The 57,671-nt window shown below is 38.5% G+C and carries 41 protein-coding genes (1 of these 41 running past the window's edge); 26 read left to right on the top strand and 15 right to left on the bottom strand.

Going from position 1 to position 57,671, the window contains the following annotated elements; translation table 11 throughout:
• Positions 1-12 precede the first annotated feature (12 nt).
• Positions 13-2,295, top strand: coding sequence for an FG-GAP repeat domain-containing protein (locus BBI00_RS14720; RefSeq protein ID WP_065399461.1), 2,283 nt, complete (start codon positions 13-15; stop codon positions 2,293-2,295).
• A gap of 230 nt (positions 2,296-2,525) precedes the next feature.
• Here the strand turns inward: BBI00_RS14720 and BBI00_RS14715 are convergent, their stop codons facing one another.
• Both BBI00_RS14715 and BBI00_RS14710 read right to left on the bottom strand, forming a co-directional pair.
• The gene (locus BBI00_RS14715) at positions 2,526-2,861 is read right to left on the bottom strand and encodes a DUF3276 family protein (protein ID WP_027375472.1); all 336 of its coding nucleotides are present in this window, start codon (positions 2,859-2,861) and stop codon (positions 2,526-2,528) included.
• Positions 2,862-2,960: 99 nt separating this feature from the next.
• Entirely contained in the window at positions 2,961-4,622 is a 1,662-nt protein-coding gene (locus BBI00_RS14710; RefSeq protein ID WP_065399460.1) for an ABC transporter ATP-binding protein, read from the bottom strand.
• 91 nt (positions 4,623-4,713) lie between these two features.
• Between BBI00_RS14710 and BBI00_RS14705 the strand changes: the two genes are divergently transcribed.
• The 6 genes from BBI00_RS14705 (at position 4,714) to BBI00_RS14680 (ending at position 10,307) form a co-directional block, all read left to right on the top strand.
• A complete protein-coding gene (locus BBI00_RS14705; RefSeq protein ID WP_065399459.1) occupies positions 4,714-5,619 on the top strand; it encodes a transcription antitermination protein NusB in 906 nt (301 codons plus the stop codon).
• Position 5,620: 1 nt separating this feature from the next.
• Entirely contained in the window at positions 5,621-6,130 is a 510-nt protein-coding gene (locus BBI00_RS14700; RefSeq protein WP_065399458.1) for a DUF1573 domain-containing protein, read from the top strand.
• A gap of 9 nt (positions 6,131-6,139) precedes the next feature.
• Complete coding sequence (gene yajC / locus BBI00_RS14695) at positions 6,140-6,487, top strand: preprotein translocase subunit YajC (RefSeq protein WP_065399457.1); 348 nt, start codon at positions 6,140-6,142, stop codon at positions 6,485-6,487.
• Between the two features lie 98 nt (positions 6,488-6,585).
• Complete coding sequence (locus tag BBI00_RS14690) at positions 6,586-7,320, top strand: SDR family NAD(P)-dependent oxidoreductase (RefSeq protein WP_065399456.1); 735 nt, start codon at positions 6,586-6,588, stop codon at positions 7,318-7,320.
• Positions 7,321-7,625: 305 nt separating this feature from the next.
• Entirely contained in the window at positions 7,626-8,471 is an 846-nt protein-coding gene (locus BBI00_RS14685; RefSeq protein ID WP_065399455.1) for a mechanosensitive ion channel family protein, read from the top strand.
• Between the two features lie 297 nt (positions 8,472-8,768).
• Complete coding sequence (locus tag BBI00_RS14680; RefSeq protein WP_065399454.1) at positions 8,769-10,307, top strand: T9SS type A sorting domain-containing protein; 1,539 nt, start codon at positions 8,769-8,771, stop codon at positions 10,305-10,307.
• Positions 10,308-10,351: 44 nt separating this feature from the next.
• On the opposite strand, the gene ligD is transcribed toward BBI00_RS14680, so the two are convergent.
• From ligD to ku, 3 genes are all read right to left on the bottom strand, one after another.
• Positions 10,352-12,220 carry a DNA ligase D gene (ligD, locus tag BBI00_RS14675; protein WP_065399453.1) on the bottom strand — a complete coding sequence of 623 codons (1,869 nt, stop codon included), beginning with the start codon at positions 12,218-12,220 and terminating at the stop codon, positions 10,352-10,354.
• A 71-nt stretch (positions 12,221-12,291) separates the two neighbouring features.
• Complete coding sequence (locus BBI00_RS14670; protein WP_065399452.1) at positions 12,292-12,897, bottom strand: DNA polymerase ligase N-terminal domain-containing protein; 606 nt, start codon at positions 12,895-12,897, stop codon at positions 12,292-12,294.
• Complete coding sequence (ku, locus tag BBI00_RS14665) at positions 12,897-13,682, bottom strand: non-homologous end joining protein Ku (RefSeq protein ID WP_065399451.1); 786 nt, start codon at positions 13,680-13,682, stop codon at positions 12,897-12,899. The genes BBI00_RS14670 and ku overlap by 1 nt, the downstream gene beginning before the upstream one ends.
• Positions 13,683-13,830: 148 nt before the next feature.
• Here ku and BBI00_RS14660 point away from each other — a divergent pair, with 148 nt between their 5' ends.
• Both BBI00_RS14660 and BBI00_RS14655 read left to right on the top strand, forming a co-directional pair.
• On the top strand, positions 13,831-14,400 hold the full coding sequence (locus tag BBI00_RS14660; RefSeq protein WP_065399757.1) for a Crp/Fnr family transcriptional regulator: 570 nt from the start codon (positions 13,831-13,833) through the stop codon (positions 14,398-14,400).
• A 227-nt stretch (positions 14,401-14,627) separates the two neighbouring features.
• The gene (locus BBI00_RS14655; protein WP_065399450.1) at positions 14,628-15,902 is read left to right on the top strand and encodes an adenylosuccinate synthase; all 1,275 of its coding nucleotides are present in this window, start codon (positions 14,628-14,630) and stop codon (positions 15,900-15,902) included.
• A 73-nt stretch (positions 15,903-15,975) separates the two neighbouring features.
• Here BBI00_RS14655 and BBI00_RS14650 read toward each other — a convergent pair whose 3' ends face one another.
• The 3 genes from BBI00_RS14650 to BBI00_RS14640 form a co-directional block, all read right to left on the bottom strand.
• Entirely contained in the window at positions 15,976-17,307 is a 1,332-nt protein-coding gene (locus tag BBI00_RS14650; RefSeq protein WP_065399449.1) for a M12 family metallopeptidase, read from the bottom strand.
• Positions 17,308-17,787: 480 nt separating this feature from the next.
• On the bottom strand, positions 17,788-19,542 hold the full coding sequence (aspS, locus tag BBI00_RS14645) for an aspartate--tRNA ligase (protein WP_065399448.1): 1,755 nt from the start codon (positions 19,540-19,542) through the stop codon (positions 17,788-17,790).
• 184 nt (positions 19,543-19,726) lie between these two features.
• Entirely contained in the window at positions 19,727-21,907 is a 2,181-nt protein-coding gene (locus tag BBI00_RS14640) for a S41 family peptidase (protein WP_083988511.1), read from the bottom strand.
• 194 nt (positions 21,908-22,101) lie between these two features.
• Between BBI00_RS14640 and BBI00_RS14635 the strand changes: the two genes are divergently transcribed.
• Both BBI00_RS14635 and BBI00_RS14630 read left to right on the top strand, forming a co-directional pair.
• Positions 22,102-23,496, top strand: a complete 1,395-nt coding sequence (locus BBI00_RS14635; protein WP_065399447.1) for an MATE family efflux transporter — start codon at positions 22,102-22,104, stop codon at positions 23,494-23,496.
• A 202-nt stretch (positions 23,497-23,698) separates the two neighbouring features.
• Positions 23,699-23,818, top strand: coding sequence for a 30S ribosomal protein THX (locus BBI00_RS14630; RefSeq protein WP_065399446.1), 120 nt, complete (start codon positions 23,699-23,701; stop codon positions 23,816-23,818).
• A gap of 61 nt (positions 23,819-23,879) precedes the next feature.
• On the opposite strand, the gene BBI00_RS14625 is transcribed toward BBI00_RS14630, so the two are convergent.
• From BBI00_RS14625 to BBI00_RS14615, 3 genes are all read right to left on the bottom strand, one after another.
• Positions 23,880-24,533, bottom strand: a complete 654-nt coding sequence (locus BBI00_RS14625; RefSeq protein WP_065399445.1) for a DUF937 domain-containing protein — start codon at positions 24,531-24,533, stop codon at positions 23,880-23,882.
• Between the two features lie 80 nt (positions 24,534-24,613).
• Positions 24,614-25,873, bottom strand: a complete 1,260-nt coding sequence (locus tag BBI00_RS14620; protein WP_065399444.1) for a protein O-mannosyl-transferase family — start codon at positions 25,871-25,873, stop codon at positions 24,614-24,616.
• A 2-nt stretch (positions 25,874-25,875) separates the two neighbouring features.
• Positions 25,876-26,385: a DUF2480 family protein gene (locus BBI00_RS14615; protein WP_065399443.1), complete on the bottom strand. Its 510-nt coding sequence runs from the start codon at positions 26,383-26,385 to the stop codon at positions 25,876-25,878.
• Between the two features lie 145 nt (positions 26,386-26,530).
• On the opposite strand from BBI00_RS14615, the gene lpxB reads away from it, so the two are divergent.
• From lpxB to BBI00_RS14550, 13 genes are all read left to right on the top strand, one after another.
• On the top strand, positions 26,531-27,634 hold the full coding sequence (lpxB, locus tag BBI00_RS14610) for a lipid-A-disaccharide synthase (protein ID WP_065399442.1): 1,104 nt from the start codon (positions 26,531-26,533) through the stop codon (positions 27,632-27,634).
• Between the two features lie 42 nt (positions 27,635-27,676).
• On the top strand, positions 27,677-28,765 hold the full coding sequence (locus tag BBI00_RS14605) for a glycoside hydrolase family 99 protein (RefSeq protein WP_065399441.1): 1,089 nt from the start codon (positions 27,677-27,679) through the stop codon (positions 28,763-28,765).
• 142 nt (positions 28,766-28,907) lie between these two features.
• Positions 28,908-30,680 carry a ComEC/Rec2 family competence protein gene (locus tag BBI00_RS14600; RefSeq protein WP_065399440.1) on the top strand — a complete coding sequence of 591 codons (1,773 nt, stop codon included), beginning with the start codon at positions 28,908-28,910 and terminating at the stop codon, positions 30,678-30,680.
• A 145-nt stretch (positions 30,681-30,825) separates the two neighbouring features.
• Positions 30,826-31,488: a succinate dehydrogenase cytochrome b subunit gene (locus tag BBI00_RS14595; RefSeq protein ID WP_065399439.1), complete on the top strand. Its 663-nt coding sequence runs from the start codon at positions 30,826-30,828 to the stop codon at positions 31,486-31,488.
• A gap of 15 nt (positions 31,489-31,503) precedes the next feature.
• A complete protein-coding gene (locus BBI00_RS14590; protein ID WP_065399438.1) occupies positions 31,504-33,516 on the top strand; it encodes a fumarate reductase/succinate dehydrogenase flavoprotein subunit in 2,013 nt (670 codons plus the stop codon).
• Positions 33,517-33,540: 24 nt separating this feature from the next.
• On the top strand, positions 33,541-34,308 hold the full coding sequence (locus BBI00_RS14585) for a succinate dehydrogenase/fumarate reductase iron-sulfur subunit (protein ID WP_065399437.1): 768 nt from the start codon (positions 33,541-33,543) through the stop codon (positions 34,306-34,308).
• A 307-nt stretch (positions 34,309-34,615) separates the two neighbouring features.
• Positions 34,616-36,154 (top strand): TlpA family protein disulfide reductase, encoded by a 1,539-nt coding sequence (locus tag BBI00_RS14580; protein ID WP_065399436.1) that lies wholly within the window; start codon positions 34,616-34,618, stop codon positions 36,152-36,154.
• Positions 36,155-36,262: 108 nt separating this feature from the next.
• Positions 36,263-37,669 carry a 23S rRNA (uracil(1939)-C(5))-methyltransferase RlmD gene (gene rlmD, locus BBI00_RS14575; RefSeq protein WP_065399755.1) on the top strand — a complete coding sequence of 469 codons (1,407 nt, stop codon included), beginning with the start codon at positions 36,263-36,265 and terminating at the stop codon, positions 37,667-37,669.
• 72 nt (positions 37,670-37,741) lie between these two features.
• Positions 37,742-38,212, top strand: coding sequence for a hypothetical protein (locus tag BBI00_RS14570; protein WP_065399435.1), 471 nt, complete (start codon positions 37,742-37,744; stop codon positions 38,210-38,212).
• Positions 38,178-38,846: a DUF6048 family protein gene (locus tag BBI00_RS14565; protein WP_065399434.1), complete on the top strand. Its 669-nt coding sequence runs from the start codon at positions 38,178-38,180 to the stop codon at positions 38,844-38,846. Before BBI00_RS14570 ends, BBI00_RS14565 begins: the two co-directional genes overlap by 35 nt.
• Before the next feature lie 286 nt (positions 38,847-39,132).
• Positions 39,133-42,108 (top strand): reprolysin-like metallopeptidase, encoded by a 2,976-nt coding sequence (locus BBI00_RS14560; protein WP_065399433.1) that lies wholly within the window; start codon positions 39,133-39,135, stop codon positions 42,106-42,108.
• A gap of 290 nt (positions 42,109-42,398) precedes the next feature.
• Positions 42,399-46,790: a GEVED domain-containing protein gene (locus tag BBI00_RS14555; protein WP_065399432.1), complete on the top strand. Its 4,392-nt coding sequence runs from the start codon at positions 42,399-42,401 to the stop codon at positions 46,788-46,790.
• 233 nt (positions 46,791-47,023) lie between these two features.
• Positions 47,024-52,006: a GEVED domain-containing protein gene (locus BBI00_RS14550; RefSeq protein WP_065399431.1), complete on the top strand. Its 4,983-nt coding sequence runs from the start codon at positions 47,024-47,026 to the stop codon at positions 52,004-52,006.
• Positions 52,007-52,098: 92 nt separating this feature from the next.
• On the opposite strand, the gene coaE is transcribed toward BBI00_RS14550, so the two are convergent.
• The 4 genes from coaE to ruvB all read right to left on the bottom strand — a co-directional run bounded on the left by coaE (position 52,099) and on the right by ruvB (position 55,320).
• Positions 52,099-52,725 carry a dephospho-CoA kinase gene (gene coaE, locus BBI00_RS14545; RefSeq protein WP_065399430.1) on the bottom strand — a complete coding sequence of 209 codons (627 nt, stop codon included), beginning with the start codon at positions 52,723-52,725 and terminating at the stop codon, positions 52,099-52,101.
• A gap of 9 nt (positions 52,726-52,734) precedes the next feature.
• Positions 52,735-53,601: an MBL fold metallo-hydrolase gene (locus BBI00_RS14540; RefSeq protein ID WP_065399429.1), complete on the bottom strand. Its 867-nt coding sequence runs from the start codon at positions 53,599-53,601 to the stop codon at positions 52,735-52,737.
• A 13-nt stretch (positions 53,602-53,614) separates the two neighbouring features.
• Complete coding sequence (locus tag BBI00_RS14535; RefSeq protein WP_065399428.1) at positions 53,615-54,232, bottom strand: FMN-binding negative transcriptional regulator; 618 nt, start codon at positions 54,230-54,232, stop codon at positions 53,615-53,617.
• 65 nt (positions 54,233-54,297) lie between these two features.
• Positions 54,298-55,320, bottom strand: coding sequence for a Holliday junction branch migration DNA helicase RuvB (gene ruvB, locus BBI00_RS14530; RefSeq protein ID WP_065399427.1), 1,023 nt, complete (start codon positions 55,318-55,320; stop codon positions 54,298-54,300).
• A 256-nt stretch (positions 55,321-55,576) separates the two neighbouring features.
• On the opposite strand from ruvB, the gene hutI reads away from it, so the two are divergent.
• Together hutI and BBI00_RS14520 are read left to right on the top strand one after the other, a co-directional pair.
• Entirely contained in the window at positions 55,577-56,803 is a 1,227-nt protein-coding gene (hutI, locus tag BBI00_RS14525) for an imidazolonepropionase (protein ID WP_065399426.1), read from the top strand.
• 20 nt (positions 56,804-56,823) lie between these two features.
• Positions 56,824-57,671, top strand: the 5' portion of a protein-coding gene (locus BBI00_RS14520; RefSeq protein WP_065399425.1) for a DUF695 domain-containing protein. It continues 229 nt past the right edge of the window; 848 of the gene's 1,077 nt are visible here — the first part of the coding sequence; the start codon lies at positions 56,824-56,826; its stop codon lies beyond the right edge, outside the window.

Raw genomic sequence — 57,671 nt, 5'->3', positions numbered from 1 at the left:
AACTAATTAAATATGAAAAATCTCTTTGCAATCATCATTGTATTATTTGCAATAAAATCTTATTCTCAACCCACTTCTCAATCCTATTATAAACGCATGTTTGATACCAAGGGATTCAATACATGGGTGAGTCATTCTACGAGCTCAAATCAACTTGAGTTTTCATGGGCCGTACCCGCTCATATGGAAGCATTGGTATTGATGTATGAAAAAACAAAAGATACAACGTATGCTAAAACCTTAATAGAATGCTTTGTTAATACAATTGACAGAAGGGATGATCTGAGATTTCCCACATTAGGATTACCAATAATTTATGATTACCGGGGAGAATCTGGTGCTGCCTGGTCAACCAACTATTATAATAAAAAACAAAACTCAGGACCAGCGCATTCTCATTTGGTTCATAGTGCTAATATTACCTATCCTATGGCTAAATTTGCTGCAATGGTTAAGCTTGATCCATCCATTCAGAATTTAAAATATAGACTGCAGGGACGATACAAGAATAAGTCGTACGATATTATTGCTGATGATCTTATACAAAAGGTAGATGAAACACTTGAATATCATAAAGACCAATGGTATGAAGAGGTGAATTCTAATGATACGATAGGATATTATAAAGAAAGAGATAATGATTCATTAAGCTATCCGGAAGTTATTTTACCTTACAATATGCAAAGTGCTGTGGGAAGAGTATTGGTACAAATGCACAGAGCCACGAAAGAGGGAAATCAGGGGAAATATCTTAAAAAATTAAATAAGATAGCTAAATTTATAAAGGCGAATACACAGTTTAATCCTCTTTTGGGTTCCAATATCTGGACCTATTGGAAGTTTGATACTTTACGGGAAGATATCTCCCATTCTAATCTGACAGCAAGTTTCCCCTATGAATGTAATAAATATGGTATTGTAAAAGATGGAATTCCTATTTACACCATTTCTGATATGGTAGCGTATTATAAAACGTTTACAAAAGATATCTATATATCTCCTTTAGTGATAAAAAACGGAGTCAATTATAATGATGAAAACTGGGATATAAAGGATGATGAAATAGTCCCTCCAAATCCCCCTACACGTCCCAGATACGGAACCTATACTGCTTACATGTGGCTTTATTTATCGCAATATGATGATCAGACACTGTATCAGACAGTTGCTGATCTGCAGGCTGCTAAACATTATTATGACAGTATAACGGTAGATGAATCTTCTATAACATTGGCATTGATGTCAAATTTTGAGAATTTAATTGTTCCCATCAATACAGACCATAAATATGGAAGAAATTCTGATTGGAGAGGAGTTGCAAAGGGCAATTTTGACGGCGATGATGAGGAGGAATTTGTAGTCATACGAAACATTGATGGAATGATGGAAACTTTAGAACCTTATAATAAAGGCTTTCGTCCGGTTACCAACAATAAAATATACAGTGGTTCCAATAATTGGAAAGGTCTGGCAGCAGGTGACTTTTTTGGAGATGGTAAAAGCGAGATCATCGCATTAAATGATCACGCAGATGCTAATGAAAATGGTTTTTATATTTTAAAAATTGAAAATAACAACCTCGTCGAACAGTCCAGGTATACAGGATATGGAGCTCAGTCGGAATGGGCAGGTATTGCTGCCGGAAATTATATTAGTGGGGGAAAGGATGATGTTGTTGCAGTCAGAAATTTTGATAAAACAGTTTTTGTCTATCAGTTCAATGGAAGTACCTTTCAATCAGTTCAGGCCAATGTGCTCAATCTGCCTGCAGATTCTAAAATTAAAGCGGTAGCATCAGGCAACCTTGATGGTGATACAAAAGATGAAATTGTTTTACTTGTGGATACTAATGATGGTACGCAAAATGGCATACATGTTTATAATATAGACGATAATGGACTACTAACAGAAATTGCGAAGTCTACCGGATGGGGTCCGGCTTCAGACTGGAAAGGGTTGGCTGTTGGAGATATCGATGCGGATGGAGTTGCAGAGATCGTTGCTCATAGAAACTTTGAGGGAATATATAGGATATTTAAATTAAATGGAAGTAGTTTGTTTAATGATGGTGCGGAAAATTTTCCCACTATACAGGTTCAGGACAATATCATGTGTTTCGGAAAGTTTGATCCAAGTTTGCAAAATGATGAATTGGTTACCCTTAGAAAAGATGGAGGTATTGTAATGTTTTCTTCTGCAAAGGTTACAAATAGTGTAAATAATAGAAATAATAAAAATGCAGATCCTTGCCAGAAAGAGATGCCAAATCAGTTATTCAGTTTCTTGATACCATAATCAAATAAGGAATAATCAAGGTGTCAATAATCAAATCAATAGGAACGGGCTTTAGCCCGTTCTTTTAATATAATAAAGATTCAACGGCTTTAGCCAAAACTTTATAAGTTGATGAGAAATGCTGCTGATCCAAAGGGAGAAATTTTGAAGTAACGATGTAAAATGTTTTGAGATTAGGGCATAAAAAAAGCATCCTTTTCAGATGCTTGTGTTTTTAGATATTCTTTTTTTTAAACCTCGTCGTCAGAATCAATTGTGAATGATCTGCTTTTGAAGTCTTTGTCATGTTTTTCTGAAATTACATCCTCACCCTTTTCATTAATGATGAAATCTGTGGACTCATTAAACATCTCCTGGAAACTTTTAAAATCTTCCTTATAAAGGTAAATTTTGTGCTTCTCGAATGTAGCTTCCCCATTCTCTCCGAAATTCTTCTTACTCTCAGTGATGGTAAGATAATAATCTCCTGCTTTCGTCTCGCGCACATCAAAGAAATAAGTTCTTCTCCCTGCTTTTAACACCTTCGTGAAAATCTCATTTTCATGGCGTTCCTTGTATTCACTCATTGTTAGATATTTTTTAATCTTGTTAAGAACAAATATAAAAGAATTCTTTTAATCACAAAATTTTTTTTATGATTTATTTAACAATTGAGAACGAAACGGCTATGCGGTTACAGAATTGGTAATTTCCGTAAGGTTGATGATCTGGTCGGCTTTTTGAGCGCTAGACTCTCTGTGTGTGATGATTATGGAAGTGGCATTGCTGATTTTCTTATCAATATTTTCCAGAATATTCTGTTCCGTTTCAGTATCCAATGCAGACAGAGAGTCATCAAAAATAATGATATTCGGGTCCTTGATTAAGGCCCTGGCGATACATATTCTTTGTTTCTGACCCCCGGAAAGCATAACGCCCCGTTCACCCACAAGTGTTTTATATTGTTCTTTAAACTCAACAATATTTTTATGTACATCTGCAATCTGAGCATATTCCACTACCTTTTCATGAGAAGGATGATCAATGGCAAAACCGATATTATTTTCAATGGAATCTGAGAACAGGTAGCTTTCCTGAGGAATATAACCGATGAAATTTCTGTAGTTATCAAGATTGTGGTCTTTCAGGTTTTTACCGTCAATCAAAATCTCCCCTTCAGTAGGATCTATCAGCCTGCACAAAAGTAAAGCAATCGTAGACTTTCCGCTTCCGGTTTTGCCCATGATGGCCAAAGATTCTCCTGCTTTGATTTTAAAACTTAAATGATCCAGCGCTTTGATTCCTGTATTTGGATATACATACGAGACATTTCTGAATTCAATATCTCCTTTAATCGTATAGTTCTCGAAATTGGTATTAATGATCTCTGATTTTTTATCCATAAATTCATTGATCCTTTGCATAGAAGCTTCAGCCCTCTGGTTCACAGAAGTTACCCAGCCAACCATAGAGAACGGGAAAATCAGGGTATTGATATACATGAAAAAATCTGCGATTTTACCGATACTTAATTCTCCGGCAATATATTTGGTTCCCCCGATCCAGATAATGGCAACATTCAGCAGACCGATAACAAATAAAATAATGGTAAAGAAATAAGCCTCTGTCTTAGCAAGGTCCAATGCCTTATTCTGATAGTCGGTGACTTTGATTCCGTAGTTCTTTTCAATATACTTTTCCCTTGCAAAAAACTTTACTACACGGATTCCCGAAAAGCTGTCCTGTACAAAGGTGGAAATGGCTGACTGGCTTTTCTGCATGATCTTCGACTTTTTATTGATAATGGAACTTACTTTATAAATGGCAAAAGATAGAATAGGAAGCGGAAGCAAAGTCCATAAAGTCATGGAAGCATCCGTTTTTACCATATAAATGGCAGTGATCAGAACCAGAACGATGAGGTTGGCCACATACATGACGCCGGGACCAAGATACATTCTTACAGCAACCACGTCTTCACTGAGCCTGTTCATCAGGTCTCCGATGGTTGTCTGCTTGTAATCCGTTAAAGATAAATCCTGGTAATGCCTGTAAATTTTATTTTTAAGCTCATATTCAATTCTTCTGGAGGCAACAATGATTGTCTGTCTCATCATAAAAGTAAAGAATCCGGTTAAAAGTGAGCATCCCACAATGATTCCGACGTAGATAAGCACCTGCTGATTGAAACCGAGATTTCCGCTTTTGGTAAGCTCATCCACGGATTTTCCTACAAACTGAACCTTATATATATTAAAGAAATTACTGGCAATGATAAATAGTACCCCCCAAAACAAAAGTATTTTGTGTTTCCAAAAATAAGGGTTTAAGGTTTTTAGCGCTTTCATATAGTTTGACAAAATTACAAAAATGTCATCACACTACGAATTTCATCAATTTTAAATTTTGTATCTTTGCACGCATAAAAAAGCTCTTTGAATGTTAGGAAGACGACAAATCCGTGAAAAAGTAGTACAGACAGTGTATTCTTACTATCAGAATCCTGTAAAGTTTGATGTTTTAGAGAAAAACATGTTCGCTGGAATAGAGAAAATCTATTATCTCTATATCTACCAGCTTAATTTCCTGGTGGCCCTGAAAGATCTGGCAGAACACCAGATTGAGATCGGAAAGAACAAATATCTTAAAACAGATGCTGATATAAATCCTAACCAGAAATTCATCAACAACCAGGTATTGCAGAAGCTGGAAGAAAATCCTGAAAGATTATTCTTTACAGGACAGCACAAACAGCTGAAATGGGATATGCATGATGATCTTCTGGTAAAGACTTTCCAAAGAATTACTGCAGGGAAACGTTATCAGGATTTCATGAAAGAAGAAGGTTATTCTTTTGAAGAAGATCAGAAATTTATTGGAAAACTGTTCTTAAGATATATTGCTGAAAATGATGATTTCCATGATTATCTTGGAGATAAGGAACTTTCATGGTATGACGATATCCATATTTCAAACTCAATGGTACAGAAAACAATCGGTTTCCTGAGAGAAGATGAAGAAAGCAGAACCCTGATCAAAATGATCAAAGATGAAGATGATAAGACTTTTGCCAGCAAACTGTTGAAAGACACCCTGAACAATTGGGAAAACAACGAGAAAAAGCTGGAAGAAAGACTGGAAAACTGGGACCTTGAAAGAGTTTCCCTAATGGATAAGGTTATCTTGTCTACTGCGATTTCAGAATTGGATAATTTTGCTTTCACGCCTTCAAGAGTTATTATTAATGAATATATCGAAATTGCAAAAGTATTTGCTACAGACCGTTCCAATATCTTCATTAATGGTATTTTAGATAAATATTGTAAAGATCAAAATAGAATATAAAATGAAAAAGACGTTATCAATTATCGCCTTGTCTATTATAGGTTTTGGGCTGGTTTCATGTAAAAAAGAAAACAAAGAAACTCAGACTGCTGAAACAGTAGCTACAGATTCTACAGCTGTCGGAGCTCCGGTAACTGCTGATTCTACAGCAACTCCTGCTGCTCCTGTGGAGGAAACAGCTAAAACTTCAAATGAGCCATCTACTACAGTTGCTTTATCAGAAAGCAATTTCGATTTTGGAAAAATCAAAAAAGGAGATAAGGTAGAGCACGTATATGAAGTGACCAATACGGGGAAAAATCCATTGATTATCTCTGAAGTAAGACCAGGATGCGGATGTACAGCTCCTGACTTTACAAAAGAGCCGATTATGCCTGGTAAAAAAGGTAAGATTACCCTGCATTTCGATTCTTCAAGCTTTGACGGAAACGTACAGAAATATGCTGATGTTTTTGCTAACGTAGAAAAAGCTCCGATTAAATTAACGTTCACAGCGAACATTCAACCATAATCAGAAAATATGTTGACAGTATTTTTGCAGGCACAGCCAGGAGGATCTTCATCAATGATGCTGATCATGATGGGAGTAATGTTCGTCGGGTTTTATTTTCTGATGATAAGACCTCAGATGAAAAAACAGAAGCAGGAAAAAAACTTCCAGGAAAACCTTAAAGTAGGAACCAGAGTAGTCCTTACATCAGGTCTTCACGGAAGAATTGCCCAGGTTCAGGACGACGGTTTTGTCATCGAAACATTATCCGGAAAACTGAAATTCGAAAAAGCAGCAGTTTCAAGAGAAATGACTGAAGCACGCTTTGGAGATAAAGCAAAGGCAACGGAAAAAACAGAGACTGAAGAAAAAAAATAATTCAGTCTGAAAATATTTAGCTGCGGCGGGTGAACGAAGTTCACCCGCCGCAGCCTTTTTAGTGGAAATACTATTCATTAATAAATTATCTTTGCCTTATGAGTCAAAATACCAATAAAACAGTTCTTATTCTGGGAGCCAATTCAGATGTGGCGAAGCAATGTATCAAACAATATGTTTCCAAAGGCTATTATGTGATTGCAGCTTCCAGAAATACACAATCACTGGAAGATTTTATTACAGCCAATCAACTCAATCCTTCACAGGTCTCTGTTTTATATTTTGATGCTGCAGATTTTGATTCCCATCAGGCATTTTATTCTGCACTTCCTGTAAAACCTCATATCGTTGTATATGCTGCCGGCTTCCTGGTAGATAATCAACAGGCGCTCACTGATTTCAAAGGTGCCAGACAAATGATGGAGGTCAATTATATGGGAGGGGTTTCGATCCTGAGTATTATTGCTATGGATAACAGCAATAAGAACCTTGAAAGAATAATCGGTCTTTCTTCCTTATCCGGTGTGAGAGGCAGAAAAAGCAATTTTGTTTATGGAAGTACAAAAGCAGCATTCACTCAGTTTCTCGCAGGTTTAAGGCAGGAACTTGCTTCCCGTAAAATTATTGTCAATGCCCTGGTAATCGGTTATATCAGAACAAAAATAAATGCAGGGTTAGAATTGAATGAATCACTGATTATGGAACCGGATTACGTAGCAAAATTTATAGTCAACGCCGGAAATTCATTTACCATTGTTCCTGATTTCAAATGGAAGATCATTTATCATATCCTGAGATTGCTGCCTGAAAGCCTGGCGGCAAAACTTCCATAACAACAATTTTATACCGCTGAAGAATAAAAATAGATGGATTATGTAAAAGCGGTATCGTTTTTGTAATGCTATGTCCGGAATTATTTCTTCTCAGTAAGACCGGTTTTAAAATGATCATTGAGTAAGACGGATACTATCTTTTCCGTCATCAGCTATTTTTCATATATCCTGTCCGTTCTTTAATCTTAAAGATTGAAGAAGGATTTCTTTTTGACTATAGATTTCGTTTACTCTCTATCATTTTTTTTTCTGTCAGAGAAAATCAGAACAATTGTACAAAAAACATAAATATAAGCAGTAAAAAAATGGACGATTTAGAATTGAACAAAATTCAGCAGCATTGGGATACCTTAATCTCTTCAGCTATTTCATGGGCACCTAAAGTTATTACAGCAGTTATTTCCGCATTACTGATTTACCTTATCGGGTCGTGGATGATCAGAATGATAAAAAAACTGGTTGAGAAAGCTTTCAAAAGACGTAATATGGAAGCGTCATTACAGCTTTTCCTTCTAAATATTATCAATTGGGGACTTAATATTCTTCTTTTCATTGTAGTGGTTACCCAGTTGGGTGTACAAACTTCGGCATTTGTTGCAATGATTGGTGCTGCCGGTCTGGCGGTAGGTCTGGCGTTACAGGGATCCCTGACCAACTTCGCAGGAGGAATTCTTATTTTATTATTGAAACCTTTTAAAATAGGAGACTTTATTTCAACCAATTCCGGTGTATCGGGAACCGTACAGGCGATTGATATTTTTCATACCAAGTTGGTTACTCCGCAAAATCAGTTAATTGTTATCCCCAATGGAGTCGTTTCAAACAACAGTATTACCAATTTTACCCAGTTAGGAACACGCAGAACTTCTTTGGATATCGGTATTGCTTATGATGCAGATCTCAGACTGACCAAAGATATTCTGATGCAGGCCATTAAAAATAATCAATACGCACTTACGGATCCTGCGCCACAGGTAGTGGTAACAGAACTTGGAGACAGTGCCGTAAATGTATCGGTGAGAGTAAGTACTTCCACTGAAAATTTCTGGACAATGAATGAAGAACTGATTATAGAATGTAAAGAAGCCTTAGATAAAGCCGGAATTGGAATTCCTTTTCCACAAAGGGATGTACATGTTTATAATCAATAATAGATATAACTTTAATTTAAATTATACTGAAAAATCCTGCATTAATGAATGCGGGATTTTTTTTGGACTGAATCAGGGGGCAATATGCATATTATTTGATAATAATCTTTGGAAATTCAAACTTGGTCATAAGCTGATTATAATGTTCAAGAAATAAAAGAGAATTTCCGCTATGTGATTCAGAAATTGGGTTTCATTAAACCCTCGTTAAGACCAGTTTTTCAAAACGGATAGTGTAATATTCTTCTCATTCCTCTTCAATATTACCTTATATTTGCGCAAAATAAAACAATAATCATGATCAATAAACTTTTCCTATTTTTAGGAATATCAGTATCAGTTGTTTCAGTAAAAGCACAAAATCAATTTCTGGATCCTAGCTTTGGCACTAATGGAGTAGTGTCTTATACGCCGAATAGTAATAATAGATTTATTTATGAAACAGGAGCTGTAACGTCCCAACAGAAAATTATAGTGAGTGGAACTTATTATAGTATCCCCAATAATAATCAGACAACAACCAATGTTATTCAGAGATTGAATGCTGATGGAACAATCGATAATAGTTTTAATACGCTATTTATTTCTCCTTCACCTTACGGACCTCTCTCTAGATTACTTAGAATGGGTATTCAATCTGATCAAAAAATCCTTCTTGGAGATTTATTAGGTAATAAATTGATAAGACTTAATGAAAATGGAACTTACGATACTGGATTTGGTAATAATGGAACGGTGGACGGAACTATTTTAGATGATTTTGTTAGCAATCTTGGAATGTCAGGACTCTTTAATTTTAATAATGTGCTAATAACTAATACTAATAAAGTCTTAGTATGTAGCTCTATAGTAGAAAATCAGGTGAGGAAATTAGCAGTTCTTCGCCTTAATGAAAACGGTTCTATAGATACGGGCTTCGGAAATAATGGAATACTATTAATGGAGAGCGATTCAGGCCGTTTAGTGGTTCAGAACGATTCAAAATTGGTTTTGATTGGTCAAAAGTTTAATGGCATCTTTATGAAATCCAGATATTCGGAAGACGGTATTTTGGACACAACTTATAATAATAATCCTGTTTCATATACTCCTATACCCAATTATGTAACTTACTTATGTACAGCTACAGGTAAAGATAATAATACTTATATATATAGCTTTTCTTCTGCGGCAGGTATACCGACAATGCTCATTACTTTAATGAAATTAGATCAAAACGGAGAACTGGATAATAGTTTTGGGACCAATGGGATTGTCAATGAGGTATATTACAACAATAATACTAGTTATTATGTGGATACTAATATCCTTTTTCCTACTTTATTATTAGACAATGCAAGTAATTTATTTTTAATATGTACTGCAAGTCCTACAGGAAATGCAGCGGATACGAATCAATTTATTAAAAAATTTAAGCCAGATGGCTCTGTTGATCAGGGTTTTGGTAGTAATGGTGTAGTAGATATTGATTTGAATGGTAAAGAATATATGAATTCAGCCATTTTAACCCCTGATCAGAAAATTATGGTATTTGGAAATTATCAGACTCCGGTTAAAGGGCTTATTACAAAGATTCTGAATAATACAAATGCATTGTCCGTTAAGGAAGAACGTTCTAAGATTGAATCTGTAGGTATCTACCCTAATCCTGTGAAAAATATTCTTCATATCAATAGTGGGCAAACGAAAAATCTGGATGTTGAAATTACAGATGCAGCGGGTAGAAGTATATTAAGAATAGGTATTAAAGACAATAAACTTAATGTAGATGAATTGCAGAAAGGTATTTATTATCTGAAAATAGGAAATACAACCCATAAGTTTATCAAGGAATAAAAAATAAAAGACGGGATTCTTCCCGTCTTTTTTATTTCAGTTAATTATGACCCCTGTAAAAACTCCAGTACCTTCATCATATCAATTCCTTTGCCTAAAACAGGCTTAAATAGATCTCCTTTTTCTTTGATCCTATCCAGCGCATTATGAATGTTAAAATCTGTAGGTTGTAATCCCGGCTTCAGCTCGTCCCAATCCAAGGGCATGGAAACGGAAGCACCTTGTTTAGGTCGCAAACTATAAGCACTGGCCAGGGTTTGCCCGGTCCTGTTCTGAAGATAATCCAGATAAATTTTCTTTGGGTCTCTTTTTTGAAGACTCCTTTCCAGGGTGGTGATCTTCGGTATTTTTTCATTGACCTGTTTCATCAGAATGTGGGCAAAATCTTTTACCTGATCAAAATCATAACGTCCGCCCATTGGAATGTAAATATGAATACCTGTACTTCCGGAAGTTTTACAATAGCCTTTTACTGAAGCTGCTTTTAAAACTTCATTCACCTGAAGGGCGGTTTCAATCACTTCATCAAAAGAATTTTTAGTGGAAGGGTCCAGATCCAAAACAAGATAATCCGGATGTTCCAGATCCGGTAAAGAGCTGTTCCAGGGATTCATGTCGATGCAGCCTAGATTATTCAGGTAGGCTAAGGTTGCCTTGTCGTTGCAGTAGATGTAGTCTATATTTTTGTCGTTCGATTCAGAGTAAACCTCCGTAGTTTTGATCCAATCCGGAATATGTTCACCTGCATCTTTCTGATAAAAGCTTTGTTCTTCAATTCCGTTGGGAAAACGATTCAGAGAAAGCGGGCGATTCTTCAGATGAGGTAAGATATAAGAGGCAACAGACTGATAATATTCAATCACATCTCCTTTAGTGATTCCATCTTTTGGAAAATAGACCTTATCCTGATTCGTAAGTTTCACTTTATGTTTATTTAAAGTGATCTCTTTTTCTTTATCGGAAGTTTCTGTTTTTTTGGAAGATGCTTTAGCTTTCATTACTTTAGGTTTTTCGTTGAAGGATGAATTGTTAATTTGTTCAGGTTCTTTATCCTCACGGATTGTTATAAATACCGGATGACGGAAGATACCGTCTTTGGTGATCTCGGAATATTTGATTTCACATACCAGTTCAGGTTTTGTCCAGGTTACAGGCATATTCGTTTTAGGAACATCGGTAAACGGAGAGCTTTTGATGACCAGTTTCCGGAGCCTTTCGTACATTTCCTGTAAAGAAGCAGCATTGAACCCTGTTCCCGTATGACCGCAATAAGTCAGTTCCCCGTCAATATACTTTCCAAGAATCAACGCTCCGAAACTTTTCCTTGAACCTCTTGGCTCCGTAAATCCGCAGATAATGACTTCTTCCGTATTGGAAAACTTGATTTTAAGCCAGTCGCTGGTTCTGTGATTTTCCACATATTGACTATCTGCCCGTTTGGCGATCATTCCTTCCAGTTTCATTTTTTTCATTTGCTCAAAAAATGCAATACCTTTTTCCGGAATATGTTCACAGTATTTGATGACATCGGTTTCCACCAGTGCCTCTTTTAAAAGTTCCTTTCTTTGAATAAGCGGAAGTTCTTCCGTGGAATGGCCGTTCAGCCAGAGGATGTCAAAAACCTGATAAACGAGAGCAAGATTGGGATTATCCCCGATTTGCTGTAAAAGCTGAAAATTAGGCTTTCCCTGATCGTCATAGGCTACCACTTCACCATCCAGGATCATCTGATGCTTTTGCTGTTTGAAATCCTGAGCTATTTTGTCAAATTTCGGTATGAATGAAATGCCGTTCCGGGAGTAAAAAAGGGGAGTATCCCGGCTGAGGTCTGCAATAGCCCTGTAGCCGTCCCACTTAATTTCAAAAACCCAGTCCTTATCATCAAATGCTTCTTCAGAAAGTCTCGCAAGCATAGGCCTGATAAAGGATTTTAATTTTTTTTCGTTAGTCAGGGAATTGAATTTCTGAAACCGTTTTTCCGAAGTTATGACTTCTTTTTTCCGCTTTTTTTCAGGCTTTTTTTTTCCTCTAAGAATTGGGTGACCAAAGATTTTGGTGAGGTGTTTTCTTCAGCATCATAAGGACTTTCAGCAAACTCATCCTTATGTTTGATCAGAAGCCATGCATTGTCTTCAGAATTTTTCATTTTGACCAGGGCAAATTCTCCTTTAAGTTTTTTACCATGCAAGATAAATTTTAAGGAGCCTGCATGTAATTCCTTCAGCAGTTCCTTTTCATCAGAAAGTCTGGAATTTTCATCTAATGGTTCATAAGTTCCGCTGTCCCATACCTCAACCTGTCCGGCTCCATAATTTCCCTCAGGAATATTTCCCTCAAAATCTTTATAATCGTACGGGTGATCTTCTACCATCATTGCCAGGCGTTTGTCTTTTGGATCCAGTGAGGGGCCTTTGGGAACGGCCCAGCTTTTCAGCACCCCTTCCATTTCCAGCCTGAAATCATAGTGAAGTCTGCTGGCAGCATGCCTTTGAATCACAAAAATAAGTTTGTCTTTGCTTTTTTTTGTTTTTCCTTTGGGTTCGCTGGTTTCATCGAACTTACGTTTGTTATGATAATCTTTAAGAGCCATTACGATGCGGATTTAGATTTGGAACTGTTCAGACTGGCCTTTAGCTGGGCCATAAGGTCAATCACTTTACCTTCTTTGGCAGGAAGGGCCTTTTTGGCTTTACTGCTTTTACCTTTCGCTTTCTGCTTGATGATCTTCAATAGATCATCAGAATACGTATCTTTATACATGGCAGGATCAAAATCCTGAGAAAGCTGTTCAATAAGATTGATAGCCATTTTCAGCTCAGCGGGCTTCGGAGCTTTATGGGCAGGTATTTTTAAATCCGAATAATCCCTGATCTCCTGATCAAACCTCAGGCGGTTCAAAATCAGAATGTCATTTTTATAAGGCCGGATCAGCCCAATGGCTTCACTTTCCCGGAGGACAAATGTGCCTACTCCTACCATTTGGGTTTCTTCAAGTGCCTTTAACAAAAGCCTGTATGCACTCTCTCCATTTTTCTGAGGCTCCAAATAGTAAGGAGTCTCAAAATAAATACTGTCTACTTCTTCTTCCTTTACAAACTGATCAATAGAAAGGATTTTTGTTTTTTCAGGGCTTGCAGCTTCGTAATCTTCCTCATCCAAGACGATATATTTGTCATCCATGAGATAACCTTTCACGATGTTTTCCCATTTTACTTCTTTTCCTGTATTTTCATTCACTCTTTTAAACCGGATGTTGGAATAATCGGATTTATCGAGCATATCAAGGTCCAATTTGCTGGTCTCCGTCGCAGAGTAAATCTTAACAGGAATATTTACTAAACCGAAGCCAATGGCGCCATTCCAGATTGCTTTCATTGTCTTACGTTTTTAAAAATCAAGCAATTAACATGCCGATAGAGCTTTATGTGGTACGTGTTGTTAAGCTTTTTGCCAAATGACAATGGTTTTTCCGGGCGACTTTTATACCTTTATCTTTCCGTAAATGGGCGGATACAGCAAAGACATGGAAGAACTTTTTAATTACATCAGAAAATTTGGAATCCTGAATGCACAGGATGAACTTTTGATTGCTAAAGGAATTCAGGAAATAACCGTTCAGAAGGGAGATCCCTTTATAGAAGCAGGAAAGGTAAGCCAAAGAATTGCTTTTGTAAAAGAAGGAGTGTTCCGGTCTTTATATTATAACAGGCAGGGAGATGATTTTACCCGCTATTTTATCTATGAAGGAAGGTTCATCGGAGATTTCCAGGGCTTTACTGATCAGCTTCCTGCCCATGAATATATTGAAGCTATTACAGACGCCGTATTACTTGTGATAGATCTTAATACCTTTAAGATCCTGGAAGAGAAAATTACGATATGGCCGGTTTTATTTGCGAGAATTCATGGTTTTGTTGCAGAAAACAAACTTAAGGTGGCGAGCATTATGCTGAATCAGGATGCAAAATCCCGCTATATCCATTTTTTAAACCATTACCCCGGCCTGGCCAACAGAGTCCCGCAATCTATGCTGGCGTCTTACCTGGGGATTACCCCTTCATCACTGAGCAGGATCAGAAGAAATATTTTGTGAGCAATGTGCCCATAAATATACAATTAGGACGGGCTTTAGCCCGTTCCTGTTGTTTCAAAAAATTCCATTGGCTTTAGCCGAAACTTATCAAAGCAATAATCTGAACGGAATCCTGGCTTCATAATCATCAATATTTTCATCAGTCATAACCTCATACGTTTTTTGCCAAATGACAATGGCCTCCCTTCTCATCTTCCCTAGCTTTGTACTATAAAATTTTAAATAATATGGATATTGTCCTGGGATTGCAGTGGGGAGATGAAGGTAAGGGAAAGTTTATTGATCTTATCAGTGAAAATTATGACATTACAGCGCGTTTTAACGGCGGATCTAATGCTGGGCACAGCATAGAAAGAAACGGGCGGAAAATAACGCTTAAAATGATTCCTTCGGGGATCTTTATGAAAGAAGTACAGAATATCATTGGTACAGGAACGGTTCTTGATCCTGTAAGTTTTAAAAAAGAGATCCTGAATCTTCAGGCCTTTGATCATACCGTTCAACCGGAAAAAAATATCATTATTTCTAAAAAAGCTCATCTGGTAATGCCTACGCATAAGCTTCTGGATATTTTTATGGAAGAAAATCCGGAGTACACTACCATTGGAACGACAAAAAACGGGATTGCACAGGCGTATTCCAATAAAATATTAAGACAGAATCTGAGAGTGGGGGATATCGGATCTCCGGATTTCCAGAGCAGGGCACAGCATATTCTTGAAAGAGATTATAAGATGCTGGAAGATGGAGGAATGATTGTTTTGCCTGCCTTGGAAGAAATCACTAAAGAATTTTTTGAGGCCGTGGACTTTCTTAAAAAATTCACATGTACAGAAACTGAAATTTATCTCAATAAGGCTTTATCCGAAGGTAAAAAAGTATTGGCGGAAGGATCTCAGGCAGCCATGCTGGATATTGATCATGGTACTTATCCGTATGTAACATCCTCTTCAACCACAGCATCGGGGGCAAGCAGCGGATTAGGAATTTCACCGAAAAAGATCGGTGAGATTTATGGGATTGCCAAAGCTTATTGTACGAGGGTAGGGAACGGAGCTTTTCCAACGGAACTTTTAGACGAATTTGGGGATGATCTCAGAATGAAAGGGAATGAATTCGGCTCCAATACCGGCCGCCCACGAAGAATAGGCTGGCTGGATCTTCCGGCACTGAAATATGCAGTAATGATCAATGGTGTTACTCAGCTTGTTCTGACTAAAGCAGACGTATTGAGCGGATTGAAATCTGTAGCGGTCTGTACTCATTATGAACTGGAAGGAGAAATGATCCCGGTCGCCGGTACGCTTCCCGAAAATGCAAGACCTGTACTGAAATGGATGGAGGGATGGAACGCCGATTTTTCCAACATGAAAAATGCCGCTGAACTGCCCCGGGAAGTAATCAGTTTCTTATCATTTCTGGAAGCAGAACTGGAGATTCCTGTAGGCTATCTTTCTACGGGGCCGGGAAGAGAGCAGATTTTGAAGCTGACCAATAAATAATTTTACAGTAGAAGCATAGAATAAAAGAAGAGGTTAGAATAAATTTCTAACCTCTTTATTTGTATGGAAAAGTTTAGTTAACTTTTGTAAGTATAAAGCGCTGCTTTGTAGAGGGCTGAACTGTTTGGTTTGTAGTGCCGATTACAATAGGGGTAAGATTGGTCGTTAAGCCATCTTTTACCTCTAATCTCAGGGCCGGTGCATTCTTGGGAGCGAATCCAAAGCCATTATTTCCCAGATTGAATAATAACCATTTCTGAGAATCCGCATCGGAATTGGTTCTTAGTTCAACAGCAGTTCCATTTGTTGTCCCGTTACCTTTTACGGTTAACACTTTTGTAGGATCCAGTATAGATTTGATGATATAATATCCATGATCTGATTTGGTGAAGGTAAATCTCTGGTTATTCCCTGTAGAAGATGAATATAAAATGATACTGGTGCCGTCTGTCGTGGAACTTCCGGTAATATCTACATTTTTATCATTCGCTAATGCTGTTGTCATTGTATAGGTTCCGTTGATTGCAGAGCTGACATTTACAGGTCCGTACAAATGATTTATTCCAGCATAATCACCGGCAGATAACCCTGTCCTTTGCTTGGTAAAAGTGGATCCGTCCAGCTTAGTCATTACAGGCTGGCTAGGGTCTATGGCAAAATCTGTAGATTGATACATCATGACTGAACCGAAATCAAACGCACCATGTCCTGCATAATCATTGTAAAGGTTGAAGTTATGGCGGCTTCCTTCTACTGCTTTGTTAACATCTACAATAATATACTGGTCCCGGTCCGGACGGCACTGTTCGTGCATGATTCCCATAGAATGCATTACTTCGTGAGCAATAATTGCCGGATAAGTAATATTATAAATTTTAATACCGTTAACTCTGTTTTTTTGCCATCCAAGCGGAGAACTGTTGGATGTTGTATAAGTAAAGGTGATGTATTCTGTTTGATTGGTACGTTCAACAAACTGCATATTGGTTTGAGAAGAGATCATATCAAACGCTTTGTTGATATTGGTAAGGAACGTGTTGTAATTCTGAGTGCTCATAGTTCCCTGGCTGGGTAATGTATAGTAGACTGTGGCATCCGGCCATGTCTTAATAAAGGAGCTTACAATGGTACTTTTTTCTGCTGTGGATATTCCGGAGTTGGCCTGCATCTTTAAATTATTAAACTGCTCGGAGCTAATAGTAATATCGTCTGCATAAAAATATTCACCATTTACTTCATTAACATAGGTGTATTTTCCGTTAATTAATAATTTGTGAATCTTTGTATTGTCCAACTGTGTCGTTGTTTGATCTATTGAATCTGCTTGTGCGTTTTCAATATCCGATCTACATGAATTCAGTGCCAGAACAAGGCATCCTGTTAAGAGTAATAGTTTGCTTTTCATATTATTTATATTGGTTGATGATCAGTTTTTAATATGAACAGCTATATTATTATCCTACCCAAAGATTATTAAATTAATCAATTCCTAAGCTTTGATTAATGTCTTCATTATAATCCAGCTGTGTGCTGTAAATATATTAATAAAAGATTATGTTTGTATATAACATAATATAATGATTGTTTTGTTGGTTTTTCTATTTAATAAATGTATTTATTTCGTTGATTAGTTTATTGTGTTTAATTTTTTACTACTAAATATTAAATTAGATTATTTCACTATTTATGGACATGCAGGTCGGAACACTACTTTATACTAACATAAAAGTTTATTCTGTTAAAAAAATTAATAAAGAGTAATGAAGTAGGTGGTGTTATGAATCCAAATAATACTGTCTTATAAATATTATTTTCACAAGAACTATACTGAGGATTTCTGTAATTGAGGATATAAAAAAAGCGGGGCAAATACCCCGCTTTAAATTTATGCTTTTAAATCTAATTTTAATTCTAACTCATCGAGCTGTGCATCAGCAATGGGAGCCGGAGCGTCAATCATCACATCACGCCCGGAATTGTTCTTAGGGAATGCGATATAATCTCTGATGACCTCATTTCCGTCAAGGATCGCTACCAGACGGTCAAACCCGAATGCCAGACCTCCATGTGGCGGTGCTCCGTATTTGAAGGCGTTCATTAAGAATCCGAACTGAGCTTCAGCTTCTTCTTTAGAGAATCCTAAAAGGTCAAACATTTTAGACTGAAGATCTCTGTCGAAAATTCTGATAGATCCCCCTCCGATTTCGTTTCCGTTCAGAACCATATCGTAAGCGTTGGCTCGGGCTTTTCCAGGATCTGTTTCCAATAAGTGAATATCTTCAGGTTTTGGAGAAGTGAAAGGGTGGTGCATTGCATGGAATCTTTCCGTATCCTCATCCCATTCCAATAGAGGGAAATCAACAACCCAAAGCGGAGCAAACTCGTTTCCTTTTCTTAATCCCAAACGGTTACCAAGCTCCATTCTTAATGCAGAAAGTTGAGCCCTTACTTTATTTTCGTTTCCTGAAAGAATCAGCATTAAATCTCCTTCCTTAGCTCCGAATTTTTCAATGATTTTTGCTAAATCTTCCTCACTGTAGAACTTATTGACCGATGAGGTCTTCACTCCGTCATTCTGGAATTTTACCCAAACCATTCCTGAAGCTCCGATCTGTGGACGTTTTACCCAATCTACAAGCTCGTCGATCTGTTTTCTGGTGTATTCTGCACACCCTTCCACATTGATCCCTACTACCAGTTCTGCATCATCAAATATCTTGAAGTCTTTTCCTTTTACCAGCTCATTCAGTTCTACGAACTCCATTCCGAAACGGATATCCGGTTTGTCGTTTCCGTATTTCCTCATGGCATCCGCAAAAGTCATTCTTGGGAAATCTCCGAATTCCTGACCTGTAATATCTTTTAAAAGCGTTTTGGTCATTCCTTCAAAAACATTCATCACGTCTTCCTGTTCTACAAAAGCCATTTCACAGTCGATCTGTGTGAATTCCGGCTGTCTGTCTGCTCTTAAATCCTCATCACGGAAGCATTTTACAATCTGGAAATATTTATCCATTCCTCCTACCATCAGAAGCTGTTTGAAAGTCTGTGGAGATTGGGGCAATGCATAAAACTGTCCCGGGTTCATTCTGCTGGGAACCACAAAGTCTCTTGCTCCTTCCGGAGTCGATTTGATCAGAACAGGAGTTTCCACTTCGATGAAACCTTCGTCAGATAGATAATTTCTTACTTTCTGAGCCATCTTGTGACGGAAGATCAGTTTATCTTTTACCGGATTTCTTCTGATATCCAGGTAACGGTATTTCATTCTCAATTCCTCTCCACCGTCAGTTTCATCCTCTATCGTGAAAGGTGGAAGCTGTGAATCATTAAGAATCGTTAATTTCTCTACTAAAATTTCAATTTCCCCAGTTGGAATATTAGGATTTTTGCTCACTCTTTCAATGACTTTTCCGGTCGCCTGAATCACAAATTCACGTCCTAATTTTTTAGCCTCTTCCATAAGTGCTGCAGAAGAACGCTCCTGATCAAAAACCAGCTGGGTAATTCCGTAACGATCTCGAAGATCTACCCAAATCATAAATCCTTTATCACGGATAGTCTGTACCCATCCGGATAGTGTAACTTCTTCATTCAGATTTTTCAGAGATAATTCTCCGTTGGTGTGTGATCGAAACATAATTATTTGTTTAAAGTTCAATGTTTAAGGTTCAGTCCCGAACCTTGAATTTTTCGTTGGCAAAGATAAGATTTTTGCAGGTTTTATAAATAAAAAAACTTCCGAAAGGAAGTTTTTTGAATATGTTTTTTGCTGATAAAAGAATACCAGATGTTGTCTGATGCTTTCTATGGTAGTTTGGGAATTAGCTTTTGATCCACGCAAGAGCTTTATCCAGTACCTCATCTTTACCATTTTTGATCCCTTCTACGGTAGGTTTAATCTCAACATCCGGAACAATTCCGATTCTCTGGGTTTCTGTTCCGTCCGGATAATAGATTCCGATCCCACTGATCATGGTTGAAATATTTCCGGGAAGAAGGATTCTTGAAACATTACCATCGGCACCCGCCGTTGTGGAACCAAAAACTTTTGAATTGGGAGCGGTTCTGAATGCCATTGTGTGGTATTCGGCACTACTTTGGGTAGTTTCATTGATAAGAATTGCAATTTTTCCCTTATAATGTTCAGCTCCGCTCCCCTCTACGCCAAGATTGGGAGTAAATGTAAAAAGCCCGGGCATCTGGTTGGTGGTCTGGGTGAACTTTACAAAATCTGAAGAATCTTTTTTTAATAGTTTTCCCATAGAAAATACAACAAAATCAGAAGGATAGCTCCTTAAGTCGATTACGATTCCTTTGGTATTTTTGAGCTGGCTGAAGCTCTCGGAAAGCTTTTTACCATCTGCGCTTCCCATATAGAAATAGCCGGTCTGGTTATCCAGTATTTTAAAGAAATCTTTCTGTTCCTTTTTAATATTCAGTTCTTTAGGTTCAAATGTTTTTACTGTCAGGCTTTCTGTTTTTCCGTTTCTGGAAATCTTGATATTCATTGTTTCGGAATTGCTTCTCAACAATTTCTTTGCAATATCTCTCAGTTGGGTAGGGTAATTGGAAGCAGGACTTATTTTTAACAGTTCCTTTACGATAGGGTCTACCGGCTTTCCGTTAATTTCTGTGATGATGTCTCCTATCTGCAGGCCGGATTCTTTACCAAGCTGATCATTGATATAGCTGCTGACAACTGCTTTATTCTCTGCGAATGTAAGCTTTACAGGAACATGTCTTGCTCCGAAATATTTGTCCAATACCTTATTGGATCCCCATATGTTGGCATGGGTGTCATGAATTCCTGCGATGATCTCTAAAGCGGCAAGCGTATAATCGGTTTCATTTTTTGCGTCGGCAAATTTGGGAATAAACTCGGGCAGCACTTCTTTCCAGTCTTCCTTGATCAGGTTTTTGTACGGAAAATAATACTGAATAATATTCCAGTATTTATAAAGCGCAAGGAGACGGAAACCGGCATCCGGATATGCATCATTTTCATAAGGTTTTTCATTGCTGAAATCAGGATTTCCCACGCCATCATAGAAGTCTACGTAATAATTGGCTTTGGGTCTTTTGGCGTCTTTGATCTGAAGAAGAAGATCGGAAAGCTCTTTTGAAAACCCTGAACTGGTGATCCAGTTGAGATCCGGAGCTATTTTTACGTTTTTTGTATCGAAGGTGAATTTCTCAATCTGAAAGGTTCCCAGACCTTTGATCCATTCTGTCAGAATCTGATCTCTCTGTTTCGCTGAAGCACCCGAGATTTTAGGCAAAATTCTGAAAAGCTCATAGTCCCAGTTGTACTTTCCTTCGGCTATATTGGGATGATAATATTTCAGATATCCCCAGATCAGTCCCAGATTTTTTAAATTCTCCAAATTCTTTTTGCCGGTATCAATACTGCTGATTTTTGAGCCCTTATCAAATTCAAGGTCAAGATCAGCATTCACCTGTTTCTTCTGAAAAGCTGTGGCTTCCTGAATATCTTTTCCATCAATCGTGATTCTGATATTATCAAACCATGCTTTTCCTTTGCCTGTAAAAAGAGTTCCGACTACAATTTTCTTTGAGTTTTCGGGAGAGAGGGTAAGAGTGGTTTCATATTTCGCCCATGAAGTTGTGCCTTTTATATTTTTGCTTTGCATATTATCAAAGCCGACTTTGGGATCTATCCGCATCCAGATTCCTGCAAATCCGTCTGTAAGGTTTTCTGTTTTGATATAACCGGAAATAGTGATCTTTTTTCCGGCGTAGTTTTCAGGAAGTGTATACATAAGCCCTGTCATCCCTTTCTCAGCAGATTGCGCCAGAACTGAGTATTGGCCATCCTGTTTTTCTTTATTGTCAATAGAAATTGTTGCCGGGCTGTCTCCAATGATGCTCCATGATTTCGGAAGATTATTTTCAACACTTTCGAAGCTCAGGTTATCAACTTTACTTTGCCCCTGGTAGATAAAAGGCAGTAGCATCAAAAATGCGATGATGTTTTTTTTCATGGTATTTATTTTTCCCAAATCTAGTGAGTTAAATGATTTATCAGGCTATATCAGGCTGATTTTTAAATAAATTTTATCAATACAGATTCATGTTTTAAGAGATTTTTAACAAATATACCTCTGTTAAAACTTTTCATATGCAAAGTTATATTCAATTTTGAATCAATATTTTTGTCATACAAATCACAAAGATTATGACACGATACCTTGATTTTTTGAAGAGGGCCTTTAATGGAGAAGATACTGATTACACAAAGGTAAATATCAGAAGTGCCGTTTTGCTTTTAGCAATACCAATGATGCTTGAAATGGCTATGGAATCGGTATTTGCACTGGTTGATCTGTATTTTGTAGGACATCTGAAAGAAAGCGGTTTTGCAATTCAGACGGTAGGACTTACGGAATCTGTGCTTTCTGTGATGTATTCTATAGCTATCGGAATGAGTATGGCGGCTACAGCCCTGGTAGCAAGGAGAATTGGTGAAAAAAATCCGGAGCAGGCATCCAGAAGTGCGGCGCAGGTTTTATTGGTTTCAGTTGCAGTCACATTGGTTCTGAGTTTACTGGGAGTAATATACGCTGAAGAAATTCTTATCCTGATGGGAGCAAGGCCGGAAGCTGCAGCTTATGGGAAAGATTTTACAAGAATTATGATGGGGAGCAGTACTATTATCATGCTGCTGTTTCTGATCAACGGTATTTTCAGAGGGGCAGGCAATGCAACGATCGCTATGAAAAGTTTATGGATTGCCAATATTGCCAACATTATTCTTTGCCCGGTCCTGATAAAAGGTTTCGGTCCGGTTCCTGCAATGGGACTTACCGGAGCTGCATTGGCTACAACAATAGGACGAAGTATAGGAGTAATTTATCAGCTGTATCATTTGCTGGTAGCAGATACCCAGATCCGTATCAGGCTTGCTTATTTTAAACCGGATTATGGTTTGATTCAGTCTATTATCAAAATTGCGACTCCCGGAATCTTTCAGTTTGTGATTGCTTCATGCAGCTGGATTTTCCTTGCAGAACTCGTGGCTACAACAGGTGGTGAAAATGCTTCTGCCGGCTATCAGACAGCTTTGAGGCTGATGATGTTTTTTATGCTTCCTGCATGGGGGCTGAGCAATGCCGCTTCTACTCTGGTGGGACAGAATATGGGAGCTAATGAAATGCTGAGAGCTGAGCAGTCTGTGATGAAAACGGTAAAATATAATGTGATATTCATGTTGACCGTCAGTTTAATATTTATCCTTTTCAGCAATTTTCTGGTCGGTTTCTTTACCCAGGAGGCGGAGATTAAAAGTTTTGCCCAAAATGCCCTTCACATTATGAGCACAGGATTTATTTTCTACGGGATCGGAATGGTCATGATCAATGCTTTCAACGGGGCAGGAGATACCTGGACCCCAACGTGGGTGAATCTCTTCGGATTCTGGCTTTTCCAGATTCCTTTGGCTTATTTTCTTTCAAAATACCTGGAAATGGGACCTAAAGGTGTCTTTATTTCAATTCCGGCGGCAGAGACATTGATTACTATCGTTGCATTTGTTTTATTTAAAAGAGGAAAATGGAAAACCATTAAAGTTTAGAAGGAATAGAAACTGAGGATTGATCAAATGAAAATATGAATCATTATTTTTAGAATTGTCAGATAATTATATTCCTGCCGGCAATTCCCCTTCTATCTTCCAGCATCCACCTTCCTACTTTTTATAAAATTTTAACAGCCTGGTTTCTTGGCTTTTTAATCCATATTTTCTAAATTCGTCATAACAACAAATATTTATTACTATGGGAAAAGGAGACAAAAAATCGAGAAGAGGAAAGATCAATTCCGGAAGCTATGGAAAGAGAAGACCAAGGAAAGCTTCAAAATCTTTTGCAGCGACAGAAGAAAAATCTAAAAAGTAACAGCAATAAAAAAGACCAAAGAAAATTTTCTTCGGTCTTTTTTGTATACAAATTAAATTAATTATTTTCCAAAAATATTTCCAAGAATGCTGCCTAAGCCGCCACCTTGCTGCTGTTGGTTTCCACCGCCACCCAGTACACTTCCTAAAATATCATTCAAAGGATTGCCTGAAGACTGAGATTGCCCACCACCTAATACACTTCCAAGGATGTCATTTAAAGGGTTGGATTGCTGAGCCTGAGCCTGGCTGGATGCATTACCGAGAATTCCTCCTAAAAGATCACCAAGACCTCCTGCTCCTACATTGCTCTGCTGTTTCTGCTGTCCGATATACCCCATTACTACAGGTGCCAGCATGGCAAGAATAGGTCCTATCTTATCAATGGAAATTCCTGTATTCTGTGACAACTGGTTTTCTACACTGCTTTTTTGACCTCCAAAAATATGGTCAAGGATAGACCCGCCTTCAGCCTGTCTCGCTTCAACTTGTGAAGGATCATTTAAAATACTGCCGTTATGGTCTTTATCTAAAGCATTATTTAAAGCTTCTGCTTCTTTGGCGTCCTGAGATTTGTTTCTAAGGTAAGAAATAATAAGAGGGGCAGCTACAGCCAATAGGGCAATAACCTGGTTTCTGCTGATTCCGAATTTATTTTCAGCCTGTTCAGCAACCTGGTTGCTTGTGTTCCCTGTAAGTAGGTCAATTAAACTCATTTTTGTGTTTGTTAAGTATTAAGTGAACCAAAGTTATCAAAAAATATGCCTTACAAAATACCTGCAGTTCATAATTATTGTTAAAGTTTTCGGATCTGCTCGTCAGTGTATCCTTTGCTCTTCAGAACCATGATATATTCTTCCGCACTTCTTGTCATCCATTCGATAGGTTCGGGAGCTTCTTTTTTATCCAGGGTAAATCCTACAATTCCTGAATTATTGTACATCCATGGAAGTAAATAATAGGCAAGTCCTCCTTTGTAGCTTTTGAAATGATCAATTTCCTTACCTTTTTGGGTAGACCGTACGATGTTGTAGGAAAGAAGATATGCTAAAGGGATAAGAAGACATATCCATGAAAATTTTCTGAATCCGGCGTATTGTACAGAAGACAATCCGTAGCCTATGGAAAGGGCAAAAATTACATTAAAGGGGAGAAAGAAAACATAATTGTCTGAAACGGCATAGAATGTTGAAAAACCATAGACACAGATCGCTCCTGTAAAGAAAACATAGAACATTTTCCTATGGGCTTTATACAACAGAATCACACCCGCTATTCCGAAAAATACGAACAGATTAAAGTTATGAACAAGGTAAGCCAGTGAGACGAAAAAATCTTTTACATATTCCAAAGGTGCTTTTTTTAAGGAATTTTCCACCCAGTTTCCCTGAGGTGACGAATACGGGGAGTTTAATGGTAACCCCTGTGCTGTATTAACGATGAATAAAGATGAAAATAATACAATGAAAATAAGCAGGGAAGTATAAACATACTTTTTTTCATGCCTGAAATAGAACAGGAAAACAAGCAGGGAAGGAATAAGCAGGATATTCTGAATATGTACCCAAAGGCCAATCCCTAAAAAGAGGCTGCTGAGTATAATGTACTTATTTTTATTTTCTGCAAAAACCTTTATCATAGAAAAGAAAAAAAGGCTTACCCATAAGGTATTGTAAGTGTAGACCTCTACAATTTCTGCATTTCTCCAGAAAGAAAAGCTGAACCCGAACACAACAGATGCAGTGACGGCAACCCAGTCTTTTCTGATCAGGTTTCTAAGGGTAAGATAAATCACAGAAACCGTTGCTGCTCCGGAGGTAACTACTACAAACCGGCTGGCTTCTATCGCATTCAATCCCGTGATAAGTTTTATCAGAATAACTGTATTGTTGTATAAAAAATGGCTGGTCGCATCAGCGGTTGGTACCCAGATTTCTTTTTCTGCCGTCAGCACAAATCCTACACAATCTGCAAAAGGAATTTTTGTGAAACTCCCTATATAATAAATTCCCAGAAAGACAATAAATATGAATAATGCAGATAGATATTTATTCATTTTTAATTCTTTACAATAGGAACATTAGAGCAGGCTTCCCCAAACATCAATGATTTAACAATAGGTTTAAGCTGTTCTACCAGTTCTATATAAGCGTTTTCAGGGATTTCCTTGTCTGAGCAGCCTTTTACCAGGACCCTTTTGCCTGTCATATCACTGAAGTCATAAGTCTGTATGGCGTTGTGCATCAAAATAACCTCAAGGTCCTCACGGTTCCCGAAAACGATCTTTTTGGCAACATCCGTAAGTTTGGCAGTAAGTACAAAATAAGCCCAAAGCGGAATAATCGTATCCACAGAATTGTAGATATAAATATAGGTGTTTTTATAGTCGTCTGCATTGATGGCTTCTACCTTTTCACGGAAATCTTTTTCCTTCAGGATTATTTCCTGAAACAGAAAATCTTTAAGATCGATCCCCTTTCTTTCTCCTTTTGGAACTAAGGTAGACAGATCAAAATTGATAAGACCGCTTTCGGCAACTTTATTTCGGATTTCAAATTCTTCTGACATTTTTATCATTATCTTTGAACAAATTTACGAATTAAGATCATATCTATTTTAATTTGTTCTCTATCCCTGCCATAGAAATCTCACATGATCCCGAATCATCTGAGGTTCTGAAGGCATAAAAACAAATAATAAGATTTCGGAAGAAATGAAATATTACATTATTGCAGGAGAAGCTTCCGGTGATCTGCACGGGAGTAATTTAATGAAAGCCTTAAAACAGAAAGATCCGGATGCGGAGTTCAGATTTTGGGGTGGTGATCTGATGAAAGCTCAGGGGGGAACGTTGGTTAAACACTATCGGGACCTTGCATTTATGGGATTTCTGGAAGTGGTAATGAACCTGCGTACGATCCTGAATAATATCAGATTCTGCAAAGAAGACATTCAGAACAATAAACCGGATGTGCTGATTCTGGTAGATTATCCCGGTTTTAATTTAAGGATTGCCCGTTTTGCAAAAGAATTGGGAATTAAAGTGGTATATTATATTTCTCCCCAGCTTTGGGCATGGAAAGAAGGCCGGGTGGAAATCATCAAAAAATATGTGGATGAAATGATGGTCATTCTTCCGTTTGAAGAAGATTTTTACCGTAAACACGGCGTACATTCTCATTTTGTAGGACATCCTTTGCTGGATGCTATTTCGGATCTGAAAGAAATCAGTATTGAAGGTTTTAAGTCTGAAAACGGACTCAATGAAAAAGAAATTATTGCGCTTTTACCCGGATCCAGAAAACAGGAAGTGGAAAAAATGCTTGAAATCATGCTTTCCGTAAGACCTTATTTTAAAAACTATCAGTTTGTGATTGCCGGAGCACCAAGCCTTCCCAAAGAGTTTTATGAGAAATATGTGGATGATAACGTACATTTTGTTTCTAACAGGACCTATGATCTGCTGCGATGCTCAAAGGCTGCCCTAGTCACATCAGGAACAGCTACCCTGGAAACAGCACTGCTTGATATTCCTGAAGTGGTTTGCTACCGTGGAAGCAAAGTTTCTTATGCTATTGCTAAAAGACTGGTTAAAAATATTAACTACATCTCACTTGTAAACCTGATCATGGATAGGGAAGTGGTGAAAGAGCTGATCCAGAATGACCTGAATACCAAAAACCTCGTCAGTGAACTTCAAAAGGTTCTGGAGGGGGAAAAGCGACAGCAGGTTCTTGCAGACTACAGTCTTCTAAGGGAAAAATTAGGAGGTAAAGGGGCCAGTGAACATGCTGCTGATGTTATTTTGAAAGTATAAATTCCGTAACTGTTTTTTGAGATTTTAAATCCACTTTTTACTATGAAATATTTTAGCCGGTTTCTGTTATTTGTTGTATTTATATTTGTATTCTCGAAAACCTCTGCTCAGGATAAAAGCAGGGATCAGGTTCAGATCTTTTACTATGGCTGGTACGGAAATCCGGAAACCGATGGAAGCTATTCACATTGGAACCATGAAATTCTTCCTCACTGGAAAGACCCGAAATGGAATAATCTCGGGCATTATAAAGGCGGTGACGATATCGGGGCAAATTTTTATCCGGCCTTGGGGAATTATAGCTCCAACGATGCCAGCATCATTGAAAAGCATATGAAAATGATTAAGCAATCCGGAGCAGGAGTGGTGGTGATCAGCTGGCTGGGTAAAGATTCCTTTACTGATAAAAGTACCCGGAAATATCTCGATATTGCAGACCGTTTTGGCTTAAAAATAGCCTTCCATATTGAACCGTTTTACAAAAATACCACGGAATTTAAAGATCAGATCGCCTATCTCATCAAAACATATTCTTCTCATCATGCCTTTTATAAAAAAGAAGGGAAACCATTGCTGTATGTTTATGACAGTTATAAAATTCCTAAAGAAGAATGGGCAGAAATTTTATCAGAAAAAGGAAAAGAAACACTTAGAAATACTCCGCTGGATGCCTTGTATATCGGACTGTGGGTAGAGCAGAAAGATGCTGAATTCTTTGATGCTGCAGGGTTTGACGGTTTTTATACCTATTTTGCCAGTGAAGGTTTTGTATTCGGGAGTACAGCAGCCAACTGGAAGTTTCTTGCAGATTATGCAAAAGATCATCATCTGATTTTTATTCCTTGCGTTGGGCCAGGTTACTCAGACACCCGCATAAGACCATGGAATGAAGCTAATTTTAAAGACAGAAACGGAGGGAAATATTACGAAAATATGTTTGATGCGGCGATTAAAGTGAAACCTGATTTTATCGCGATCACTTCATTCAATGAGTGGCATGAAGGTACTCAGATAGAACCTGCTGTTCCTAAAAGATCTGGAGATTTTACTTACGAAGATTACGGAAAAGATCCGCAGTTTTATATCAAAGAAACGAAGCGACTGACGGATAAGTTTCTGAAAGGGAAATGATTTGAATTTAAATGTTGTTTTAATAGCAAAAAATCAAGCGTTCTATTGGCTGTTTTGTCCACTAAATGATTTTTAACCAGTAATTACAGAGATAGTATACGGTCAATTAATTTCCTAAATTGGTGATATAAACAATTGGAAATTGCAAAAACAACCTCTTCTTATTCTCACAGTTTGTTTCATCCTTGGAATCGTTTTTCAGGATAAAATACTATTGGCAGATATTTACATTTATCTGGTGATGCTGATAGGGCTTGGAGCTTCGGTTCTCCTGTTTTTTCATTCTTATTTTTTACACTCTGTAAGGTCTGTTTTATCAGGTCTCTTGTTTTTTTGTGCAGGAATTATCCTTCATTTTTATAATACCCCTGAGACAGATTCTCTTCCGGTAGATAAAGAAAAGAGCAGTGTTGTTTTTCGGATTACCGGGAAATTAAATTCAAATGAAAAGTACAAGAAATACGAAGGTACTGTACAGTTGAAAGACCATCACTTTAATGCGGTCATTTATCTTCCTAAAAATAACAAAGAACTGGATTTTGCACATTATTATAAAGCTGATGCTTTTATTACACAGCCTCATTCGCCTCAGTATGACTTTCAGTTCGATTATGCAAGGTACCTGAAACGGAAAAATATTGGGCACCAGATTTATATTCAGGAAGAAATCTCCTCAGCAGCCCGTATGGATTTAAGTATTGCCGATAAGTTCCGCCAGTATAGATTTATGGTGCTTAAGAAAATTGACAGCACAGGAATGTCTGTGAAAACCAGAGAATTTCTGAAAGGGATCATTCTTGCAGACAGAACGGAAATGGATGCTGATACCGTACAGGATTTCAATAAATCCGGGCTTGTTCATTTTCTGGCCATTTCAGGCACCCATATTGTTGTTATTTTCGGGATATTTTACTTTTTGATGGGGTATTTGGGGCCTTTAAAATTCAGAAAGTATACTGTGATTTTCAGCCTGGTTTTTATCTGGCTGTTTGCTGGTTTTATCGGGTTTGGAAATTCAGTGCTGAGATCCTGCATGATGCTCAGTATATATTTTGTGTCGGTATTGCTTCAAAGGAAGCCGGATCTTTTACATTCACTGTCTGTGTCTGCACTTGTCATTCTTGTTGCTGATACCCAACAGTTTTATGATGTAGGCTTTCAGCTGAGTTTTGTAGCGGTGTTGGGGATTTTCTGGCTCAATCAGCCCCTTTTGAAATATTTTCCGAGACAGGATCATTACTTAAAAAAGCTGATGTTCAATACCATTACGATATCCCTGTCTGCCCAGCTGGCGACTCTTCCGCTGGTGCTGTATTATTTTCATCAGTTTTCTTTTATTTCAATTATTGCCAATTTTATTATTGTTCCTTTTTCAGAAGTGATCATTGTATTTTCCTTTCTGATGACAGCGCTTGTTTCGATTGGTTTTGATTTTGAATTAATCAGTACTCTTTATGACTTTATTATTCAGGTTCTGCTCAAAATGATACACTGGTTTGCAGAAGCAGATGTTTTGTTTTTTGAAAACATTCCAATGAATCTTATTGAAATCCTGTCTGTTTCAGCAGTGATATATCTGCTACGTCCCGCGATTCTTAAGTTTGATTTTAGAAATTCTGTAAGACTGGCGATGGCTTTTTTAATATTTTTAATGGTAAGAACCGGAAGCAATGCTTTTGAAAACCGGAAAGAAGAAATACTTTCCCATACTTTGGGCAGGAATAAAGTAATCTCGGTCAAGAGCGGGGCTAAAGCCTGTTTCTGGATTTCAGACAGAGCAGATTATCATAAAGCATTACAGTTTATTGTTAAACCTTATTGCTCTTCAAGAAGAATAGAGGGGTACGAAATAAAAACGCTTCCGTCATCAGCACAGAAATTGGTTTTCAGGGATAGGATTTATGATCTGAAATGATGGTTCTCAATTTAGTTGTTTTCCTGCATTTATAACGGGTGGAATTCTTATTTAGAAAGATTACAAACTGTCTAATTGTGAGATTTCTCACTTTTCGATATTGTTAAACTTTCTTAATTTTGTGGAAATTCAAATTTAAACTTATATGGCAGGTTTAACGAGTTCTACGATAGGTAGAAAATACGCTATGGCATTATCAGCTCTGTTTTTGCTGATTTTTCTTATACTGCATTTGACAACCAATTTGTTATCAGTCCTGAACAAGGATGCATTCAATACAGCATCTGACTTCATGGGCTATAATCCTTTTGTGCAGTTCTTAATGCAGCCTATTCTTGGTTTTGCAGTAATTTTCCATTTTGTAATGGGATTTGTGCTTGAGATCAAGAATAATAAAGCACGTCCGGTAAAGTATGCAGCAAACAATGCATCTGTGAACTCTTCATGGATGTCCAGAAATATGATTATTTCCGGAGCAGTGGTGTTGGCTTTCCTTGCGCTTCACTTATATGATTTCTGGTTCCATGAAATTACTTACAAGTATGTAGATGGATTAACTCCTGATGCAGAACGTTTCTGGCCGGAACTTCATGAGAAGTTTGCTGATCTCTGGAGAGTAGCTTTATATGTAATCTCTTTTGTATTGTTGGGATTACACTTAGCTCACGGTTTCCAGTCTTCATTCCAGTCAATCGGAGCAAGACATCCAAAATATACGCCGGTGATCAAAGCTTTCGGAAAATGGTATTCAATCCTTATTCCTGCAGGGTTCATCATCATCGCAATTTATCATTATATAACTCAATAATATCAATATACTAGTATGAGTAAGTTAGATTCAAAAATTCCGGCGGGTCCTCTGAAGGACAAGTGGAAAAATCACAAAGACCATATGAACCTTGTTGCACCAAACAACAGAGATAAGATTGATATTATTGTTGTAGGTACAGGTTTGGCAGGAGGTTCTGCTGCAGCTACTTTAGCTGAGCAAGGATATAACGTAAAAGCTTTCTGCTATCAGGATTCCCCAAGAAGAGCACACTCTATTGCAGCTCAGGGAGGGATCAACGCAGCCAAGAATTACCAGGGAGACGGTGACTCCACTTACAGATTATTCTATGATACCATCAAAGGGGGAGACTATAGAGCAAGAGAGGCTAACGTTTACAGATTGGCTGAAGTTTCTGCCAATATTATCGACCAGTGTGTTTCTCAGGGAGTACCTTTCGGTAGAGATTACGGCGGTCAGTTAGATAACCGTTCATTTGGTGGGGTTCAGGTAAAAAGAACATTCTATGCAAAAGGACAGACAGGTCAGCAGTTATTGTTAGGTGCTTATTCTGCAATGAGCCGTCAGATCGGTAAAGGCAGAATCAAGATGTATAACCGTCACGAAATGCTTGATCTTGTCATTGTAGACGGAAAAGCAAGAGGAATTATCGCAAGAAACCTTGTAACAGGTGAAATCGAAAGACACTCTGCTCACGCCGTAGTAATTGCTTCAGGAGGGTACGGAAACGTATATTTCCTTTCTACCAACGCAATGGGATCAAACGTTTCTGCTGCATGGAAGATTCACAAGAAAGGAGCTTACTTCGCAAACCCTTGCTACGTACAGATTCACCCGACTTGTATTCCTGTTCACGGAACGCAGCAGTCTAAACTGACTCTGATGTCTGAATCATTAAGAAACTCAGGAAGAATCTGGGTTCCTAAAAAGATTGAAGATTCAGTAGCCATCAGAGAAGGTAAACTGAGACCTGAAAATATCAAAGAAGAAGACAGAGATTATTATCTGGAGAGAAGATACCCTGCATTCGGTAACCTTGTACCGAGAGACGTTGCTTCAAGAGCAGCTAAAGAAAGATGTGATGCAGGATACGGAATCGAAAATAATGATACTCAGGAAGGGGTATACCTTGATTTCTCTACAGAGATCATGAAAAAAGGTAAAGAAGCCGCTATCGAAAAACATATTCACAATCCTACAGATCAGCAGATCTATGACCTTGGTAAAAAGTGGGTTGAGGAGAAATATGGTAACTTATTCGTAATGTACGAAAAAATTACTGCAGATGATCCTTACAAAACCCCAATGAAGATTTATCCGGCAGTTCACTACACAATGGGTGGTGTATGGGTTGATTATAATCTTCAGTCTACTATTCCAGGATGTTTCGTAATTGGTGAAGCAAACTTCTCAGATCACGGAGCCAACAGATTGGGAGCATCTGCATTGATGCAGGGTCTTGCAGACGGATATTTCGTACTTCCTTACACTATTGCAGATTATCTTTCTGCAGACATCAGAACAGGAGCTATTCCTACCGATTCAGCAGCGTTTAACGAAGCTGAAAAAGGAATTAAAGATAAAATTGATTTCTTCATCAATAATAAAGGAACACATTCAGTAGATTACTTCCACAAGAAATTGGGACACATTATGTGGAATAAAGTAGGAATGGGAAGAACTCCTGAAGGATTAAAAGAAGCGATCAAAGAAATCGAAGAAGTAAGAAATGATTTCTGGAAAAATGTAAAAGTTCCTGGTGAAGGAGAAGGAATGAACACTGAGCTTGAAAAAGCATTCAGAGTAGCAGACTTCCTTGAATTAGGACAATTAATGGCTATCGATGCACTCAACAGAGAAGAATCTTGTGGAGGTCACTTCCGTTGGGATCACGCAACTCCTGATGGAGAGGCGGAAAGGGATGACGTAAACTTCAAATACGTCGGAGCTTGGGAATATCAGGGACCGGATATCAACGCAGAAGTGTTGCATAAAGAAGAACTGATCTACGAGAACATCGAGGTTAAAACTAGAAGTTACAAATAATCTCCAACCTATAAATATAACATTATGAGTGCAAAAAAAGGCTTACATCTTACGCTGAAAATTTGGAGACAAAAAAATAATAAATCTAAAGGTCAGTTTGAGACCTATAAAATATCAGATGTATCTACAGATTCCTCATTCCTGGAAATGTTGGATATTCTGAACGAAAATTTAATTAACGAAGGTAAAGAACCTATCGCTTTCGACCACGACTGTCGTGAGGGGATCTGCGGAATGTGTTCCCTTTACATCAATGGTAGAGCGCACGGTCCGGATACCGGGATCACTACCTGTCAGCTTCACATGAGAATGTTCAAAGACGGTGAAACCATCGTTATTGAACCTTGGAGAAGTGCTGCCTTCCCTGTTATCAAAGATTTGATGGTAGACAGAAGTGCATTTGACAGAGTAATGGCTGCGGGAGGTTTCATTTCTGTGAACACTTCAGGTAATACCCTGGACGCCAATGCTATTCCTGTTCCTAAAGAAGATGCAGACAAAGCAATGGATGCTGCTGCATGTATCGGATGTGGAGCTTGTGTAGCTACATGTAAAAACGGATCTGCAATGCTGTTTGTCGGAGCTAAGGTATCTCAGTATGCTTTACTTCCTCAGGGTAGAGTAGAAGCGAAGAGAAGAGTTCTGAACATGGTGAAGGCTATGGATGAAGAAGGATTCGGTAACTGTTCAAATACCGGTGCTTGTGAAGTAGAATGCCCTAAAGGTATTTCTCTTGAAAATATCGCAAGAATGAACAGAGAATACATGGCTGCTCTTGTAGATCAAGGATAGAATTGATTCAAATACATAAAAAATCGCCTTCATTTCGGAGGCGATTTTTTTGTGAACACAATTTTCCTGTTAAAATTTGTTAACTTATTGATAAGCTTTGGTATTCTTTATTTAATAAGTATATATTTGAAGGGTCGTTGAATTGTATTGTGAGAAACATTTCAGCCGGCTTTTTTACCGATAGAAAATAGTTGAAAAGTAATTGGAAACTCCCTTTGGATCGGTTGTAATAAAATTTTTAAAAAAAATAATCAGTATGAATTAGCAAGCCCTAAAAAGCTTATTTTTGTATAATATTAAAATTGAAATGAAAAAATATCTTTTATTGTTTATCATCACAGCTTTCGTGATGTCTTGTTCAAAAAAAGTAGAGGTTAAAGGAAAAATCACTGGAAGTTCACCATTAGAAAGAATTGAATTTGTAGAAGCTTCAGGAGTAGGAACCTTACCTTTGATTAATATAGGTTTAGATAAAGACGGCAACTTCTCTGGAAGTTTTGAAGCACCGAAAGACGGAATGTACGTCATCAACTATGCCAACAAACAAAATCTGATCTATCTTGAAGGTGGGCAGAAAGTAAATATCTCTGGAAATTCAATGACTTTCCCTAACGAGTACGTTATCACAGGAGATGCTAAAAAGAATAATGATTTCCTTACGGCAACTCAGAAATTCCTAGGTGAGTATGGTAATAAAGTGAACCTGGGTGCCCTGATGGCAGGTGACGAAAATGCATTTGTAAAAGGAATGCAGAAAGTAGAAGCTGACATCAACAAGAATATTGATGATCTTGCCCAGAAAAACAACCCTAGCAGAGCGCTTTTGGAATGGAAGAAGAACGATGCGAAAGTAACGATTCTGAACCTTCTTGCGAATTATGAAATGTCTCATGGTCCAATGTCAGGAAATCCATCTTACAAAGCTTCCAAGGCTTTTAAAGATTATGAAACCAAATTAGATAGCGATAAAGATGCAATGGTGAAAACAATTCCTCTTTACAGACAATATCTTCTAGTAAAAATGACTCCTGATTTCCAGAAGTATGCAGAAGCAAACAGCAAAGGGAAAAAAGACATTACAACATCAGAAATGTTTGCCCAGTATTTAAAGACTAAAAAAGATCTTTCACAGACTGCAAAAGACTATCTTTTAGCATTTGTAATGGCTCAGGCAGATATTCATCCTACCACTCCGGCCAAGAATATTGACAAGATCAAGAAACTTATCGATACGGATATTAAAGATGCTACTATCAAAAGTGACCTTTTGAAAATGCAGGTAGCCATTACAGGACTTAAAATCGGCGATGCAGCTCCTGAAGCGGCATTGGTAAAACAGGACGGTAAAGCTTACAAACTTTCTGAAAACAAAGGAAAACCATATATGCTATTCTTCTATGCTTCATGGAATCCTTACATCAGTGAAGCTACAATCCCGGTTTTAAAAGAAGTGGTGAACTTCTATAAGTCTAAAATGAACTTTGTATTCGTCAACGTTGACGATACTAAAGATCAGTTTGTAAAAACAAGCAATTCTTTATTAAAAGGTATTCAGGGAGTAAATGTTTACGGTGAAAAAGGAATGGAATCCGATATTGCTAAAAAATACGGAGTATATGGATTCAAACTACCTTGCTTTGTCATTGTTGATAAAGATGGTAAAATTGCCAGCAGATCTTTTGTTAACTTAGGAGAACAGGAACTGGTAACAATTCTGGATAAACTTACAGGGCTTTCAGCACCAAGGGTAGATCCGGGTATGCAGCAGCCTCAGCTGCAGATTGATCCTTCAGCGCAGCAACCTGCTCCACAGCCTGCAAATCCTCAACCGGCTACAACAAAATAATAAACTTTCACATAGTTAGAACCTTATCTTCGGATAAGGTTTTTTTTATTGTATTTTTGCAGAATGAATCCGGAAGGGTTCATGATTAGAAAAAATAGAATTTGTGGAATGAGAAAGAAGAAAAATATAGTTCTTGAAAATATTAAGCTGTTAACTGCCGGTGCAAAAGGAGTAGCTATTGGTAAAACGGAAGACGGTAAAACAGTATTGGTTTCAGGAGCAATTCCGGGAGACCTTGTGAATGTGAGAGTAAAAAAAGCGAAATCCAAATACTATGAAGGAGAAGCGGTGGAAGTATTGGAAAAATCTCCTTTCAGAGCAGAACCGAAGTGTGTGCATTTCGGAACCTGCGGAGGGTGCAAATGGCAGAATATGACCTATGAAAAGCAGCTGGATTTCAAACAGGAAGAAGTATACAACAATATCAAAAGAATCGGAGGTATTGAAGATTTTGAAACAGTGTCTATCCTGGGATCAGCAGAACAGTATTTTTATAGAAATAAAATGGAGTTTTCTTTCTCCAATGCAAGATGGCTTACCCAATATGAAATCAGTTCCGAAGAAAATTTCGGAAGTAAAGATGCTTTAGGATTTCATATTCCGGGAATGTGGAGTAAGATTCTGGATCTTAAAGAATGTTTCCTGCAGGAAGATCCTTCCAATGCCATCCGTTTGGCAGTGAAGAACTATGCGGTAGAAAATGGCCTGGACTTCTTTGATGTGAGAAATCATGACGGATTTCTGAGAACATTAATGATGAGACAAAACTCTAAAGGAGAGTGGATGGTCCTTTTCCAGCTTTACAGAGAAGAAAAAGAAAACAGGGAAAAACTTTTTGAATTCCTGCTAGAAAAATTCCCGCAGATAAAAACATTGGTGTATGCGATCAATCCTAAGCAGAATGACTCTATCTATGATCTGGATATTGAAGTTTATTTTGGAGAAGGATTCCTGATGGAAGAAATGGATGGATTAAAGTTCAAAATAGGACCGAAATCATTCTTCCAGACCAATTATAAGCAGGCTTTGGAACTGTATAGAAAAACCCTTGAATTTGCCGATTTAAAAGGGGACGAAGTAGTATATGACCTTTATACGGGAACAGGAACCATTGCACAGTATGTAGCAAGAAATGCCAAGCAGGTAATAGGAATAGAATCCGTTCAGGAAGCTATTGATGCAGCAATTGAACATGCAGAACTGAACGGCCTTACCAACTGTACTTTCTATTGCGGGGATATGAAGAATGTCTTCAATGATGAGTTCCTTGAAAGTCATCCGAAAGCAGATGTGTTGATCACCGATCCGCCAAGAGACGGGATGCACCAGAAAGTAGTAGAGCAGATCTTAAAGCTTTCTCCTGAAAAAGTGGTGTATGTAAGCTGTAACTCGGCAACCCAGGCAAGAGATCTGGCCTTGATGAAAGACCATTATCAGGTAGTGAAGATATTGCCAGTAGATATGTTTCCGCAAACCCATCATGTGGAGAACATCGCATTGCTGGTGAAAAAATAAATTTATTTAAATTTGAAATCTTAATATAAAACGCCAGTTCCATCTGACTCAATAAAAAATAAAAATATACAGATGAAATATTTTAAATTTCTCATAACGATCTGTTTTTTAGCCCTGTTGTTTTCCTGTGGAGGAGATGATGATATCTGCGAAAGCGGGGAGGGAACTCCAAGAATGAAAGTAGCTTTCAAGTCAGGAGGAAAGTTAACGAATGTAGATACTCTTTATGTAGCAGTGGATTACGGCTCAGGAAAAGTGGATTTGGGAAAACTTGCGAATGTTGAATCAAGGCTGATTCCTTTAAGGGTAGACGATTCGCCATATACAGATCTGTATTTTAAAACCAGAATCAAAGGGCCAGAATCAAAGGTAAGAGTAAAATATACTACCAGGGCAACCTATGTATCTCCGGGATGCGGTATTAAAAAATCTTACGAGAATTTAGCTTCAGAGTTAGTAACTCCGGATCCTTTTACAGGTCTGGAACAAGGACAAAACCAAATAGAGAATGAAGACAAGACTAATCTTTACCTTATTTTTTAGTGTATTAGGCGTAATAAGCTGGGCACAGGATAAGCAGGATAAAAAAGAAGAAAAAAAAGAACATTGGAAATACGAACCGAACTTTATGGTTGGTTTTGATGCTCTGAATGCCGGTGTTGGTTTCTTTTCAGACAGGAAACTGTATCAGGGATTTATTTCTTCAAAAGTTAAAGGAAATATCCATGCTGTGGCAGAAGCAGGTTTTGAAAAGAATATCTATCAGAAGAACGGTTATGATGCTAAAGTAAACGGCCCTTTTGTGAAGTTGGGTGCATTTTATATGCTGGCAAAGGATGCGGAGAATGAATTCAATGGATTCTACGTAGGAGGAAAAGTTGCCGGGGCATTCTACAATCAGGAATATATGGCCATTCCCGTTCGTGGATTTGGAGGAAGTAATTCTTCTGTAGCTTTCCCTTCTTCATCACAGTCAACTTTCTGGCTTGAAGGTACGTTGGGAGGCAGGGTACAGTTGTTCAGCTCCAACTTTTATATTGATGTCAACCTTCAGCCCAGGTATTGGGTATACACTTCCAAACAGGATGATATCTCTCCTATGATTGTACCGGGCTTTGGTAGAAGCTCTTCTAAATTCAACATGGGATTTGCCTGGAATCTTGCGTATAAGTTTTAGAAACAGATTGATAAAAATAATAGATCCTCAGATTGTATCTGGGGATTTTTTTATGTTATGGCTTGATAGAATATTCTGTTGTGAAAATGTTTGATATAGTTGAATTATGGTAAATATTATATGTTTTTATGTTGTATTTGTTTTTTTATAAAAATATAACCATATTTTGTATATTAATGATGTATTTTTTTCTATTTGTGTTTTTTGTCTGAATTATTTTTAATTTAATTCGTTGTTTAGTGAATGTTTTTATATTTTTGTTGAATATGAATTTAAAAAAATAATTATGAAGAAACTACTTACTACCTTGATGTGTGCTTTGGTAGGAGGAACAGCGTTTGCACAATGGACGCCCACCTCTGCTAAAGTAGACAGAAAGCAGAAGTCCGGAGAATTAGCTGTAACAGGCGTACGAGGCTATTATAAGCTGGATCTGGATTTATTAAGATCTCAGTTAAGCGGAGCACAGGAAATGGGCAAAAATGCCAAGCCTGTTGTTATTTCTATTCCAACTTTAAGTGGTAAAATTGAAAAATTTAATGTGTACAGCTTCCCGGTTGTAGTAAAATCACTGGCTGACAGATATCAACTGGGTTCTTACGTGGGAGCAAGTATTGATGATCCTTCAAGAACAGTTCGATTCTCTGTTTCGCCAAGAGGGTTCAATTCAATGATTATGCAGGATGGACAATATGAGTTCATTGATCCTCAAGATAGCGGCAAAACGGTTTACGGAGTTCATCCTAAAACAATTCAGACAGGAAGTAAGAGCTTTGTTTGTACTACCAATGAAAGTCCTGCTGCGGTAAAAGCTATTGATAAAATGCTGGAAAAAGGAAAATCATTTACCAACCAGGTTAATGATTTTTCAAAAATGTCAGATAAGAAATACAGAACGATGAGGCTTGCCATGTCTGTTACTGCTGAATACGCTATTTATCATGGTGGAAATTTACAGGGTGCCGTGGATGCAATCAGTACAACAATGACAAGGGTAAATGGTGTATTTGAAAAAGATTTTGCATTACACCTTAATGTACAGGATCTTCCCGGACTTATCTTCTTTGATCCGGCTACAGACCCTTATTCTGATGCTGCAGATATGGATAACTGGAATGTTGAGTTACAGCAAACCCTTACAAATACTCCTGGTGTAGGTAACGGTGCCTATGATATCGGGCATCTGTTCGGTGCTTCCGGAGGTGGTGGAAATGCCGGATGTATCGGTTGTGTCTGTATAAACCCAACTTCTGCAACTGATACCGCTAAAGGTTCAGGATTTACTTCACCTGCAAATGGGCAGCCGGAAGGGGATGCATTTGATATTGATTATGTTGCTCATGAAATGGGGCATCAGCTGGGAGCTAACCATACCTTTTCTCATGGCCTTGAAAGCAGTGGGGTGAATGTGGAGCCTGGTTCGGGATCTACTATTATGGGATATGCCGGGATTACAGGTGCTAATACCGATGTACAGGCAAATTCAGATGCTTATTTTCATACCGTAAGTATCAGACAGGTTCAGACTAACCTTCTTGAGAAAACGTGTGATATTGAAACACCAGTTAACAATAATCCTCCTGTTATTGCAGCGTTGCCTACTTACAGTATTCCTAAGGCAACTGCGTTTGTATTGACTGCTTCTGCAACCGATCCGGAAAATGACCCGATGACTTATACATGGGAACAGGTTAATAATGCCAACCTTGTTATCAATAAGAGTAATTTAGGAAAAACTTCTTCAGGAGCATCTTTCAGATCAATAGCACCTTCTACAAGTCCTTCAAGGTATTTCCCTAAATTCTCATCTGTACTGAATGGAGTTTTAGATAACGGATCTAATACCTGGGAGTCTGTATCCATGGTTCCGAGAACAACTAAATTTGCCGTGACGGTAAGAGATAATAATTCTGTGGTAAGTCAGCAGCAGACCCAATATGCAGAGCAGACCATTATTGTAAAAGATGACGGGCCTTTCAGATTGGCAGCTCAGTTTGCCGATGTAAATACACCGACACCAATACAGTGGATTGTAGCCAATACGAATGCTGCCCCTTATAATGTTACTAACGTTAAAATTGACTATACAACTGATGGCGGAAATACATGGAATGTTTTAGCAGCTTCTACTCCAAATGACGGTTCTGAGAACTTTACCTTCCCTGCATCCCTGAGCGGACAAACCATTAAGGTAAGAGTTTCTGCTATTGGAAATGTTTTCTATACATTAGGAAATGTAACATTAACTCCTCTTTCGCCATGTAGCAGTGCAGCACCTACCAATGTAGTGGTGAGCTATATTACAACAAGTTCAGCAAGTGTTTCATGGATGTCTTATACCGGTGCCACATACAAATTCCGTTATAAAAAGACTACAGGGTCAGTTTGGACGGAAATAGATACAAACGTACCGTCTGTAAACTTGAATAATCTTGATGACGGTTCTACCTATGAAGTACAGGTAGCTACAGTATGTGCTGGAACAGTGGGAACATATTCTACATCTGTTAATTTCTCTACAAGCTCTATTAATTATTGTACTGCAGCAGGTAACAATGGTACTGATGAGCATATTTCAAATGTAACGCTGGCTAACGTCAATAATACAACCCAGGTTGGTAGTGGTTACAGTAACTTTACAAATAATACAGCACTGCAAATTAATTTAACAAAAGGGAATACCTATCCGTTATCTGTGACTTTAAGTCGTACAGGAGCTCCGGACTATGATGGTATGGCTGTATTTATAGATTTCAACAGAGATGGTACTTTTGATAACTCAGAGAGGGTTCTTAATTTCCCTGTAGGTATTGCGAATGCTCCGGTTACTTCTACCGTGGTTATTCCGGATGATGCTATTGAAGGAAAACCTTTAAGAATGAGAGTACTTGCCTTATTTGCGGGTGCTAATAATGCAGGATACTCACTGCCTGCAACATGGGCATGCGGAATAAAGTCGCCTTATGGAGAAGTGGAAGATTATAATGTGGTAATCTCACCGGCACCTCTTTCTACTTCAGAAACAAATAGTAAGAATAATGGTATTCAGATTTATCCGAATCCTGCAACTGACGTTTTAAACATAACCAAGGTTTCAGATAAAGCGGCTTACAAAATTTATAATGCTGCAGGGCAACTTGTAAATAGCGGAAATATCAATAATGGAAAAGTAAATGTTTCAGCTTTAGTTAAAGGCGGATACATAATTACAATAGATGATAAAGGCATTGAGCAAATCAGGTCTAAATTCATTAAGAAATAAAGTTTTTCATTAAATTTTTAGTAAATCCCCGGCAACCCCGGGGATTTATTTATTTAACGTATAAAGTGAAATATCGTTTAATTTTTACAAAAAAAATGCTTTAATGAATATATTATAATGAAAAAATGATTAGATTTGTGTGATTGTTAAAATAATAGCGTATGAGATAAAAAATTACTTTTTTACTACAGATTTATCTGTAAAAGGGAGATTTCAAAAATGTCTTGGCTCCCATAAACAAAAGATCTATAACTACTTTTACTAGTTTTCATTATTAAATTTTAAAAAATATGAGTGTATTTTTACTCGGTAAAATGAACAGGCGCTTTAAGCCGTTCATTACACTGCTTTGTATGGTTTTCGGACTCCTCATACAGGCACAAACAGTTACGATTGGTACAGGAACCAGCACTCAAAGGTATCCTTTGGCCGGTTACTACGGATTTGAAAGATCCGCATCCCTTTATACTGCTTCAGAAATTAATCTTCCTGCTGGAGGAAGTTTGTTGTCTGTGGCATGGAATGCTACAGCATCCACAAGTTTTTCTCTTCCGGTAAAGATTTATGTGAAACCTGTGGCAAGTACTGTAACAACTATTACAGCACAAAATTGGGATACTGCAATTGGTGGTGCTACCTTAGTGTATAACGGAACCCTGAATAATATGCCTACAGGGTGGAATACTGTAACATTACAAACCCCTTTCTACTATAACGGATCAGATAACATGATGGTTTATGTAGAGACCAGTTATGGAGGGTACGGAACGGGTACAACAGCAGGAAATGCTTTTACTTATTCTACTGCTGCCTCGAAGCATATGTATATCCGTGGGGATAATACTCCTCCTACGCAGGATGGAACAGTAGGCCCGGAGAGACCTAATATCAGGATGACTTTCGGACCTGCACCTGCATGTCCGCCACCTGGAGTGATCACTTTAACCTCCGCTACCACTACAAGTGCTGGTATCAGCTGGACAGCTCCTAATCCTGCACCTGCGGGAGGGTATGAAATTTATTACAGTACTTCCAGTACAGCTCCTACAGCTACAACACCTCCATCACAAACAGTGACTACAGGTACAAGTGCAACGATTTCTCCATTGGTTGCCAATACGACATATTATATATGGGTGAGAGCAAAATGTGATGCTGCCAATCAAAGCTGGTGGGTGGGTCCTATTTCCTTCCATACAGCATATTGTACGCCAACTGGAGGTTCCAGCTCAACTCAGTATTATCTGAACAACGTGACGACTACGGGAGGTATTTCAAATTTAGGTTATACAGCGAATTCTTATACAGCGTATGTTAATTCTACGGCACCTTTTTCAGCAATACCTTCAGCTACTTTAACGATGAATCTTGCTAGTAGTATGCCTAGCAGTTTCAGTTCTTTCTATTATTATGTTTGGATTGACTGGAATAATAATCTTAGCTTTAACGACCCGGGTGAAACGATCCTGGCGACAACAAATTATGCTACAACAGGTACCGCAACTATTCCGATACCTGCAAACACACCACCGGGAGCTTATAAAGTACGAACTGCGACATCCTATTCAGGAAATATCAATTCGTGTGGTCCTGCACCTTACGGTAACTATGTAGACTTTACATTGAATGTTATTGCATTACAGCCATGTTCAACTGCACCTCCAAGTAATATCGCTGTATCAAACGTTACGGCAAGTACAGCTGTTGTAAGCTGGGTACCTGCAATAGGTGCAACTTATGTGGTGCGATATAAGCCTGTAACAGGAACTACATGGACATCTATTACCGTTAATACAACATTAGCGAGCAGCCAGCTACTGGCGAACTTATTGGATCAGACTCAATATGAAGTTCAGGTGGCTACAGTATGTGGTGGCGCTACAGGAGCATTCTCTCCTAGTGTGACCTTTACTACACTTGCTCTTAATTATTGTACGGCAGGTCCTACCGGTAATACCTCTACAAGTGGTTATATTAATAACGTAACCGTTACACCAACCAATGCTCCGATTATGGTGAGCAATTCTGCATCTGACGGTTACAAAGATTATACTGCAGATCCTACCAGACTGGTTATATTACAAAGAGGTGGTGGAAATACCAATAAAATTTCTGTTAACAAATACTGGCCGGGATCTTCCTCTTCTTATGGAGTTTCTGCTTGGATCGATTTTAACAGAGACGGAGTTTTTGACGTTACTGAAAGAATCCTGAATACTACTTATAATACGACTACTCCGGTAACAGCTAATTTCACAGTACTTCCTTCTGCATATACCGGTACTCAGAATACCCGTATGCGTGTGGTCATGACTTATTTTGATGATTCTGATCCTTGCGGATCATTCAGCCAGGGTGAAGTGGAAGACTATGCTGTGAAGTTTATAGATCCTCAGAACTGTACAACAGCAGCTCCAACCAATATTACGGTAAACAGTCTTACTGCTACTTCTGCTACAGTATCATGGGTAGCAACCACAGGAGCTACTTATACCATAAGATGGAGAACAACATCTGGTGGTACATGGCAGACGATGACTTTACCTGCAGGTCAGAACTACTATACAATTCCTGGTCTTACAGAACAGACAAGTTATGAAGTTCAGGTTTCTACCAAGTGCGGAACTTCTACAGGTAGCTATTCATCATCAGTAACATTTACGACGCCACCGTTGTCTTATTGTCAGATGACAGGTTCAGGTACGAACGATCACATTTCCAATGTAACCGTTACTTCTTCAAACCCTGGAGTTCCTGTAATGAATAATACTTCGGTACAGACCAACTATATCAGCTATACAACTCCTGAGACCCTTATTACTTTAGATGTTAATTCTCAGAATAATAAAATTTCAGTTTCAAAAGGCTGGAATGGTGCAACAGGAAATGTAGCGGTAACTGCATGGATCGACTTCAACAGAGACGGACAGTTTGATAATACTACAGAGAGATTTATACTTTCCGCAGCTAATACAACTACACCGGTTACAACAACCTTTGCAGTTCCTTCAACAGCTTATACGGGACCGTTAACTACGACCATGAGAGTGGTAGCAAAACGTTCAAGTGCTCCTGTGATGTGTCAGAATGCTGTAGACGGAGAGGTAGAAGACTACAGAGTTAGAATAAGACCTTGTAGCAATGCCAAACCAAATAATCCTGTATTTACGCCTGCACATAATTCTGTGACTATTAATATTACAGGAGCAGGAGTAAGTTATTTGGTAAAATACAGAGTGTTGGGAACTACAACCTGGACTCAGGTATATGCTTCTGCATTATTGAATAACTTTCCAAATCTAACAATTAACGGATTGACTCCGGCTACAACATATGAAGTAGAAATTGCCGCAATTTGTGGAGATGTTGTTGGTACTCCTACTCCTATCACAACATTCACTACAAGATGTGATCCTACTCCTCCGAATGTGACTGTAACGAACATTACGCCAACAACTGCATTGATTACGTGGTCTCCACTTGCAGCAAGTGCTACTTATACGATGCAATGGAGAAAAGTAGGTACCACTACTTGGAATAACGTTAGTTTACCTAACCCTCCTGCAAATACTTATGTATTGGGAAGTACAACTCCTCTAGAGCCATTTACTACATACGAAGTGCAGATTGCCAATAAGTGTAACGGAGAAAATACCATCAATCCATATTCAAACCCTAAAGTATTTACAACAGAAAGAATATGTGAAATTCCACCTCCGGGATTAACGATTACTCAATTATTGCCTACATCGGCTGAGATCAAATGGGATCCTTTCCCTGGAGCAACGTATGTTCTTAGATACAGAAAAGTTGGTATTCCGAGCTGGACAGAAGTTCCTACATTGGTTAACAACCTTGTATTGACAGGTCTTACGGAATTAACGAAATATGAAATGCAGGTAGTAAATATCTGTAACGGTACCCCTGGAAATTATACCCCTCCATACTATTTTACAACCCCTACGGTAACGTATTGTAGAATGGCTTCAGGAAGTTCTACAGGAGAGCATATTTCTAAAGTTACTGTGAAACCGAATGGTAAGAAAGTAATGGAAAATGAATCAGGTGCATCTACTTATACAGATTATACCGGAGTGTCTAAGACTTTCATTGAACTGGTTCAGGGATCTACTGACAATGAAATCATCATTGAGAAAAAATGGACAGGAAATACTTACAATGAAGGAATTGCAGTTTGGATTGATTTCAACAGAAACGGTGAGTTCGATATTAATGAAAGAATCTTTACTTCACCTCCAAATACAACAAGTCCGGTATCAGGTAAGTTCAATGTACCTACCGACGCATTTGTAAGCATGACAGATTACAAATATGTAGTAATGAGAGTGGCTATGGAAAGAGACGGCGTTCCTGTAAACTGTACCAGCTTTAAAAATGGGGAAGTTGAAGATTACACGGTAAGAATTTCTAAACAGGTAACTCCTAACCCTCTTGATCAGAATGATATCATGATCTATCCTAACCCGGTAAGTTCTGTATTGTTTGTGAAAAATATTAGCAAAAGAGCAAAATATAAGATCTACAATGCTGCCGGACAGGTGATCGCAGACGGTATTTTACTCAACAGCCAGATCAATGTAAGCAAATTGATCAACGGTGTTTATGTAATTGATATCGATGATAATGGTAAAACTGTTCAAAAGAAATTTATCAAACAATAATCAACTAAATTTCAGATAGAAAAGCCTCCAGAAATGGGGGCTTTTTTTTGTCTTTTGATGAGTTAATTAGTCACTGTGTTTTGAATTTTTTCATATTTTTCAATAAAACTATGAATATTTTTAATTACTTAGAGTTTTTATTGCTAAGTTTTCAATCAAATTAGCTAATGTGTTGTTTGTTGATATTAAAGTGTTTAGTTTTGTGAGATTAATACAAAGCTTTAAGAGAAATTATGAATAAAACTTTTATTTCTTTCTTTTTCCTTTGTTTGTTCGCAATGGCTCATGCACAATGGACCCCTGCAGCACCCGATGGAAAACTCATCAGAGATGGCTTGCCCAATGACAGCTATTACTCTTTAGACATTTCACTGCTAAAATCTCAATTGAAGAATGCGCAGGAAACAGGCAAAAATGCAAAACCTGTGATCATATCTTTACCTACTTTAAACGGGAAAATTGAAAAATTTTCTGTCTACAGTTTTCCGGTTGTGGTGAAAGAGCTGGCAGAACAATATCAGCTTGGCTCCTACGTAGGAGTAGGAATTGATGACCCTGGCAAATACCTGAGGTTTAGCTTAGCACCTCATGATTTTCAGTCTATGATTATCACCGGCGAAGGATCCGAATTTATAGAACCTGCGAATACCGCTAAAACTGTTTATAGGGTTTATCCTAAAACAAAAGGAGGGAAATCCGGATTTGTGTGCTCAACCGGAGAAGAGGAAAGTGATAAACTTGAGATAGAAAAGCTACATCAGCAGGGGCAGTCTTTTACGAATCAGGTGACAAATTTTGGAAAATCATCTGACCGGAAATACAGAACATTGAGATTAGCACTGAGTGTGTGTGGTGAATATACCCAGTATCACGGAGGAACTGTAGCCGGAGCATTGGCTGCTATGAATGCAACGCTTACAAGGATCAATGGAGTTTATGAAAAAGACTTTGCTCTTCATTTAAATTTACAGAATTTTCCAAGTCTGATATATACCAATGCAAACACGGATCCCTATTCCGCAACTGAAAACGGAACCCAGAACGGTATCGTGGGCTGGAATTCTCAGGTTCAGAATGTTCTTACCGCAACCGTAGGTAATGCAAATTATGATATCGGACATTTATTTTCTCCGCCGGGCGCCGGTGGAAACGCCGGATGTATCGGCTGCATATGCCGGGATAATCTGACACCTGCAGGAAAAGATAAAGGTTCAGGCTGGACTTCTCCAGGCAATAATCCTCCGGTAGGAGACAATTTTGATATTGATTTTGTTGCCCATGAGATAGGACATCAGCTGGGAGGAATACACAGTTTTTCTTATGACGCTCCTCAATTAGGTTCTGCAACAAGTGTTGAACCGGGTTCAGGGTCTACCATTATGGGCTACGCAGGTGTTACAGGAGCAAATACTGATGTTCAGCCACATTCAGATCCTTATTTTAATACAACCAATATAAGAGACATTCAGGCCAACCTGATTAGTAAAACCTGTGATATAGAAACACAGATTACCAATACGCCGCCAGTAATCGGGGCATTGCCTACTTATAATATTCCAAAAGGGACAGCTTTTGTCCTGACAGCATCAGCTACTGATGCGGAGAATGATCCAATGACGTATACCTGGGAGGAAGTAGATATAGCGAATGAAGTGATTAATACGAATAATTTAGGGAATACGGCATCCGGACCGTCTTTCAGATCAATTGCACCATCCAATAGCCCTACACGGTATTTTCCAAGACTCAGTTCTGTTCTGGCAGGTGTTTTAAATAATTCAAATAATCTATGGGAGGCCGTGTCTACAGTGGCCAGAACAACCAGATTTACAGTGACTGTGCGTGACAACAATCCTGTTTCCACAGAACAACAGACACAGTCGGCAACCCAGACAATTATTGTTGGAAATAACGGACCGTTTAAAGTGAACCCTACAACTGTTTATAATAACGGACCCACTAACGTAGTCTGGGATGTTGTGAATACCAATGCAGCACCCTATAATGCTCCTAATGTAAAAATTGATTTTACTACAGATAATGGCGTTACCTGGAATGTAGTGACAGCTTCAACACCTAATGACGGATCCGAAGCGCTGGATTTCAGTCCTTTTCCGCTTACTGTAGGAGGTACTGCAAAAATCAGAGTAAGTGCTCTTAATAACGTATTTTATGCTATTGGAAGCGCTCCGATAAGTACATTGCCAATCTGTAATACTAATGCTCCGGGAGGAATTGTAGTGACAGCTACTACACAAACAACAGCCACTATAACCTGGAATGCCTCCTTTAATGCAACTTATATAGTACGGTACCGTGTAGCGGGAGCTACTGCATGGATAACGGTTAACCCCAATCCAACCGTTAATACGACAACACTGCAAGGACTTACAGCAGGTACTCATTATGAAGTTCAGATCGCCAATATCTGTTCTGGGGTAACCGGAAACTTTTCGGCATCCACAGTGTTTATGACTCCTTATTGTACGGCTACTTCTACGAATACCAATAATGGATATATTTCAAATGTCACGGTAGCAGCTACAAGCTCTTACACCATGAGCAATAACTCCGGAGCTAATAATTATACCGATTATTCAGCGGATGCTACCAAATTAATAACCCTGGTCCGGGGGACTGGTAATAATACGGTTTCAGTATCAAAATTCTGGCCGGGAACGATGAGTAATAAGGCTGTAAGCGTATGGATAGATTTTGACAAGAACGGGACATTCGAAACAACAGAGAGGGTACTTAATGCAGCCAATAACCAGGTAACTCCTGTAACGGCTACATTTCCGGTGCCTGCAACAGCTTATTCAGGGCCTCTTACCACAAGGATGCGGGTCGTTATGAGAGATATAAGCAGTCCGGCTGTCTGCGGATCTTTTGCCAATGGTGAAGTAGAAGATTATGCTGTTAAACTTATCGATTTGCCGACATGTACCACCGCAGCACCTTCTAATATTACCATCACCAATCTGACACCAACCTCTGCCAATGTATCATGGGCTACTACGGCAGGAGCCACTTATATATTAAGATACAGAAAAGTAGGAACAACAGCATGGACGACTATAAATCCTGTGTTGCCTCCGGGAAATAACTATACCATTCAAGGCCTTACAGAACAGACGCAATATGAAGTTCAGGTGTCAACAATATGTAATAATAACCAAGGAGCATTCTCTCCTTCACAACAGTTTACAACACCGGTATTAACCTATTGTCCTATGACAGGTACAGGAACAAATGAACATATTTCAAATGTAACTGTAACTTCTGTCAACCCTGCTTTGGCTGTAATGAATAATACTTCTGTACAGAATAATTACACCAATTATACCACCCCTGCCACCCTGATCACCTTAGAAACCGGATCAGTAAATAATAAAATTTCAGTAGCTAAAGGGTGGAGCGGTGCAACATCAAATACAGCCGTTACAGCCTGGATCGACTTTAACAGGGACGGGCAATTTGATAACGCTGAAAGAATTCTAATTTCAGCAGCCAGTTCCAATACACCGGTTACCGCAATGTTTGATGTTCCTTCAAATGCTTATTCAGGACCATTGACAACAACCATGAGAGTGGCTTTACGAAGAACAAGCGCGCCTGTAATGTGCCAGAATATCACAGATGGTGAAGTGGAGGATTATGCCGTAAGATTAAGACCCTGCAGTACTGCTACACCTACCGGATTCGGAGTGAATACAGTAACTCATAATTCTGCTGTTATCAACTGGACTGCAGCAGCGGATAATATTACTTATCTTTTACAGTATAGGGTGCAGGGGGCTGCAGCATGGACGGATATTTATGTTACCAGCATACCTTATACCCTGAATAACCTGTCACCTTCTACTACCTATGAAGTTAAAATTGCGGCAAACTGCGGAATATCTTTAGGAACATTCACACCGGTCGTAGTATTTACAACAAGATGTGATCCTGAACCTCCGGGAGTAACGGTCAGCAGCATTACCACAAACTCAGCCCTGATTACCTGGGCACCAAGTGTGACAGGAGTAAAGTATAAAATGCGATGGAGAAAAGTAGGAAGTACAGGATGGCCCAATCCGGAAATCGATCTGCCTGCAGCACCGGCCAATACCTATACTCTTGGCAGCCTTGATCCGTACACAGCCTATGAAGTACAGATTGCCAGCCAGTGTCCGGCAGAGACTATCTGGAACTCTTATTCAAACCCTGTAATATTTACTACAGAGAGAACCTGTGAACTTCCTCCTCCGGGACTTACCATTACCCAGCTGTTGCCTACATCAGCAGTTATTCAATGGGATCCTTTCCCAGGAGCTACTTATCTTCTGCGATACAGAAAAGTAGGAATTCCAGGCTGGACAAATATTCAGGTTGCTACCAATAATTATACCCTGACCGGATTATCTGAACTTACGAAATATGAAATGCAGGTTGCCAACATCTGTAATGGTATTCCCGGCACCTTTACACCACCTTACTACTTTACCACACCTACCGTGACCTACTGTAGAATGTCTTCAGGAAGTTCAGTAGGGGAACATATTTCTAAAGTTACAGTGAAGCCGAATGGTAAGAAAATAATGGAAAATGAATCCGGGGCATCTACCTATACCGATTATACAGGAGTTCCTGAAACATTCATAGAACTGATTCAGGGATCTGTGGATAATGAAATCATTATTGAGAAAAAATGGACAGGAAATACTTACAATGAAGGAATTGCAGTCTGGATTGACTTCAACAGAAACGGAGAATTTGATGTGAACGAGAGGGTATTTACTTCACCTCCTAATACAACAAGCCCGGTATCAGGAAAATTCAATGTACCTGTAGATGCTTTTGTAAGTATGACCGACTACAAATACGTGGTAATGAGAGTAGCTATGGAAAGAGACGGAGTTCCGGTGAACTGTCTTAGTTTTAAGAATGGGGAAGTAGAAGACTATTCTGTGAGAATTTCCAAAAACGTTATTTCCAATCCTCTCAATCAGGATGATATCCTGATTTATCCTAACCCGGTAAGTTCTGTATTGTATGTGAAAAATATTGGCAAAAGAGCAAAATATAAGATCTATAGTGCAGTAGGGCAGGTGATCGCAGAAGGAATTCTGCTGAATAACCAGATTAATGTCAGTAAGCTTATCAATGGGGTATATGTGATCGACATTGATGACAATGGTAAAACTGTACAGAAAAAATTCATTAAAGAGTAAGCTCCTTAGACCGTAAGAGCTTTCAGAATAGAAAATTGATTGCACCTTATTATTAAAAAAACTCGTTAGAAATTATTCTAACGAGTTTTTGTTTATTCAATTGCAAAGATGACTTTTTCAGTCTCTTCTTTTAATTCTTCCAGATTGGTATTGTTGTAGATAATGCAATCTGCCATTTTGATCTTATCTTTTTCAGACATTTGCTTCTCCATCACTGCCTGTACTTCACGGTAAGTTTTATTATCCCTGTCCATAACCCTTTTGATCCTGATATTATCTTCAGCAGTTACCAGAAGAGATTTGTAGCATTGCCTGTTAAGTTTCAGCTCAAACAACAATGCTGTTTCTTTGAAAACCAGGTATTTGGTTTGTTTCTTTACCCAGTCCTCAAAATCTATCCGTACAGCCGGATGAATGATTTCATTTAACTGCTCAAGCAGATCCTGATTACTGAAAACTTTCCCCGCAACAAACTTTCTGTCATAGAGGCCATTTTTATCATATGATTCTTCGCCCAGGAGTTCTTTGATTTTTATCTTAAGATCTTCGCTCTCATTGACAATGGCTTTTGCCCTGTCATCCGAATAATATACCGGAAAACCAAATTCTTCAATAAAATGAGCTACTGTGGTTTTACCTGAACCGATTCCTCCTGTAAGGCCTATGATCTTGGGTGCGGGCGGCTCTGCCTGCTGTGCCTCTGAATGTAATTCTTCCATACTTTAAAATTAATATCCAAAAACATCATTAAAGCTGAATGTCTCATCCAGTCTTACTCCTTTCTCTGTCATCTTAAGACTTGCCAGCTCATGGTGAGCATCATGTTCAAAGAACAGAAGGTATTCATTATCGATACATTGTTTAAGGAATTTTCCTTTTTCTTCCAGTGTTAAAAGCGGTCTTGTATCATATCCCATTACATACACCTGGTTGATGTGTCCTGCAGTAGGAATAAGGTCTGCTGCAAAAACCACTGTTTTTTCCTGGTACTGAATAACTGGAAGCATCTGCTTTTCCGTATGTCCGTCTACAAAAATGACATCCATTTTCAGATCGGGAGCGAAACCATAATTTCCTGTTGTTGGAAGCGGTAAATAGTTCAGCTGTCCGCTTTCCTGCATAGGCATGATGTTTTCTTTAAGGAAGCTGGCTTTTTCTCTTGCATTAGGTTCCGTTGCCCATTTCCAGTGGTTTTCGTTGGTCCAGAAATTGGCATTTTTGAACGCCGGCCTGTATCCTGTTCTGTCATCATTCCACTCTATAGCTCCACCGCAATGGTCAAAGTGAAGGTGGGTAAGGAATACATCGGTAATATCTTCCTTTACAAACCCATATTTCTTTAAATTTTTATCAAGGTTATCATCTCCCCATAGAGAATAGTGCCCGAAAAACTTATCATCCTGTTTGTTGCCCAATCCGCAATCTACAAGAATCAGTTTTTTTCCGTCTTCAATAAGCAAAGAGCGGGTTCCAAGCTCGATCAGGTTTTTTTCGTCTGCCGGATTTGTTTTTTCCCACAGACTCTTTGGGACGACTCCAAACATGGCACCGCCGTCCAGTTTAAATTTTCCACATTGTATTGGATATAGCTTCATATGTATATTTTGATTATTTCTTTTTTATTAATTTCATTTTTTCAGCAATCTTCCTTGCATTATCATCAGCAGACTCTTCAAGATGTAAAATGATGTTTTGAAAGTCATTCTCTTTTCTGTTCTGAGAGAGTTTCTGCTTGATAAATATTTCGGTAGGAAGTATCTTCATTCCAAAAGCGCCTTTCATTTCTTTTTCCACAAACTCTTTTCCCATATCTTTCACCATCACCGGGCACTGCTGGAAATTTTCATATTTTGAGGTTAATTTTTCCAAATGAGCGTACAGCTCATCATGGTTCATAAGTTCCACTTTTCCATAGATCTGTACCGCCTCATAGTTCCATGTAGAAACATTGATGTGATCATACCAGCTGCTGGAAATATAAGCATGGGAACCCAAAAAATCACATAAAACCTCATCACCGTTTTTTAAAGTTCTGGCTTGTGGGTTTACTCTTGAAATATGAGTCTCAATATAAACATTTTCCGGATCATTTTCGTTCAGCATCATCATGGAATGAGTAGCACGTATTTTATCAACAGAAGAAATGAGTAGTGCAAAAGAATTTTCTTTAATAATTTCTCTCATCACATCCATATCTTCACTTCGGTACAATTTAGGAACAAACATAAATAATAACTCTCTTTTAAAATCTTACACTCAAAACTTTGAATCAGTATCCCTGAACTGCTTAATTAAAATAGTTCGCCCGGATTTTTAGGCCTTGAAATACTTAAATGCTGATAGGCTTTATCAGTCACCTCTCTTCCTCTCGGAGTTCTGATGATAAACCCTTCCTGAATCAAAAACGGTTCATATACTTCTTCCAGCGTTTCCGGATTTTCCCCAATGGAAGTGGCGAGAGCAGAAATACCTACCGGTTTTCCTTTGAAGTTTTCAATCATCACACGCATGATCTTATTGTCCATTTCATCCAGACCGAACTCATCTACATTTAACGAATCCAATGCATATTTGGTAATTTTGATCTCAATCTCTCCATTCCCTTTAATTTCTGCAAAATCCCGAACCCTTCTCAGCAGTGCATTGGCAATTCTGGGCGTTCCCCGGCTTCTTCTTGCAATTTCTATCGCCGCATCTTCATAGATGGCAACTCCCAGTACCCTTGCGCTTCGCTGAATAATCACAGATAAAAGCTCAATAGAGTAGTACTCAAGCCTGCTTTGGATTCCGAATCTGGCAAGCATAGGTTTGGTGAGCATTCCGCTTCTGGTAGTAGCACCTACCAATGTAAAAGGATTCAGCCCGATTTGTACACTTCTGGCATTGGGACCCGTTTCCAGCATAATATCGATTTTGTAATCCTCCATAGCAGAGTACAGATATTCTTCCACAACCGGAGAAAGACGGTGGATCTCATCAATGAAAAGAACGTCATTTTCTTCAAGGTTGGTCAGTAAGCCTGCTAAACTTCCCGGCTTATCCAGTACAGGACCGGAAGTAATTTTGCAGTTGACACCAAGCTCATTGGCAATGATATTCGCCAGGGTTGTTTTTCCAAGTCCGGGCGGACCGTGTAATAAAACATGATCTAGCGCACCACCACGTCTTTTGGCAGCCGTTACAAAAACCTCAAGATTTTCCAGCGTTTTTCTTTGTCCCGCAAAATCTTTAAAGCTCTGGGGACGGATCTGCTCTTCCTGCATCAGCTCCTCTCGTGAGTAGTTTTCTTTATCTGGATGTAAAAAATCTGGCATTAATTCATTTCATTTACCTCAAAGATAGGAAATTTAGACTAAGATTGAAAGGGAGATCGAGAAAAGAGAGGAAGGGGATAAAGGTATAAAGTATATCATAGGGCAGGATATAACCAATTGAGATATTTTAAGTATTTTTGAGAGGAATAATAAAAGTTTGTGCTGTGAAATTAATACCGTCCGGATTATTCAATATGCCGGAAAATAATAAAGTATTAAAATAAACAGTTCATCTTCTAACCTTTAGCCTAAATAAATGAAATTAATAGGACCATTCAGGCAGGTTGTGACACTTGCCAACTTACCATTAAGAGGAAAACTTACTGACGAACAACTGGAAGTGATTGCCGACGGAGGAATTGTAGTTGCCGATAATACCATTCAGAAAACCGGAAATTTTGAAACATTAAAGACAGAAAATCCTGGAATAGAAATCGAAACAATTGAAGGAGATCAGGTTATTCTTCCTGCTTTTGTAGATTCACATACCCATATCTGCTTCGGAGGAAACAGGGCGAATGATTTTGCAATGCGTAATGCAGGGAAAACCTATCTGGAAATTGCAGAAAGCGGTGGTGGCATCTGGAGCTCTGTACAGCATACCAGGAATGCATCGGAGGAAGAACTGCTGAAAATATTATTGGAAAGAATCGGTTTCCTTGTTGATCTTGGAATTACCACGATTGAAGTAAAAAGCGGTTATGGCCTGGATGTGGAAAACGAACTGAAAATGCTCCGCATCATCAAAAAGGCACAGGAATCTACTGAAGCTACTTTAGTTCCGACCTGTCTTTCCGCTCATTTAAAACCAAGAGATTTTGAAGGAAATAACCCTGAATATTTAGATTACATTCTTACGGAGATTTTACCGAAAGTAAAAGAAGAAGATCTGGCTAAGCGTGTGGATATCTTTATTGAGAAATCAGCATTTCAGCCTGAAGAAAGTAAAGAATTTTTACTTAAAACTAAAGATTTAGGTTTTGAGATTACTGTTCATGCAGACCAGTTTACACCGGGAAGTTCCAGAATCGCCGTAGAAGTTGGAGCAAAATCTGCAGACCATCTTGAGGCAACCGTTGATGAAGATATAGAGTTCTTGGCAGAATCCGATACAGTAGCAACAGCACTTCCGGGAGCAAGCTTAGGATTGGGCGAAAAATTTACACCGGCAAGGAAATTATTGGATGCCGGAGCAATCGTAGCCATTGCCAGTGACTGGAATCCGGGATCTGCCCCGATGGGAAATCTGATTACCCAGGCCTCTATTCTGGCTACTTTCCAGAAGCTGACTACTGCTGAAGTATTGGCCGGGATGACTTTCCGTGCGGCCTATGCCCTTAATCTGGAAGACAGAGGAAAACTGGAACCGGGTAAGAAAGCTGATTTTGTAACTTTCAAAACCAATAACTTCCAGAATGTACTGTACAGCCAGGGAAGCCTTAAAGCTGAACATGTTTATATTAACGGAAACCGTATTGATTAAATAATAAAGCCTTTCTGAGTATGGAAGAAAAAGAGAATAAACAAAAGCTGGATTATAAAGAATTTTGGGACTGGTTTGTAACGATGGAAAAAAACTTTTATCATGTCGTTAAAGAAGGTGGTCAGGAATCCATTGAGAAGGACTTTTTTGATGTCATTTCTCCTAAACTCAGACAGGTCAATGAAGGATATTATTTCCTGGCAGGAATGTTCGATCATTCCACTGCAGAGCTGATTATTACCGTTGAAGGGCAAATAAAGAATATTGTTTTTGCCGAAGAACTTATTGCAGCAGCTCCGGTACTGGAACACTGGAAATTTACAGCGCTAAAGCCGGCAATGGATGTCAATAAAGTGAATATCACGATGGATGGTTATCAGTTTACCAAAGACAATATCTTCTTCTATTCCAGGGAGCAGGAAAAATATCCGGATGAAATTGATCTTGTCTTTGTGTACGATGGAAATGCCGAAAACAAAAATGCCATTACAACGGGAGTCTGTATTTTTCTGGACAGCTTTTTGGGTGAACTGAATTTTGCAACACAGATTGATACCTTTACCGTGGTAGGAAAAGAGCATGCGGAGAAAGAGCTGGTTCCTGTTGAAAAACTAAAAGATTTCCTGTCATGGCGGGAGAGAGAGTTTACAGAAAAGTATAAAAGTGTAAAGAGAGCTGAAGCCGAAGATGAGTTTTCAATCCTGAGGGCTCAGCTGGATAATGAGAGACCGCTTATAGCCTGTATGAATCTTCCATTATTGCAATTTGATGCAAAAGCTTCTTATCCGTGGATTTCGGTTATTAAAGCCCATTATAACGGAGATAATAATGACGGCCTTCCTGAAAAAGAAGATTTTGAAAAGCTGAG

Origin of the sequence: Chryseobacterium arthrosphaerae, assembly GCF_001684965.1 — a bacterium.
Lineage (GTDB): Bacteria > Bacteroidota > Bacteroidia > Flavobacteriales > Weeksellaceae > Chryseobacterium > Chryseobacterium arthrosphaerae.
The sequence above is the reverse complement of the archived record's forward strand: the minus strand, read 5'-3'. Positions and strand labels throughout refer to the sequence as shown.

Bases quoted from the DNA above. Each gene is read 5' to 3' on its own strand.
- BBI00_RS14720 (WP_065399461.1), top strand. From the start codon at position 13: ATGAAAAATCTCTTTGCAATCATCATTGTATTATTTGCAATAAAATCT.
- BBI00_RS14715 (WP_027375472.1), bottom strand. From the start codon at position 2,861: ATGAGTGAATACAAGGAACGCCATGAAAATGAGATTTTCACGAAGGTG.
- BBI00_RS14710 (WP_065399460.1), bottom strand. From the start codon at position 4,622: ATGAAAGCGCTAAAAACCTTAAACCCTTATTTTTGGAAACACAAAATA.
- BBI00_RS14705 (WP_065399459.1), top strand. From the start codon at position 4,714: ATGTTAGGAAGACGACAAATCCGTGAAAAAGTAGTACAGACAGTGTAT.
- BBI00_RS14700 (WP_065399458.1), top strand. From the start codon at position 5,621: ATGAAAAAGACGTTATCAATTATCGCCTTGTCTATTATAGGTTTTGGG.
- yajC (WP_065399457.1), top strand. From the start codon at position 6,140: ATGTTGACAGTATTTTTGCAGGCACAGCCAGGAGGATCTTCATCAATG.
- BBI00_RS14690 (WP_065399456.1), top strand. From the start codon at position 6,586: ATGAGTCAAAATACCAATAAAACAGTTCTTATTCTGGGAGCCAATTCA.
- BBI00_RS14685 (WP_065399455.1), top strand. From the start codon at position 7,626: ATGGACGATTTAGAATTGAACAAAATTCAGCAGCATTGGGATACCTTA.
- BBI00_RS14680 (WP_065399454.1), top strand. From the start codon at position 8,769: ATGATCAATAAACTTTTCCTATTTTTAGGAATATCAGTATCAGTTGTT.
- ligD (WP_065399453.1), bottom strand. From the start codon at position 12,220: ATGCTTGCGAGACTTTCTGAAGAAGCATTTGATGATAAGGACTGGGTT.
- BBI00_RS14670 (WP_065399452.1), bottom strand. From the start codon at position 12,897: ATGGCTCTTAAAGATTATCATAACAAACGTAAGTTCGATGAAACCAGC.
- ku (WP_065399451.1), bottom strand. From the start codon at position 13,682: ATGAAAGCAATCTGGAATGGCGCCATTGGCTTCGGTTTAGTAAATATT.
- BBI00_RS14660 (WP_065399757.1), top strand. From the start codon at position 13,831: ATGGAAGAACTTTTTAATTACATCAGAAAATTTGGAATCCTGAATGCA.
- BBI00_RS14655 (WP_065399450.1), top strand. From the start codon at position 14,628: ATGGATATTGTCCTGGGATTGCAGTGGGGAGATGAAGGTAAGGGAAAG.
- BBI00_RS14650 (WP_065399449.1), bottom strand. From the start codon at position 17,307: ATGAAAAGCAAACTATTACTCTTAACAGGATGCCTTGTTCTGGCACTG.
- aspS (WP_065399448.1), bottom strand. From the start codon at position 19,542: ATGTTTCGATCACACACCAACGGAGAATTATCTCTGAAAAATCTGAAT.
- BBI00_RS14640 (WP_083988511.1), bottom strand. From the start codon at position 21,907: ATGAAAAAAAACATCATCGCATTTTTGATGCTACTGCCTTTTATCTAC.
- BBI00_RS14635 (WP_065399447.1), top strand. From the start codon at position 22,102: ATGACACGATACCTTGATTTTTTGAAGAGGGCCTTTAATGGAGAAGAT.
- BBI00_RS14630 (WP_065399446.1), top strand. From the start codon at position 23,699: ATGGGAAAAGGAGACAAAAAATCGAGAAGAGGAAAGATCAATTCCGGA.
- BBI00_RS14625 (WP_065399445.1), bottom strand. From the start codon at position 24,533: ATGAGTTTAATTGACCTACTTACAGGGAACACAAGCAACCAGGTTGCT.
- BBI00_RS14620 (WP_065399444.1), bottom strand. From the start codon at position 25,873: ATGAATAAATATCTATCTGCATTATTCATATTTATTGTCTTTCTGGGA.
- BBI00_RS14615 (WP_065399443.1), bottom strand. From the start codon at position 26,385: ATGTCAGAAGAATTTGAAATCCGAAATAAAGTTGCCGAAAGCGGTCTT.
- lpxB (WP_065399442.1), top strand. From the start codon at position 26,531: ATGAAATATTACATTATTGCAGGAGAAGCTTCCGGTGATCTGCACGGG.
- BBI00_RS14605 (WP_065399441.1), top strand. From the start codon at position 27,677: ATGAAATATTTTAGCCGGTTTCTGTTATTTGTTGTATTTATATTTGTA.
- BBI00_RS14595 (WP_065399439.1), top strand. From the start codon at position 30,826: ATGGCAGGTTTAACGAGTTCTACGATAGGTAGAAAATACGCTATGGCA.
- BBI00_RS14590 (WP_065399438.1), top strand. From the start codon at position 31,504: ATGAGTAAGTTAGATTCAAAAATTCCGGCGGGTCCTCTGAAGGACAAG.
- BBI00_RS14585 (WP_065399437.1), top strand. From the start codon at position 33,541: ATGAGTGCAAAAAAAGGCTTACATCTTACGCTGAAAATTTGGAGACAA.
- BBI00_RS14580 (WP_065399436.1), top strand. From the start codon at position 34,616: ATGAAAAAATATCTTTTATTGTTTATCATCACAGCTTTCGTGATGTCT.
- rlmD (WP_065399755.1), top strand. From the start codon at position 36,263: ATGAGAAAGAAGAAAAATATAGTTCTTGAAAATATTAAGCTGTTAACT.
- BBI00_RS14570 (WP_065399435.1), top strand. From the start codon at position 37,742: ATGAAATATTTTAAATTTCTCATAACGATCTGTTTTTTAGCCCTGTTG.
- BBI00_RS14565 (WP_065399434.1), top strand. From the start codon at position 38,178: ATGAAGACAAGACTAATCTTTACCTTATTTTTTAGTGTATTAGGCGTA.
- BBI00_RS14560 (WP_065399433.1), top strand. From the start codon at position 39,133: ATGAAGAAACTACTTACTACCTTGATGTGTGCTTTGGTAGGAGGAACA.
- BBI00_RS14555 (WP_065399432.1), top strand. From the start codon at position 42,399: ATGAGTGTATTTTTACTCGGTAAAATGAACAGGCGCTTTAAGCCGTTC.
- BBI00_RS14550 (WP_065399431.1), top strand. From the start codon at position 47,024: ATGAATAAAACTTTTATTTCTTTCTTTTTCCTTTGTTTGTTCGCAATG.
- coaE (WP_065399430.1), bottom strand. From the start codon at position 52,725: ATGGAAGAATTACATTCAGAGGCACAGCAGGCAGAGCCGCCCGCACCC.
- BBI00_RS14540 (WP_065399429.1), bottom strand. From the start codon at position 53,601: ATGAAGCTATATCCAATACAATGTGGAAAATTTAAACTGGACGGCGGT.
- BBI00_RS14535 (WP_065399428.1), bottom strand. From the start codon at position 54,232: ATGTTTGTTCCTAAATTGTACCGAAGTGAAGATATGGATGTGATGAGA.
- ruvB (WP_065399427.1), bottom strand. From the start codon at position 55,320: ATGCCAGATTTTTTACATCCAGATAAAGAAAACTACTCACGAGAGGAG.
- hutI (WP_065399426.1), top strand. From the start codon at position 55,577: ATGAAATTAATAGGACCATTCAGGCAGGTTGTGACACTTGCCAACTTA.